Source organism: Pseudomonas fragi (assembly GCF_025426255.1).
In the GTDB taxonomy this organism is placed as follows: Bacteria; Pseudomonadota; Gammaproteobacteria; order Pseudomonadales; family Pseudomonadaceae; genus Aquipseudomonas; species Aquipseudomonas kulmbachensis.
The window spans coordinates 1,373,290-1,430,123 of sequence record NZ_CP104861.1 but is presented as its reverse complement, the minus strand read 5'-3'; the positions used below and the strand labels follow the sequence as shown (position 1 = coordinate 1,430,123).

General features: G+C 54.8%; 52 protein-coding genes and 2 pseudogenes (1 of these 54 running past the window's edge). 28 read left to right on the top strand and 26 right to left on the bottom strand.

Annotated elements, in window-relative coordinates; all coding sequences use genetic code 11:
* Positions 1–99 precede the first annotated feature (99 nt).
* Positions 100–321: a YgdI/YgdR family lipoprotein gene (locus N7D90_RS06725; RefSeq protein ID WP_261741432.1), complete on the top strand. Its 222-nt coding sequence runs from the start codon at positions 100–102 to the stop codon at positions 319–321.
* Between the two features lie 49 nt (positions 322–370).
* On the opposite strand, the gene N7D90_RS06720 is transcribed toward N7D90_RS06725, so the two are convergent.
* The gene (locus N7D90_RS06720; protein ID WP_261741431.1) at positions 371–1,261 is read right to left on the bottom strand and encodes a pseudouridine synthase; all 891 of its coding nucleotides are present in this window, start codon (positions 1,259–1,261) and stop codon (positions 371–373) included.
* 54 nt (positions 1,262–1,315) lie between these two features.
* Positions 1,316–1,552 (bottom strand): glutaredoxin family protein, encoded by a 237-nt coding sequence (locus N7D90_RS06715; RefSeq protein ID WP_261741430.1) that lies wholly within the window; start codon positions 1,550–1,552, stop codon positions 1,316–1,318.
* 209 nt (positions 1,553–1,761) lie between these two features.
* Between N7D90_RS06715 and N7D90_RS06710 the strand changes: the two genes are divergently transcribed.
* The 8 genes from N7D90_RS06710 to N7D90_RS06675 all read left to right on the top strand — a co-directional run bounded on the left by N7D90_RS06710 (position 1,762) and on the right by N7D90_RS06675 (position 13,837).
* Complete coding sequence (locus N7D90_RS06710) at positions 1,762–3,495, top strand: cation:proton antiporter (protein WP_261741429.1); 1,734 nt, start codon at positions 1,762–1,764, stop codon at positions 3,493–3,495.
* A gap of 143 nt (positions 3,496–3,638) precedes the next feature.
* The gene (locus N7D90_RS06705; protein ID WP_261741428.1) at positions 3,639–3,953 is read left to right on the top strand and encodes a YqjD family protein; all 315 of its coding nucleotides are present in this window, start codon (positions 3,639–3,641) and stop codon (positions 3,951–3,953) included.
* A 1-nt stretch (position 3,954) separates the two neighbouring features.
* Positions 3,955–4,329: a phage holin family protein gene (locus N7D90_RS06700; protein WP_261741427.1), complete on the top strand. Its 375-nt coding sequence runs from the start codon at positions 3,955–3,957 to the stop codon at positions 4,327–4,329.
* On the top strand, positions 4,326–4,664 hold the full coding sequence (locus N7D90_RS06695; RefSeq protein WP_261741426.1) for a hypothetical protein: 339 nt from the start codon (positions 4,326–4,328) through the stop codon (positions 4,662–4,664). The genes N7D90_RS06700 and N7D90_RS06695 overlap by 4 nt, the downstream gene beginning before the upstream one ends.
* A 171-nt stretch (positions 4,665–4,835) precedes the next feature.
* Positions 4,836–6,167, top strand: a complete 1,332-nt coding sequence (locus N7D90_RS06690; RefSeq protein ID WP_261741425.1) for a deoxyguanosinetriphosphate triphosphohydrolase — start codon at positions 4,836–4,838, stop codon at positions 6,165–6,167.
* Between the two features lie 355 nt (positions 6,168–6,522).
* Positions 6,523–7,149, top strand: coding sequence for a response regulator transcription factor (locus N7D90_RS06685; RefSeq protein ID WP_261741424.1), 627 nt, complete (start codon positions 6,523–6,525; stop codon positions 7,147–7,149).
* Positions 7,150–7,157: 8 nt separating this feature from the next.
* The gene (locus tag N7D90_RS06680; RefSeq protein WP_261741423.1) at positions 7,158–10,781 is read left to right on the top strand and encodes a transporter substrate-binding domain-containing protein; all 3,624 of its coding nucleotides are present in this window, start codon (positions 7,158–7,160) and stop codon (positions 10,779–10,781) included.
* Between the two features lie 98 nt (positions 10,782–10,879).
* Positions 10,880–13,837 (top strand): HD domain-containing phosphohydrolase, encoded by a 2,958-nt coding sequence (locus N7D90_RS06675; RefSeq protein WP_261741422.1) that lies wholly within the window; start codon positions 10,880–10,882, stop codon positions 13,835–13,837.
* Here the strand turns inward: N7D90_RS06675 and N7D90_RS06670 are convergent.
* On the bottom strand, positions 13,834–14,316 hold the full coding sequence (locus tag N7D90_RS06670; RefSeq protein ID WP_261741421.1) for a GAF domain-containing protein: 483 nt from the start codon (positions 14,314–14,316) through the stop codon (positions 13,834–13,836). The genes N7D90_RS06675 and N7D90_RS06670 overlap by 4 nt on opposite strands.
* Positions 14,309–15,202, bottom strand: a complete 894-nt coding sequence (locus N7D90_RS06665; protein ID WP_261741420.1) for an ATP-binding protein — start codon at positions 15,200–15,202, stop codon at positions 14,309–14,311. Before N7D90_RS06665 ends, N7D90_RS06670 begins: the two co-directional genes overlap by 8 nt.
* Positions 15,203–15,378: 176 nt before the next feature.
* Here N7D90_RS06665 and N7D90_RS06660 point away from each other — a divergent pair, with 176 nt between their 5' ends.
* Positions 15,379–17,694, top strand: a complete 2,316-nt coding sequence (locus N7D90_RS06660) for a response regulator (protein WP_261741419.1) — start codon at positions 15,379–15,381, stop codon at positions 17,692–17,694.
* A 179-nt stretch (positions 17,695–17,873) separates the two neighbouring features.
* Here N7D90_RS06660 and N7D90_RS06655 read toward each other — a convergent pair whose 3' ends face one another.
* Together N7D90_RS06655 and msrB are read right to left on the bottom strand one after the other, a co-directional pair.
* Positions 17,874–18,359: a glutathione peroxidase gene (locus N7D90_RS06655; protein WP_261741418.1), complete on the bottom strand. Its 486-nt coding sequence runs from the start codon at positions 18,357–18,359 to the stop codon at positions 17,874–17,876.
* A 17-nt stretch (positions 18,360–18,376) separates the two neighbouring features.
* Complete coding sequence (gene msrB, locus N7D90_RS06650) at positions 18,377–18,772, bottom strand: peptide-methionine (R)-S-oxide reductase MsrB (protein ID WP_261741417.1); 396 nt, start codon at positions 18,770–18,772, stop codon at positions 18,377–18,379.
* A 222-nt stretch (positions 18,773–18,994) separates the two neighbouring features.
* Here msrB and N7D90_RS06645 point away from each other — a divergent pair, with 222 nt between their 5' ends.
* A complete protein-coding gene (locus N7D90_RS06645; RefSeq protein ID WP_261741416.1) occupies positions 18,995–20,206 on the top strand; it encodes a pyridoxal phosphate-dependent aminotransferase in 1,212 nt (403 codons plus the stop codon).
* A gap of 314 nt (positions 20,207–20,520) precedes the next feature.
* Positions 20,521–21,408 (top strand): protease HtpX, encoded by an 888-nt coding sequence (gene htpX / locus N7D90_RS06640; RefSeq protein WP_003446575.1) that lies wholly within the window; start codon positions 20,521–20,523, stop codon positions 21,406–21,408.
* Positions 21,409–21,469: 61 nt separating this feature from the next.
* Here htpX and N7D90_RS06635 read toward each other — a convergent pair whose 3' ends face one another.
* A complete protein-coding gene (locus N7D90_RS06635; RefSeq protein ID WP_261741415.1) occupies positions 21,470–22,129 on the bottom strand; it encodes a thiopurine S-methyltransferase in 660 nt (219 codons plus the stop codon).
* A 101-nt stretch (positions 22,130–22,230) separates the two neighbouring features.
* Here N7D90_RS06635 and N7D90_RS06630 point away from each other — a divergent pair, with 101 nt between their 5' ends.
* Positions 22,231–22,998, top strand: coding sequence for a DODA-type extradiol aromatic ring-opening family dioxygenase (locus N7D90_RS06630; RefSeq protein ID WP_261741414.1), 768 nt, complete (start codon positions 22,231–22,233; stop codon positions 22,996–22,998).
* Between the two features lie 305 nt (positions 22,999–23,303).
* Here the strand turns inward: N7D90_RS06630 and N7D90_RS06625 are convergent, their stop codons facing one another.
* Together N7D90_RS06625 and N7D90_RS06620 are read right to left on the bottom strand one after the other, a co-directional pair.
* The gene (locus N7D90_RS06625) at positions 23,304–24,977 is read right to left on the bottom strand and encodes a DEAD/DEAH box helicase (protein WP_261741413.1); all 1,674 of its coding nucleotides are present in this window, start codon (positions 24,975–24,977) and stop codon (positions 23,304–23,306) included.
* Between the two features lie 371 nt (positions 24,978–25,348).
* Complete coding sequence (locus N7D90_RS06620) at positions 25,349–26,104, bottom strand: spermidine synthase (RefSeq protein WP_261741412.1); 756 nt, start codon at positions 26,102–26,104, stop codon at positions 25,349–25,351.
* A gap of 158 nt (positions 26,105–26,262) precedes the next feature.
* Here N7D90_RS06620 and N7D90_RS06615 point away from each other — a divergent pair, with 158 nt between their 5' ends.
* The gene (locus N7D90_RS06615; RefSeq protein WP_261741411.1) at positions 26,263–27,609 is read left to right on the top strand and encodes a class II 3-deoxy-7-phosphoheptulonate synthase; all 1,347 of its coding nucleotides are present in this window, start codon (positions 26,263–26,265) and stop codon (positions 27,607–27,609) included.
* A gap of 72 nt (positions 27,610–27,681) precedes the next feature.
* Here the strand turns inward: N7D90_RS06615 and N7D90_RS06610 are convergent, their stop codons facing one another.
* Positions 27,682–27,861 carry a DUF1127 domain-containing protein gene (locus N7D90_RS06610; RefSeq protein WP_261742391.1) on the bottom strand — a complete coding sequence of 60 codons (180 nt, stop codon included), beginning with the start codon at positions 27,859–27,861 and terminating at the stop codon, positions 27,682–27,684.
* 96 nt (positions 27,862–27,957) lie between these two features.
* Here N7D90_RS06610 and N7D90_RS06605 point away from each other — a divergent pair, with 96 nt between their 5' ends.
* A complete protein-coding gene (locus tag N7D90_RS06605) occupies positions 27,958–28,815 on the top strand; it encodes a LysR family transcriptional regulator (protein WP_261741410.1) in 858 nt (285 codons plus the stop codon).
* On the opposite strand, the gene N7D90_RS06600 is transcribed toward N7D90_RS06605, so the two are convergent.
* The 3 genes from N7D90_RS06600 to earP form a co-directional block, all read right to left on the bottom strand.
* Positions 28,805–29,557, bottom strand: coding sequence for a sulfite exporter TauE/SafE family protein (locus N7D90_RS06600; RefSeq protein ID WP_261741409.1), 753 nt, complete (start codon positions 29,555–29,557; stop codon positions 28,805–28,807). The genes N7D90_RS06605 and N7D90_RS06600 overlap by 11 nt on opposite strands.
* A gap of 135 nt (positions 29,558–29,692) precedes the next feature.
* Complete coding sequence (locus tag N7D90_RS06595; RefSeq protein WP_016780001.1) at positions 29,693–30,265, bottom strand: elongation factor P; 573 nt, start codon at positions 30,263–30,265, stop codon at positions 29,693–29,695.
* A 49-nt stretch (positions 30,266–30,314) separates the two neighbouring features.
* The gene (gene earP / locus N7D90_RS06590) at positions 30,315–31,448 is read right to left on the bottom strand and encodes an elongation factor P maturation arginine rhamnosyltransferase EarP (protein WP_261741408.1); all 1,134 of its coding nucleotides are present in this window, start codon (positions 31,446–31,448) and stop codon (positions 30,315–30,317) included.
* 125 nt (positions 31,449–31,573) lie between these two features.
* Here earP and N7D90_RS06585 point away from each other — a divergent pair, with 125 nt between their 5' ends.
* Entirely contained in the window at positions 31,574–32,056 is a 483-nt protein-coding gene (locus N7D90_RS06585) for a GreA/GreB family elongation factor (protein ID WP_261741407.1), read from the top strand.
* A gap of 75 nt (positions 32,057–32,131) precedes the next feature.
* Here N7D90_RS06585 and N7D90_RS06580 read toward each other — a convergent pair whose 3' ends face one another.
* Complete coding sequence (locus N7D90_RS06580) at positions 32,132–32,383, bottom strand: hypothetical protein (RefSeq protein WP_133077876.1); 252 nt, start codon at positions 32,381–32,383, stop codon at positions 32,132–32,134.
* 177 nt (positions 32,384–32,560) lie between these two features.
* On the opposite strand from N7D90_RS06580, the gene N7D90_RS06575 reads away from it, so the two are divergent.
* The 3 genes from N7D90_RS06575 to N7D90_RS06565 all read left to right on the top strand — a co-directional run bounded on the left by N7D90_RS06575 (position 32,561) and on the right by N7D90_RS06565 (position 34,602).
* Positions 32,561–32,878, top strand: a complete 318-nt coding sequence (locus tag N7D90_RS06575) for a YqjD family protein (protein ID WP_261741406.1) — start codon at positions 32,561–32,563, stop codon at positions 32,876–32,878.
* Positions 32,879–33,026: 148 nt separating this feature from the next.
* Positions 33,027–34,229 carry an MFS transporter gene (locus N7D90_RS06570; protein ID WP_261741405.1) on the top strand — a complete coding sequence of 401 codons (1,203 nt, stop codon included), beginning with the start codon at positions 33,027–33,029 and terminating at the stop codon, positions 34,227–34,229.
* A gap of 76 nt (positions 34,230–34,305) precedes the next feature.
* Positions 34,306–34,602: a DUF6388 family protein gene (locus N7D90_RS06565; protein WP_016779995.1), complete on the top strand. Its 297-nt coding sequence runs from the start codon at positions 34,306–34,308 to the stop codon at positions 34,600–34,602.
* Positions 34,603–34,664: 62 nt separating this feature from the next.
* Here N7D90_RS06565 and N7D90_RS06560 read toward each other — a convergent pair whose 3' ends face one another.
* The gene (locus N7D90_RS06560; protein WP_261741404.1) at positions 34,665–35,183 is read right to left on the bottom strand and encodes a DUF4142 domain-containing protein; all 519 of its coding nucleotides are present in this window, start codon (positions 35,181–35,183) and stop codon (positions 34,665–34,667) included.
* Between the two features lie 234 nt (positions 35,184–35,417).
* On the opposite strand from N7D90_RS06560, the gene N7D90_RS06555 reads away from it, so the two are divergent.
* Positions 35,418–35,753, top strand: a complete 336-nt coding sequence (locus tag N7D90_RS06555) for a hypothetical protein (protein ID WP_261741403.1) — start codon at positions 35,418–35,420, stop codon at positions 35,751–35,753.
* Between the two features lie 88 nt (positions 35,754–35,841).
* Here the strand turns inward: N7D90_RS06555 and N7D90_RS06550 are convergent, their stop codons facing one another.
* The 3 genes from N7D90_RS06550 to N7D90_RS06540 all read right to left on the bottom strand — a co-directional run bounded on the left by N7D90_RS06550 (position 35,842) and on the right by N7D90_RS06540 (position 37,605).
* Positions 35,842–36,363, bottom strand: a complete 522-nt coding sequence (locus N7D90_RS06550; RefSeq protein WP_261741402.1) for a hypothetical protein — start codon at positions 36,361–36,363, stop codon at positions 35,842–35,844.
* Between the two features lie 190 nt (positions 36,364–36,553).
* Entirely contained in the window at positions 36,554–37,309 is a 756-nt protein-coding gene (locus tag N7D90_RS06545) for a class II aldolase/adducin family protein (RefSeq protein WP_261741401.1), read from the bottom strand.
* Positions 37,306–37,605, bottom strand: coding sequence for a GTP-binding protein (locus N7D90_RS06540; protein WP_261741400.1), 300 nt, complete (start codon positions 37,603–37,605; stop codon positions 37,306–37,308). Before N7D90_RS06540 ends, N7D90_RS06545 begins: the two co-directional genes overlap by 4 nt.
* A gap of 418 nt (positions 37,606–38,023) precedes the next feature.
* On the opposite strand from N7D90_RS06540, the gene N7D90_RS06535 reads away from it, so the two are divergent.
* Positions 38,024–39,079: a fatty acid desaturase gene (locus N7D90_RS06535; RefSeq protein WP_261741399.1), complete on the top strand. Its 1,056-nt coding sequence runs from the start codon at positions 38,024–38,026 to the stop codon at positions 39,077–39,079.
* Between the two features lie 153 nt (positions 39,080–39,232).
* Positions 39,233–40,378 carry a serine hydrolase domain-containing protein gene (locus tag N7D90_RS06530; RefSeq protein WP_261741398.1) on the top strand — a complete coding sequence of 382 codons (1,146 nt, stop codon included), beginning with the start codon at positions 39,233–39,235 and terminating at the stop codon, positions 40,376–40,378.
* Between the two features lie 69 nt (positions 40,379–40,447).
* Here N7D90_RS06530 and N7D90_RS06525 read toward each other — a convergent pair whose 3' ends face one another.
* Positions 40,448–40,798, bottom strand: a complete 351-nt coding sequence (locus tag N7D90_RS06525) for a DUF6124 family protein (RefSeq protein WP_261741397.1) — start codon at positions 40,796–40,798, stop codon at positions 40,448–40,450.
* 439 nt (positions 40,799–41,237) lie between these two features.
* Between N7D90_RS06525 and N7D90_RS24660 the strand changes: the two are divergent.
* A pseudogene (locus N7D90_RS24660) lies at positions 41,238–41,318 on the top strand (type II toxin-antitoxin system RelB/DinJ family antitoxin); the annotation flags it as partial.
* A gap of 220 nt (positions 41,319–41,538) precedes the next feature.
* Positions 41,539–42,762 (top strand): MFS transporter, encoded by a 1,224-nt coding sequence (locus N7D90_RS06515; RefSeq protein ID WP_261741395.1) that lies wholly within the window; start codon positions 41,539–41,541, stop codon positions 42,760–42,762.
* Positions 42,763–42,816: 54 nt separating this feature from the next.
* On the opposite strand, the gene N7D90_RS06510 is transcribed toward N7D90_RS06515, so the two are convergent.
* The gene (locus tag N7D90_RS06510; RefSeq protein ID WP_261741394.1) at positions 42,817–43,983 is read right to left on the bottom strand and encodes an MFS transporter; all 1,167 of its coding nucleotides are present in this window, start codon (positions 43,981–43,983) and stop codon (positions 42,817–42,819) included.
* Positions 43,984–44,077: 94 nt separating this feature from the next.
* On the opposite strand from N7D90_RS06510, the gene N7D90_RS06505 reads away from it, so the two are divergent.
* From N7D90_RS06505 to N7D90_RS06495, 3 genes are all read left to right on the top strand, one after another.
* Complete coding sequence (locus N7D90_RS06505; protein ID WP_261741393.1) at positions 44,078–44,971, top strand: LysR family transcriptional regulator; 894 nt, start codon at positions 44,078–44,080, stop codon at positions 44,969–44,971.
* A 295-nt stretch (positions 44,972–45,266) separates the two neighbouring features.
* Complete coding sequence (locus tag N7D90_RS06500; protein ID WP_261741392.1) at positions 45,267–45,599, top strand: tetratricopeptide repeat protein; 333 nt, start codon at positions 45,267–45,269, stop codon at positions 45,597–45,599.
* A 335-nt stretch (positions 45,600–45,934) separates the two neighbouring features.
* Positions 45,935–46,519 carry a hypothetical protein gene (locus N7D90_RS06495; protein ID WP_261741391.1) on the top strand — a complete coding sequence of 195 codons (585 nt, stop codon included), beginning with the start codon at positions 45,935–45,937 and terminating at the stop codon, positions 46,517–46,519.
* An 83-nt stretch (positions 46,520–46,602) separates the two neighbouring features.
* On the opposite strand, the gene N7D90_RS06490 is transcribed toward N7D90_RS06495, so the two are convergent.
* A complete protein-coding gene (locus tag N7D90_RS06490; protein WP_134048830.1) occupies positions 46,603–47,082 on the bottom strand; it encodes a GNAT family N-acetyltransferase in 480 nt (159 codons plus the stop codon).
* Positions 47,083–47,999: 917 nt separating this feature from the next.
* Here N7D90_RS06490 and N7D90_RS06485 point away from each other — a divergent pair.
* Complete coding sequence (locus N7D90_RS06485; protein WP_261741390.1) at positions 48,000–49,061, top strand: 2OG-Fe(II) oxygenase family protein; 1,062 nt, start codon at positions 48,000–48,002, stop codon at positions 49,059–49,061.
* Between the two features lie 1,544 nt (positions 49,062–50,605).
* Here N7D90_RS06485 and N7D90_RS06480 read toward each other — a convergent pair.
* From N7D90_RS06480 to N7D90_RS06460, 5 genes and pseudogenes are all read right to left on the bottom strand, one after another.
* Entirely contained in the window at positions 50,606–52,486 is a 1,881-nt protein-coding gene (locus tag N7D90_RS06480) for a hypothetical protein (protein ID WP_261741389.1), read from the bottom strand.
* Positions 52,487–53,335: 849 nt separating this feature from the next.
* Positions 53,336–54,358 carry a ParA family protein gene (locus N7D90_RS06475; RefSeq protein ID WP_261741388.1) on the bottom strand — a complete coding sequence of 341 codons (1,023 nt, stop codon included), beginning with the start codon at positions 54,356–54,358 and terminating at the stop codon, positions 53,336–53,338.
* Positions 54,359–54,621: 263 nt separating this feature from the next.
* The gene (locus tag N7D90_RS06470; protein ID WP_261741387.1) at positions 54,622–55,416 is read right to left on the bottom strand and encodes a DNA adenine methylase; all 795 of its coding nucleotides are present in this window, start codon (positions 55,414–55,416) and stop codon (positions 54,622–54,624) included.
* 157 nt (positions 55,417–55,573) lie between these two features.
* Positions 55,574–56,611 (bottom strand): phage portal protein, encoded by a 1,038-nt coding sequence (locus N7D90_RS06465; RefSeq protein WP_261741386.1) that lies wholly within the window; start codon positions 56,609–56,611, stop codon positions 55,574–55,576.
* Positions 56,611–56,834: pseudogene (locus N7D90_RS06460) on the bottom strand (terminase) (its annotated part continues 241 nt past the right edge of the window); the annotation flags it as partial. The pseudogene N7D90_RS06460 and the gene N7D90_RS06465, both read right to left, overlap by 1 nt.

Sequence of the window (56,834 nt, the reverse complement as noted above, 5' to 3'; positions counted from 1 at the left end):
CAGGTGTCCGCGCGACACTAGCAATGGAACTTGCAGACGATGTATACGTCTCAGGGACAGTTAATCCATAACAGCACATTCACTTGTTGGAGATACACCATGACTAACCGGACTCTCGCCGCCCTTATGCTCGCTGCTGGCCTGGCTGCCCTTGCCGGCTGCTCTTCGCCTTCAGTGATCACGCTTAACGACGGCCGTGAAATCCAGACAGTCGACGCGCCAAAATACGATGACGCTTCGGGCTTCTACCAGTTCAAACAATTGGACGGCAAAGAAACCCGTATCAATAAAGACCAGATTCGTACCGTCAAAGAGCTGTAAACCTGCTGTGGGAGCGAGCTTGCTCGCTCCCACACATCCAGAGATCCGCTCACCAGTCCAGCTGAATCCGGCTTTCAAAAAAACGTTCTTCACCCATCCGCGGGTCGACAAAGCGCAAGCTCTGGGCCAGCAGCTTTAGCGGGTTGGCGTAGTCATCGACAGCATCCTTGAGTACCTCGGGGTAAAACGGGTCATTGCAGATTCCCGCCCCCAGTGCCGCCATATGCACCCGCAACTGGTGTTTTTTCCCGGTGACCGGGTACAGCGCATAACGCCACAAATCACCATTTTTCTCACAGAGATCGACCAAGGTTTCGGTATTGCTGACGCCCTGCCCTTCTTGCATCCGGAAAAACGGCTCACCTTCGACCAAGCGGCTTTTATGCACCAGCGGCAGTGCCAGATCAGGCAAGGCCCGAGCGATGGCTTCGTAGCGTTTTTCAATTTTTCGAGTGGGAAATAACGACTGATACGCCGAACGACTCTGCGGGTTAGCCGAGAACAGCACCAGGCCCGCTGTATGCCGGTCGATCCGGTGCAACGGCACCAGATGCGGGTTATCCAGCGTTCGGATCAAGCGTCGTAACAGCGTTTGCTCAACATACTCGCCCGCCGGGGTCACCGGCAGAAAGTGCGGCTTGTCGGCCACAACCAGATGCTCATCGGCATACAGGATGGTTTCTTGCACCGGGATCGGTGTTTCGTTGGGCACTTCGCGAAAATAGTGAATGCGCAGGCCTTCTTTATAGGCCAACTGTGGGCTGATCGGCGCGCCATTAGCGTCCAGGACCCGGCCACGGGCAATACGGTCGAGCCACTGGTCGCGGCTGATGGCGCGAAAATGCTCACACAGACAGTCGAGCACCGTCAGCCAGCTGCCTGGCGGCAGATACAAAGTGCTGGCTTGATGCTCGGCGGCGTTGAAAGGCTGGGGCGACATAGAGGAACTCGGACGATAAATGCAGCCGGCGATTATCGCGCAAAGACCCGGGGTTTATCCGAGAAAGTTCACCACTTGCTCAGCATCAAAAGGCCAGTCCAACTCCTGGCCCGTGTCTACCCGACGCAATACGGGTATACGCAGACCGTAACTTTCAAACAGCGCGTCGCTGTCAGCGATATCGACCAGTTCGACCATCAACCCATGCTCAACCAAAGGCATTAGAATCGCTTCGGCCAGCTCACACAGGTGGCAGCCCAAGGTGCCGAACAATTGACATTCGGGAGGCATAAATAACGACCTAAGTAATAAAGTGTTCATCTTAGGAGCCTTGCCGGGCGACGTCGACCCGTAGCAGATACCACCAGTCACTTCACTGATGTTGCAATACAATCGCTCTATTACGCTCCTTGCGACTACGCTTGACCCACATCAGCGACAGCCCTTCTCAATTGCCGGATGCTCGCGACCTTTTTACCCGACCTGACAGGGAAGTCTTCGTGTTTGCCAATCTACTCATCATTCTGGCCTCGTCGCTGGTGGTTATTGCCCTCTTTCGGCGCCTGAAGTTGCCGCCGGTGCTGGGTTATTTGTGTGTCGGCCTGTTAGTTGGCCCTACCGCACTGGACTGGATCAACGACAGCCCGGACTTGCCCGACCTGGCAGAACTTGGGGTGGTGTTTTTGCTGTTTTCCCTCGGGCTGGAGTTCTCTCTGCCCAAGATGCTCAAGCTGCGCCGGGTAGTGTTTGGGCTCGGCAGCCTGCAAGTGCTGTGCTGTGCAATTGCTCTGGGCGGTCTGTTGTATGGGTTTGGAATGAGCTTTAGCGGCGCGTTTTTGCTCGGTGCGGGGCTCGCGCTTTCGTCCACGGCAATCGTCAGCAAAGAACTCACCAGCCTGGGTGAAATTTTCAGTCGCCACGGCCAGAACGCAATTGGCGTGTTGCTGTTTCAAGACGTTGTCGCGGTGCTGTTGCTCACCCTGGTGCCCGTATTCGCAGGCAGTAGCGATCAGGCCTGGTATTGGGCCTTGCCAGTTACCTTGGGTAAAACGGTAATTTTATTTTTCGGGTTGCTGTTTGCCAGCCGCTTTCTGCTGCCGCGCCTGTTCCACGAAGTGGCCGCATCACGCTCCGCCGAGCTGTTCGTATTGTTGGCGCTGGTGATCGTACTGCTTACCGCATGGCTCACCCATCTGCTCGGGCTGTCACCCGCACTGGGCGCGTTTCTTGCCGGGATGCTACTGGGTGAAAGCCACTACCGGCACCAGATCGAAGCGGATATCAGGCCATTCCGGGACATCTTGCTGGGCCTGTTTTTTGTCAGCATCGGCATGCTGATTGACCTGCAACTTTTCGTCCACCACGGCCTCCTGATTTTGGGCCTGACTGTGGCCCTGATGCTGATCAAGGGCGCAGTAGTGGCAATACTGGTCAAACTGCGCGGCAGCGACGGTGAAACGGCCTGGCGCAGTGGTCTGGCGCTGGCCCAGGGCGGCGAATTCTGTTTTGCACTGATGGCGCAGATGCAACTCAACTCCCTGATCCCGCCCGATTTTGCCGCCTACCTGCTGGCTGCCACCTTCTGCTCAATGCTGCTGACGCCTTTGTTGCTAAGGGCCGCGCCAAAAATCGCAGCCCGTTTGCACCGCCAATCCTACGAAGAAGCCGAACTGGAGGAAATTACCGCACAAAGTGCCGAGCTGCACGACCACGTGGTGATGTGCGGTTATGGCCGAGTAGGCCAGTCCATCGGGCGTTTTCTAAGCCGCGAGCACAAGGACTTTGTCGCACTGGACTACGACCCTGATCGAATTCAGGAAGCAGCCAAAGCGCACAGCAGTGTGCATTACGGCGACGCCCGGCGGGGTGATTTACTGCGAGCCGTAGGCCTTGATCGCGCGCGACTGCTGGTGATTGCCGTAGACAATACCGAGGTGGCCATGAGCGTGCTCAAGGAGGCTCGACTGATAACCCTCGAGGTCCCGATCCTGGTCAGAACCCGCGACGATAGCCAACTCGCCGACCTCAAAGCCGCCGGGGCCACGGAAGTGGTGCCGGAACTCCTGGAGTCGAGCCTTATGCTCGCCTCCCACGCACTGGTCATGCTTGGCCTGCCAGAAAAAACCGTGCAACGCAGGGTGGATGAAGTGCGTCATAACCGCTATCACTTGCTGGAAGGCTGCTTTGAAAGCACTGACTCGCGTGATGCAGCAACCTCCCGCGAAAACGAATGATTTAAGGTAAGGTTTTACCCCTGTATCAAAATAAACCTCTCTGGCATGTGCATCCCGATAGCCCATGTAATGTCAGAGAAGCGAGTGAACCTTCACCGAAGGCCTACACTCGAACGATCATCAAGCCACTAACGGAGTTAATCATGGCCCGCAAAACAGCAAAGAATGCTCAAGAAATATTGATGGCCGATTTCCAGGCTCTGGTGCTCGACACTGAAAGGCTGCTGGAGCACTCCGCCTCCCTGGCCGGTGATCAGGCTGAAGAGCTGCGCGCACAGATCAAGGAAAGCCTGCTTAAAGCTCGTGAAACCATTGAAGAAACCAAAGGGTCTCTACAAGAACGTGGCCAGGCTGCCGTGGTGGCTGCTGAAGATTACGTTCAGACCAACCCTTGGCAGTCCGTGGGTATTGCAGCTGGCGTAGGTTTTTTGATTGGTCTGCTGGCAACTCGGCGCTGATATGACAGACGAATCCGGCTCCCCCCGTTCCTCACCGCGGCGCCTGGGTGCCGCGTTTCTAGGTCTGTTGCACAGCCATGTCGAACTGCTGGGCATCGAACTGCAAGAGCAAAAGGCGCGCACTGTCAGCCTGTTGTTATTTGCCGGGCTGGCACTGGTGTTCGGGTTACTGCTGCTGATCGGGCTGTCGGCGCTGGTGATGATTCTGCTCTGGGACAGTTACCGCATCAGCGGGATCCTCGGGCTTTGTCTGTTTTATACGCTGGCCGCGGTTTTCTGCGGGCTGCGTCTTAAAGCGGCGGTGTTCGACGAGTCCTCTCCTTTCAACGCCACGCTCGAAGAGCTGGCCAAAGACCGCGAGCGTTTGCTGCCATGAGCCTGCCTGAATTGCCGAAAAACGCCTCACGCCAGGAACTGCGCAAAACCTTGATTCGCCTGCGTATGGAAATGCACCGCCAAGAGATTCGTCATGAATCGCAACAGCTGCTGCAACCGTTGCAAAAAATGCGCGGGATGACCAGTAACTGGCAAGAAACCCTGGGGATCAAGCACGCTCCCTTGTGGGGGGTCGGGATTGTCACCCTGCTCGGTTTTCTGACCGGTAGAGGCGCCAAAAGCAAAAGCACTGACGGCACCTCTCGCTGGATTGGGCTGACTACCGGCCTGTTGCCACTGATCAAAATGGTCATACAGGCCACGCGCAAGCCTTGAGGCTGATGCTCTGTAGCCGCTGCCGCAGACTGCGGCAGGGGCCGTAGGACCTTCGTTGCAATGACAAGGACGGGGGTTGCTGCGTAGCCCAACGCAGCCTTCGCCAGCGACTACAGAATACTGCCCAGAAGCGATAAGCTGCGTGATCAGTCATTAACGGAGCACTGCGCCTTGGATTGGCAAACCCTGCTTAATCGCGAACGCCTCGGCAAACCGCACCACAGCCCGGAAGAACTCGGACGCAGCCCTTTTCACAAAGACCACGACCGGATTATCTTTTCGGGCGCATTTCGCCGCCTGGGACGCAAGACCCAGGTTCATCCGGTCAACAGTAACGATCACATCCATACCCGGCTCACCCACTCACTCGAAGTCAGCTGCGTCGGTCGCTCGCTGGGCATGCGCGTGGGCGAAACAATCCGCAGCGCCCTGCCTGAGTGGTGCGACCCCGCCGATCTGGGCATGGTGGTGCAATCGGCCTGCCTGGCACATGACATTGGCAACCCGCCCTTTGGTCACTCCGGGGAAGACGCCATTCGCAACTGGTTTGAACAAGCAGCCAAACGTGGCTGGCTGGATGACATGAGTGACGCTGAGCGCAATGATTTCTTGAGTTTTGAAGGCAACGCCCAGGGGTTTCGGGTGCTGACACAGCTTGAGTACCACCAGTTCGACGGCGGCACCCGCCTGACCCATGCAACCCTGGGCACCTTTCTCAAGTACCCCTGGACAGCACGCCACGCCGACTCGCTGGGCTATAAAAAGCACAAGTTCGGCTGCTATCAAAGTGAGCTGCACCTGCTCGAAGGTATTGCCCACAAGCTGGGGCTGCCACAAATAGAAGACCAGCGTTGGGCGCGCCATCCCTTGGTGTACTTGATGGAGGCAGCCGATGACATCTGTTACGGGTTGATCGATCTTGAAGATGGTCTGGAGATGGATCTGCTGCAATACGCGGAAGTCGAAGCCCTGCTCTTGGACCTGGTGGGCGATGACTTGCCACAAACCTATCGCCAGCTCGGCCCAAGGGACTCAGAGCGCCGCAAGCTGGCGATCCTGCGTGGCAAGGCCATTGAGCATCTGACCAACGCTGCGGCACAGGCCTTTGTCGAACAGCAGGATGCGCTGCTGGCAGGTACATTGCCGGGGGATCTGGTCGAGCATATGCACGGCCCGGCAAAGCGCTGCGTGCTGGATGCCAAAGACATGGCGCGCAAGAAAATCTTCCAGGACAAACGCAAGACCCTGCACGAAATCGGCGCCTATACCACCCTCGAAATCCTGCTCAATGCCTTCTGCGGCGCAGCGCTGGAACAGCATGGCGGACGCGCGCCTTCCTTCAAGAACCGCCGCATCCTCGATTTGTTGGGTAATAACGCCCCCGATCCACACTGGCCATTGCATCGTTCGTTTATGCGCATCATCGACTTTATCGCTGGCATGACCGATGGTTACGCCACTGAAATGGCCAGAGAAATGACCGGCCGCTCCAGCCCCACCTGACAACGGTTGCCCGCCCTTGTGAAAAGGGTGGGCACAACCAAATGCCATGCCCCACCAATTATCTGCAAACACTTATTGAAACGCACAAACAACACAAAAAAAACACCATATAGACAACAAGTAACACAGCGTAGGAAATAACCTAAAACAACACAATCATATAGCCTTACACATTAAACATCCGCCTAGCCCCGCAATTAAACTATTTATACACTTCAAACATTCCGTGAGCTCACGCCTTATTTGGCGTAGGAAAACTCCCATACTACGTTTGTAGGCGACTCGAATCGTGCCCCCATCCTTATAACTGAGCTAAGGTGCGCGCTTTCTATGAAGCATTTTATGGGGAATTAATATGAGCACAGTTTTTATTGTCGACGACCATCCGGTTATTCGGCTGGCCATTCGTATGTTGTTAGAGCATGAAGGTTATGAAATAGTCGGGGAAACCGACAATGGTGTAGATGCAATGCAAATGGTCCGCGAGTGCGTCCCCGACCTGATAATTCTTGATATCAGCATTCCAAAACTTGATGGCCTGGAAGTATTGGCGCGTTTCAGCTCCATGAACTCCACTCTGAAAACCCTGGTCCTGACCGCTCAATCACCGACGCTTTTCGCCATGCGCTGCATGCAGTCCGGTGCTGCTGGATTTGTGTGCAAACAAGAAGAACTGAGTGAACTTGTCAGTGCAATAAAAGCTGTATTCTCAGGCTACAATTACTTTCCCAGCCAGGCATTGACTCCTGAAAAAAACGAAGACGATAACCTCTCGGAAATCGACCTATTCAAACTAGTCAACGATCGAGAGCTCATGGTCCTGAAGCTGTTTGCACAAGGAAAAACAAACAAGGAAATAGCCACCGGAATGTTTCTCAGCAACAAAACCGTGAGCACTTACAAAAAGCGACTTATGCAAAAACTTAAAGCCAATTCACTGGTTGATCTTATTGAACTGGCCAAACGTAACGCCCTGGTGTGAGAAATAGGATGCCCACGCGGTTAAACAAATATCTATCACTGCTCGCAGGATTAATCCTGTGCATGCCCGTGTTTGCCGAGCCAACCCGCACTGAAACATTTTCATTGCTCAGCCGCTCGGGCACCTATCACATGGAAGTACCTCTGGATAAAACCCAACGTCACTGGCTGCGGGAAAAACGCGAACTCCAGGTTGGCACCTCCACTGCGGACTATCCTCCCTTCGACATGACCGACAGCGGTCATGACTATGAAGGCTTCACAGCCGATTACCTGGGCATTCTTGCTAGAGCCCTCAGCGTATCGGTCAAGGTTCAGCGCTTCCCTACCAGAGACGCGGCCATCAAGGCCCTTGAAGAGGGCAGGATTGACCTCCTGGGTACTTCAAATGGCTTTGAGGCCGCCAACCAGAACCTGTTGCTCTCCACACCGTATGCCATCGACCAACCTGTACTGGTGACCCGCGAGGGTGAAACACGCTCGCTCTCCCAAGGCCTGGCTGGCTTGCGCTTAAGCATGGTTTACCATTACCTGCCACTGGATGAGGTCAAGGCGCTTTACCCCAATGCGATCATTCAGTCCTACCCCTCTTATCAAAACGCTATTAATGCCGTGGCATTCGATCAGGCCGATGTGTTTCTGGGGGACACGGTGTCGACCCATTACATGATCAACAAGGGGTATCTGAAGAACATCAAAATGGCCAACTTCGGCAAACACGAAGCCCATGGTTTCAGCTTTGCCGTACGCCGTGACAACACGCAACTGCTCGACATCATCAACCAGGCACTCAAGGCCGTGCCCGACAGCGAGCAAGAAAGCATTGCCAAACGCTGGAGCGCAGGCAGTGACATTTTAATGTCCGATCAAAAATTGCAGCTTTCAGAACGCGAAGAGCGCTGGCTGGCCCTGCACCCGGTGGTAAAAGTGGTGGTCAACGAAACCCTGGCACCGCTGACATTCTTTGATGCCAACGGCAATTTCAGGGGCATTACCGCCGATCTGCTGGAGATGATTCGCCTGCGTACCGGACTGCGCTTCGAGATACAGCACGCGAACAGCATCAGCAGCATGATCCAGATGATCAATCAGCACGAAACCGACATCATCTCGGCCATCAGCCCGTCTGTTACCCGGGAAGACACCCTCAATTTCAGTCGCCCTTACCTCGTGAACTCGTTTGTCCTGCTCACGGCAAAAGAATATGAACACCCCAAAAATCTTGAGCAACTGGCGGGTAAAAAACTGGCCCTGCCCCAAGGCAACCCCCTGATCCCTTACCTGCGCCGTGAATACCCGCAGATAACACTGATCGAAACCGAGAACATCTATCGCGCCACAGAACTGCTGGCCGAGGGAAAAGTGCAAGGTGCGGTCAACACGCTGGTGATCGCCAATTACTTACTGGCCTCACAAGTGTTCCAGGACCGGTTGCAGATCAGCGCCACCATTGGCACTCAGCCTGCAACGTTTTCCCTCGCCACCGCACGCGGTGCCACCGAGTTGAGCTCGATCCTCAACAAGGCGCTACTGAGCATTGCACCTGACGAACTGGGTATCATCAACAGTCGCTGGCGCGGCTACGTCCCGGCAACTGACAGCTACTGGCGCAACTACCACCGCCTGATTTACCAGATCATTATTGGCACCAGCCTTTTACTGTTGCTGTCATTGATCTGGAATGCCTATATGCGGCGCCAGATTCGCCAGCGGAAAATCGCCGAACGGGCACTCAGTGATCAGTACGAATTTATGCGAGCGCTGGTCAATGGCACGCCTCATCCAATTTATGTGCGTGATCGCCAAGGCATTCTGAAAACCTGTAACGACAGCTACTTAAGCGCCTTTTCGGCCAAGCGCGAAGAGATCATAGGCAAAACGGTGATGCAAACCTGCAGCCTTCTGAACAATGAGTGCGAAGCCCACGATTATCAGGCCGATTACCTGCGTGTCATGCGTGAAGGCACACCGCTCATCCTTGATCGCCCGCTGAAGATTGGCGATAAAAACCTCACTATCTATCACTGGATCCTCCCCTACCGGGATTCGCTGGGCGAAGTACAGGGCATCATCGGCGGCTGGATTGATATCAGTGAGCGCCGCCAGCTTCTGGATGAACTGCGCACCGCCAAAGAGCTGGCAGATGATGCCAACCGAGCCAAAAGCACCTTCCTGGCAACCATGAGCCATGAAATCCGCACGCCGATGAATGCCGTTATCGGTTTGCTTGAGCTCACCTTGAAACGTGCCGATCAGGGACATCTCGACCGACCCTCCATTGAAGTTGCCTACAACTCGGCCAAAGACCTGCTGGAGTTGATTGGCGACATCCTTGATATCGCCCGCATCGAATCCGGGCGGCTGAACCTGTCACCGGAACGGGTCAACCTGCGCTATCTGGCCAATTCCGTGATCCGGGTGTTTGATGGTCTGGCCCGACAAAAAAACCTCACGCTCTGCCTGATATTCAACCCTGAAACCCATGCGCCCGATGTACTGATAGACCCGCTTCGATTCAAGCAAATTCTGACCAATCTGATCAGCAATGCGATCAAGTTCACCCTGCACGGCCAGGTGACGCTCGAACTCGATCTGCTGCCTGTCACTACCCCTGACCAGGTTGAACTTCAGTTAAGCGTTACAGACACCGGCATTGGCATCAGTGACCGCGATCAGGCACGACTGTTCGAACCCTTTGCCCAAGTTGAGAACAGCGGCCAACTGGCACTCAATGGCGCAGGTCTAGGCTTGGTAATCTGTCGCAGCCTGTGCGAAATGATGGGCGGCACCCTCGAACTGAACAGCCAGCCAAACGTCGGTACAACGGTGCAGATAAACCTCAAAATACCTGCTTTGGCGCCCGCCATGACCCTCTCCACGCAAGAGCCGACAATCACCCCGGCCGCTCGCCAACTGAATGTACTGGTGGTGGATGACCACCCCGCCAATCGTTTGTTGATGTGCCAACAATTGGGATTCCTGGGGCATCGATTTATTACCGAACACGATGGTGCAGCAGGCCTGAAAACCTGGAAAGCAGGTGCGTTCGACCTGGTCATTGCAGACTGCAACATGCCGATCATGAACGGTTATGACCTGACTCGCGCCATCCGCCAGCACGAGCAGGCTTCGCAGCAAAAGCCATGCACGGTGCTGGGGTTTACCGCAAATGCCCAACCTGAAGAGCGCCAGCGCTGCAAGCAGGCCGGGATGGACGACTGCCTGTTCAAGCCCATTAGTCTGACCCTCTTGAGTCAACGCTTGAGCACGCTTGAACCGCTCAATATCTGCCCTGAGGTGTTCAGCGTCGAATGCATCTACTCGCTTTCAGGACGCGACGAAACACGCACAACACGTTTGCTGCAAGAGCTGTTACTCAGCAACCGCGAGGATCTCGTGGCGCTGCTTGAACTACCTGACGACGGGGAGTTGCAAGCGTTTGTCGATATTGCTCACCGGATCAAAGGCGCTGCCAGGATCGTCGGAGCCCATGCCCTAATCAAGCACTGTGAAGCCCTGGAGCACGCCAACCTCTCGAACCTCGGGCAGATTCGTGATGAGGTGAAAGCCGCCATGCAAACGCTGGAGCAGGCACTAACCCTGCAACTTGAGAAACTGGCCAACAGCACCTGAGCCCCTCCTGGCGCCGCTGGGCCAATCAAAGAGCGCATTGGCCCGGAGTAACTATGCTTACAGGCACCAGCACGCAGATATCTGCGGAGAAACATCTCATGCGCAACCCTGCGCACGCCCACAAGCATCAGTTCCCGCTGCATGTCCACATTAGTGCGATGTTTACATTTCTGTTGCTCATGCTGGGCACCGTGCTGGGCGTGTTCAACTACCAGCAAACAACCCGCATTATTCTCGGCAGCAGCCAGGATCTGTTTCGCCATATCGAGCAGGTGGTGCAACTCGACTTACTGAACGCCTATCAACCGATACGTAATGTACTGAACCTGTTGGCCCTCAATCCAAATGTCACAACGGATCACGTCGAGTTTAGAACCAGGCTGCTTCAACCCTTTGGACAAATACTCGCAGACAACCCCACGCTGGCAGCGCTCTACATTGGAGATGACAACGGAAATTTTTTCCTCGTCAGAGCCTTGCGTGATCAGGCCACCAGACGCCAGGTTCAAGCCCCACCACAAGCCAGCTACCAGGCCTGGACCATAAACCGCTCTGCACAACAAGCCACGGTCGAGTCAAAAATCCAGTTTTTGGATGCCTCCATGGCACTGTTGGAACAGCGAAGCATCCCCAATGAAACCTATGACCCTCGCGCCCGGAGCTGGTTTATTCCGGCGCTAGCCGATAACAACCAAACCACCACTCGACCTTATTTGTTTTTCACCACTCACGAAGTCGGCACGACGTTAGCCAAACGCAGCGCTGCAAACACGGTGCTCGGGGCAGACGTAACCCTTTCAGAGTTATCAGGCATCCTCGCCAAGCATCAGGCTACGCCCGGTACGCAACTGGTTTTGTTCGGTGACGATGGCCGTGCAGTCGCTTATCCGGATATCAGCAAGTTGTTAACCGCCAAGGATCCCACGCAACTGCCCAAAGTCTCGGAGCTGAGTCCGGCCCTAAGCTATCTGATGAGTCATGGAGCCGACGCGCAGCAACGTCTAAACGACGGCCAACGCCAATGGATTGTTTCGACGCTCAAGGTGAACGACGGCAGCTCCAATGGCTTGAAACTGGCCATGATGATCCCGGAAGACGAACTGCTGGCCGATGCCTACAAGCTGCGATGGCAAGGTGCTCTAGTGACCCTGGCCATCCTGCTGCTGTGCCTGCCACTGGGCTGGCTGGCGTCCCGAATGCTGGTCAGGCCCTTGCAGGCACTGGTGCGCGAAGCCGATGCCATTCGGCGGTTCGATTTCAGCTATCCGCTCAAGCAGCAGTCGCCCGTGCTCGAAATCGATCTGCTGGAGGCGTCTATGGGGCGTATGAAGGAAACGCTCGCCAGCTTCTTTGAAATCACCTCCAGCCTATCGGCGCACACCCGGTTTGAACCTTTATTGCATTCAGTCCTGTTTGAAACCCTAAAGATCGCTCAGGCACAGGCCAGCCTGATCTACCTTACAAAAAACGACAGTACGCAACTGGAACTTAACGGATTGATCATCAATGGCCAGCCCCATGACCTGACAATCCTGCCACAGACTGCACTGAACCCTGACGACAGCCAGAGCCCGGAGTGGCTGCGGGCTCTGTGCCAAGGCAATGACAGTATTACCCGTGCGTTCAACTTTGAGCAGGCGGGCTATTTGCAACCGGTGATGCAAGCACTGGACAGTCACAGTATCCACGTGATCGGTATTCGCCTGCATAACCGCCACAGCGAAACCGTAGGCATTCTGGTACTGATGCTGAACGACAGTGGCTCCAGTGTCGAACAGGATAACGTGCAGGCTGACCGGGTGGCCTTTATCCAGGCTGTGGCGGGCACAGCCGCAGTCGCGATTGAAAGTCAGCGCCTGCAAGCCAACCAAAAGCAATTGCTGGATGCATTGATTCAACTGCTGGCGGGCGCTATCGACGCCAAAAGCCCATATACCGCCAGCCATTGCCAACGGGTTCCGACCCTCACTCTGATGCTGGCCCGAGCAGCCGCGGCGAACCAGCAGCCACCATTCGAGCAATACAACCCCACGGATGAACAATGGGAAGCCCTGCGCATCGCCGCCTGGCTACATGACTGCGGCAAAGTCACGACGCCCGAGTACGTAGTCGACAAAGCCACCAAGCTTGAAACTCTGTACGACCGTATTCACGAGATCCGTACCCGCTTTGAAGTGCTCAAACGCGATACGTGGATCAACTACTGGCAAGCGCACGCCTTGGGCGGTAACGAGCAACAGCTGGCAGAACTGCGCGATACCAGCTTGGCGGCGCTGGATGACGACTTCAGCTTCGTCGCCCGCTGCAATCTAGGTGGCGAGGCCATGCTGGAGGCTGATCTTGAGCGTTTGGACGTTATTTCCCTGCGTACCTGGAGCCGAACTCTGGATGATCGCCTGGGAGTCTCCTGGGAAGAAAACAAACGCCAGTCCACCCGCGAGGAGCAAGACCTGCCGGTTACGGAAAAGTTGCTGGCCGACAAACCCGAGCACCTGTTTCATCGCCCCGAAGCCGACGTGATTGCGCCAGAAAACCCCTGGGGCTTCAAACTCGACGTACCGCAATACAAGTTCAACCGGGGCGAGTTGCACAACTTGAGCATTAAACGCGGCACTTTGACCGGCGAAGAACGCTACATCATCAACAATCACATCGTTCAAACCATCCTTATGCTCAGCAGCCTGCCGTTGCCTGGTTACTTGAGCAACATTACTGAAATCGCGGGAGGCCATCACGAAAAAATGGACGGCAGCGGTTATCCAAAACGCTTGAAGCGTGAGGAGATGAGCCTGGAGTCACGGATGATGGCGATTGCCGATATTTTCGAAGCACTGACTGCTTCGGACCGCCCCTATAAACGCAGCAAGACGTTAAGTGAAGCGCTGAGCATCATGGCCACCATGTGCCGCGATGCTCATATTGACCCGCAGCTGTTCGCACTATTCATGCACGAACAGGTGTATATGCAGTACGCCCAGCAGTTTCTCGACCCCCAGCAAATCGATTCGATTGATATCGACGCGCTAATGCTAAAGGCCGGGCTGACGGGGTTTTAGCACTCGCTCAGGCGCAAAAAGATCGCAGCCAGCGCTTCAACCCCTTGCTGGTCTTGCTCGCTAAACCGGCCGATGCTTGGACTGTCCAGATCGAGAACGCCGATCAGACGGCCATCCTTGATCAGCGGAACAACCAACTCACTGTTTGAGGCGCTGTCGCAAGCAATATGCCCGGCAAACGCGTGCACATCCTCTACCCGCTGTGTTTGCCTGCTCGCTGCCGCAGCCCCGCAAACGCCACGCCCAAAGGGAATGCGCACGCAGGCAATCTGCCCCTGGAACGGGCCCAGCACCAGCTCTTCATTGCGATTGAGGTAAAACCCGGCCCAGTTCAGATCATCCAGCTGGTGATACAAAAACGCCGAAAACTGCGCTGCGTTGGCAATAAAGTCACGTTCATCTGCCAACAACGACTCCAACTGCGCCTGTAACAGGGTGTAGCCGTCCAGGCCTGCACCTGTGGCGTTCAAATCAATCATGCGCTTGCTCCAACAATTTCAAACCAACCCAATACCGCGCGAACTGATAAGCGCAACGACCGTTACGGTTGCCGCGCCCGGTAGCCCAGCGCACAGCCAGGATATCCAGCGCCTCGTCGCGCTGCCACTGCAAACCGGCCTTGCTGGCCAGCACGTCAATCCAGTGCTCGACCACACTCAGAAAGTGTTCCTGAGTAAATGGATAGAAAGACAGCCAAAGACCGAAACGGTCGGACAAGGCGATCTTGTCTTCCACTGCCTCGTTAGGGTGCAGCTCACCGTCGACGTTCTTCCAGTTTTCGTTGTCGCTTTCCTTTTCCGGCACCAGGTGGCGACGGTTTGACGTTGCGTAGAGCAAAACGTTATCCGGCGCTTGCTCCAACGAACCATCAAGCACACTTTTCAGTACCCGGTAATCACTCTCGCCAGCTTCGAAGGACAAATCATCGCAAAACAGCACAAAGCGCTGCGGTAAACCCTGCAGCTGCTCGACCACACGCGGCAGGTCGGCCAGGTGATCGCGCTCGATTTCAATCAGGCGCAAGCCAGCCCCGGCATATTCAGCGAGCAGAGCCCGGATGATCGAAGACTTGCCTGTACCCCGTGAGCCCCACAGCAGAGCATGGTTGGCCGGTAAACCATCAAGGAACTGTTTAGTGTTGCGGCTCAACTGATCACGCTGTTTATCGACGCCAATCAGGTCCGTAAGGCGCATCTCGAGACTGACCTGCAGCGGCATCAGATAACCTGAGCGACCCTCGCGCTGCCACCGGGCGGCCAGGCAGTCGTTCCACTCAATCGATTCGCGCTGCGCGGGCAGCAGGGGTTCCAGACGTGCAAGCACTGCCTCGGCCCGCTCCAGAAAGGCATCCAGTTTAGAATTCACAACATTTCCTCAGACTGATACACAATGATGGCATATAGCCATGAGTAGACATTTACCCCTCATCCACGTCATGACTCAATTGGTTAGCCATATTTACCGCAGTTTTGCCTGCCGGTTAACCCACTAATCGACTACTCTTGCACGCCGCAAGGAAATGGAAACAGGTGCAGCACCCCATGGATCTAAAACTCACCCAGCGCCTGTCTTTCAAACAAGCAAAGCTGACTGTGCTGGTCGGTTTGGTTCTAGGGGCCATGCTGAGCCTGCTGCAGATCGGCATTGATTATGCCAGTGAAAACGCAGCCATCGATCGCGAAATCCAGTCACTGCTAGAGATCAGTCATAACCCGGCTTCGCGCATTGCCTACAACCTGGATTCAGAGCTCGCCCAGGAGCTGTTGCTGGGTCTGTTGCGCTCACCGGCGATTATCAGCGCACAGATCACCGACAGTGACAACGTGATCCTCGCCTCGGTACAGGATCAACCTGAAAGAGGGCGCTATCGAGCGCTCAGCGATTTCCTGTTTGGTTCCAACCGCTCATTTGCGCAGCGACTGTACTTCAATACCCTGCCCGAACACAGCATGGGCGAATTGCGCCTTGAGGTGGATACCTACCCCTTTGGCAAGCGGTTCTTGCAGCGGGCGGAAGTCACGCTACTCAGCGGTTTTATTCGCGGTGTCATTCTGACTTTCATCCTCCTGGGCCTGTTTTACGTGATGCTGACCAAACCCCTGGTCCGCGTCATTCGTGAGATCAGCAACAGCAAGCCGGGGGACCCCGAGCAATCGAAGGTGCACTGCCCTCCCGGCCACGAGGACGATGAAATCGGGGTGCTGGTCAATACCGCCAATCAGCAGTTCGAGGCCATGACCCGCGAGATGGAATATCGACGTCGCGCCGAGAACCGCCTGACCGAGTACCTGGCTCAACTGGAAAACATCGTCTCGGTGCGTACCCAGGAGCTGGAAGCGATTAACGATCAACTGCGTCATTCCAACGAAGAGCTGGAAGCGGCACGCAGCAATGCACTGGAAATGGCCCAGGCCCGGTCGGCATTCCTGGCCAATATGAGCCACGAAATACGCACGCCGCTCAATGGCTTGCTGGGGATGCTGGCACTGTGTCTGGACAGCCCGCTGAATGCCGAGCAACACCAGCAGCTGTCGATTGCCCACGACTCGGGCAAGGTCCTGGTCGAACTGCTGAATGACATTCTCGACCTGTCAAAATTCGACGCAGGCCAACTGGAGCTGGAGCATATAGCCTTCGATCTGGGCACCCTGATCGAAGATACCGCCAACCTGTTATCGCAGAACGCAGCGCCCAGCGTAGAGCTGACGTGCTTGATCGACCCGGACTTCCCGGCCTTGGTCCTGGGCGACCCGACCCGGGTACGCCAGATTGTCAGCAATCTGTTATCCAATGCACTGAAGTTCACCCGGTTCGGGCGGGTCGATGTGCGCCTGAGCGCGAAAAATGATCAGGTATGTATCGAAGTGCGTGACACCGGAATCGGGATCGCACAGGAAGCCCAAGCCAGAATATTCAGGCCCTTCACCCAGGCCGGAGCCGGTATCACTCGCCAGTTTGGCGGCACCGGGCTGGGGCTGGCACTGACCAACAGCCTGTGTGAGGTCATGCAGGGGCGACTGACCATCAGTTCGGAAGTCGGCTTTGGCAGCCAGTTTTGTGCCGAGCTGCCCTTACCCTGTCATACCCCTGCCATCACGTTAAACCCGCTATGCGGGCGGGTGGTGGTTGTGAGTGCCGCGAGCAGCGGCCTGAGCGAACTGCTCGGCAGCTATCTGCCGCTTTGGGGGGTGGACTTTAAACGCTATTCCATGGACGACTCACTGGCCGGTACCGACCCGCACCTGTTGATCACCGACTGTCCGGAATGCTTGTTTGGCCTGCGACCCGCCATCACGGCACCGATCCTGCTGGTCACCGCCTACGGCAACTTCATGCCCAGCGACCAGGTCAATGCACTGGCGCCCCTGCAACAAAAAGCCAGGCCTCTTTCGCGCTATGCCCTGTACAAAACCTTGCAGCACTTGTTGCTAAGAGATGATCAGGAGAGCCCGGGCGCTCGAACCAGCAGCACACCTGTTGCGCACCGCGCACGGATACTGCTGGTCGAAGACAACCCGGTCAACCAACTGGTGGCCAAGGGCATGTTGAGCAAACTGGGATGTGAGGTGGTGGTTGCAGCCCACGGCGGCGAAGCTCTGAGCCAGTTGGAGCAGAACGGGTTTGATCTGGTACTGATGGACTGCAATATGCCGGTAATGGATGGCTACGAAGCCACTCGGCAAATTCGCCACCGCGGACGCTGGCCAAAATTGCCCATCGTCGCGCTGACGGCCAACGCCATGCCCGAAGAACGCGAGCGCTGCCGCTCGGCGGGGATGAACGACTACCTGGCCAAACCGTTTCGGCGCGAAGAACTCGCCGCCCTGATCGACACCTGGGTGCCGCCAAAGGCGTAAAAAACAACGCTAGACCTGTAGCAGCTGCCGAAGGAACGAGGCTGCGTTCGGCTGCGCAGCAGTCGTAAAACCATTCAGCCTTGGTGTTTCAGATACATAGAGTTCTCGGGTTTACGTCGACTGCGTCGCCGAACGCAGCCTCGTTCCTTCGCCAGCTGCTACGTAATCAGGTGTAACCGCTACCCAAGCAGCGCTTCAATATCCGTCTTGAGCGCCTCAGGCTTGGTGGTCGGGGCATAACGCTTGACGCTTTTGCCGTCGCCGCTGATCAGGAATTTGGTGAAATTCCACTTGACCCTCTGTGAACCCAACAGCCCCGGCGCGCGTTTCTTCAGCTGGACAAACAGCGGGTGCGCTTGGCTGCCATTGACGTCGATTTTTTTGAACAGTGGAAACGTCACGCCAAAGTTCAACTCGCAGAACTCGGAAATGGCCGCCTCGTCACCCGGTTCCTGCTGGCCGAACTGGTTACACGGAAAGCCCAGAATCACCAGCCCCTGATCCCTGTACTGCTGCCACAAGGCTTCAAGCCCCTTGTACTGCGGGGTAAAGCCACATTTGCTGGCCGTATTGACCACCAGCAACGCCTTGCCCGCGTAGTCCGCCAGGGTTTTCGGCTCGCCGCCAAGAGTGGTGCACGCAATATCGAGCAGGTTGTCGTTCATGACCGTGCCTCAAAAATTCAGTCGCGGGGAACCAGGTCCAGGCATACCGAGTTGATGCAGTAGCGCAGCCCGGTCGGTGGTGGGCCATCGGGAAACACATGGCCCAAATGCGCATCGCACTTGGCGCAGACCACTTCGGTACGCACCATGCCGTGGCTGACGTCACGGATTTCGACCATCGCACTGTCGCCAATCGGTTGATAAAAACTCGGCCAGCCGCAGCCGGAATCAAACTTTGCACTGGAGTCAAACAACGGCTCATTGCAGCAAATACAGTGATAAACGCCGTCAGTTTTAGTCGCGTTGTATTTACCCGAAAACGGCCGCTCGGTGCCTTTAAGACGGCACACGTTGTATTGCTCCGGATCGAGCATCGCCTTCCATTCGTCCAGGGTTTTGTTCAACTTTTCCATGGTTCTGCCTCTGCAACTGAAAAACCCCGACCAGTGGCTTTTCCAGGGGTCGGGTGGCACGTATGATTGCGCCTCGTTAAACGCCAGTCTGGCACCCGCCCTAGCTGCATTCAAACGGATTCTTGAAGCTAAGCGGTGTTTGCCACTGTGTGAAAACACAGAATTCCCCAGAGCCGTGGTTATCACATTGCCTGGATCGTTCATTTTCGGGATCACATCGCCATGCAGGTCAGCAAATCAAACAAGCTCGCCAACGTCTGTTATGACATTCGCGGCCCAGTGCTCAAGCACGCCAAGCGTCTGGAGGAGGAAGGCCAGCGCATCCTCAAGCTGAATATCGGCAACCCGGCACCCTTTGGTTTTGAAGCGCCGGACGAAATCCTTCAGGACGTGATCCGCAACCTGCCAACTTCCCAGGGCTACAGCGATTCCAAGGGTCTGTTCAGCGCACGCAAGGCGGTGATGCAGTACTACCAGCAAAAACAGGTAGAAGGTGTCGGCATTGAAGACATCTACCTGGGCAACGGCGTGTCCGAGCTGATCGTGATGTCGCTGCAAGCGTTGCTTAACAATGGCGACGAAGTGCTGGTGCCGGCCCCCGACTACCCGCTATGGACTGCCGCTGTAACGCTGGCCGGCGGTCATCCGGTGCACTACCTGTGCGACGAGCAGGCCAACTGGTGGCCTGACCTGGCCGATATAAAAGCCAGGATCACGCCCAACACCAAAGCCATGGTCATCATCAACCCGAACAACCCAACGGGCGCGGTGTATTCCAAGGAAGTATTGCTGGGCATGCTGGAGATTGCACGCCAGCACAATCTGGTCGTGTTCTCGGACGAGATCTACGACAAAATTCTTTACGACGACGCCGTACACATTTGTACCGCATCGCTGGCGCCGGACCTGCTGTGCCTGACCTTCAATGGCTTGTCCAAGTCTTACCGGATCGCAGGCTTCCGCTCGGGTTGGATCGCCATCTCCGGGCCAAAGCAAAACGCCCAAAGCTACATCGAAGGCATCGACATGCTGGCCAACATGCGCCTGTGTGCCAACGTACCCAGCCAGCACGCCATTCAGACTGCACTGGGCGGTTACCAGAGCATCAATGATCTGGTCCTGCCGAACGGCCGCTTGCTGGAGCAGCGCAACCGCACATGGGAGCTGCTCAACGACATCCCCGGCGTCAGCTGCGTGAAGCCAATGGGTGCGCTGTATGCGTTTCCGCGTATCGACCCGAAAGTGTGCCCGATCCTCAACGATGAAAAATTCGTGCTCGATCTCCTGCTCTCGGAAAAACTGCTGGTGGTTCAAGGCACGGCGTTCAACTGGCCGTGGCCCGACCACTTCCGCGTCGTTACCCTGCCCCGTGTCGACGAGCTGGAAATGGCCATCGGCCGGATCGGTAACTTCCTGAAGACTTACCGTCAGTAGTTTCTTTATATGCTGTGCGACCAATGAAAAGTCGCACAGCATGTGTCTACTGAAACATTTTTCACTTTTGCTCGCACACCTCCCTCCTCTACCGCCACACTCACCTCTAAACCGGGCAATCCCTTGTATTTACGGGGTTTAGATGAACCTTTCGGTTCGAAATAAAGTCGATCTGTATTAGGAAATAACCAGTAGGCGTCTAGAATCAGGCTGTAGGACACAGTTTGAAATAGTCACTCGGTTGAATAGCCTGAGGCAGCACCTTATATACCCGCATACGGCAACACCCCTAAGACGAGGAGATTCTTACAACCATGATGCGCATTCTGCTGTTTTTGGCCACTAACCTGGCGGTCGTGCTGATAGCCAGCATCACCCTGAGCCTGTTTGGCTTTGACGGGTTCATGGCGGCCAACGGGGTTGATCTGAACCTCAGTCAGCTGTTGGTGTTCTGTGCGGTCTTTGGTTTCGCAGGGTCTTTGTTCTCGCTATTCATCTCCAAATGGATGGCGAAGATGAGCACCAGCACCCAGGTGATCACTCAGCCTCGTACTCGTCATGAACAATGGTTGATGCAAACCGTTGAACAATTGTCCCGCGAAGCCGGGATCAAAATGCCTGAAGTGGGGATTTTCCCCGCATACGAAGCAAATGCCTTTGCCACTGGCTGGAATAAAAACGATGCATTGGTCGCCGTCAGCCAGGGTTTGCTGGAACGCTTTTCGCCCGATGAAGTGAAAGCGGTACTGGCTCACGAAATCGGCCACGTAGCCAACGGGGACATGGTCACCCTGGCACTGGTGCAGGGCGTGGTGAACACCTTCGTGATGTTCTTCGCCCGTATCATCGGCAACTTTGTCGACAAGGTGGTGTTCAAAAACGACGAAGGTCGCGGTATTGCCTACTACGTCGCAACCATCTTTGCCGAACTGGTTCTGGGCTTCCTGGCCAGCGCCATTGTGATGTGGTTCTCGCGCAAACGTGAGTTCCGGGCTGACGAAGCCGGTGCCCAGCTTGCAGGCACAGCGGCCATGATCAGCGCCCTGCAGCGCTTGCGCTCCGAGCAGGGCCTGCCGGTGCACATGCCGGACACCATGGCGGCTTTCGGCATCAACGGCGGCCTCAAGCAAGGCCTGGCGCGGATGTTCATGAGCCACCCGCCTCTGGAAGAACGTATCGATGCACTGCGTCGCCGCGGTTAACTCCACGGCAAACACAAAAAAGGGCGACTACGGTCGCCCTTTTTTGTGTCCGCATTGTGGGTCAGGCGGTTTTTTTCAGGCTATACACCCGCTCCACCAGACGCGTAACGCCGCCCTTGAGGAACTTCCACTCCTGATCCAGCACATCCGGCTGCTCGATGATGTCCAGTGCCCAGGCAGACGCCAGCAGGCTCTGCACCTCGGCGTCCGGCACCGAAAACGGCGGGCCTTTCATCTGTGACTGGTCGTAATCGAGAGTAATCAACAGTCCCTGGCAACCAGGTGCAAGGATTTGCGTCAGATGCCGAGCGTAGGCTGCACGCATCTCGGGCGGGAATGCGATCATCGCCGCCCGGTCGTACAGCCCCACACAGGAAGCGACATCGGTCGCGGTCAGGGCAAAGACATCACCGCACAAGATCGTCACCGGGCCCGCCTCGTACACCTTGAAGGCACCCTGCTGACGAATCTGTGGCTCGACCTGCTGTTCGCTGAAAAACTGCTCCACGGCCGTCTGTGTCAGCTCTATGCCCAACACTTCAAAGCCATTGGCCGCCAACCAACTCATATCCAGGCTTTTACCGCATAACGGCACCAGCACACGACCGCCCGGCGCCAGCTCAAGCTTGCCCCACAGACGCTGAAGGTAAGGATTGACCTGCTGCAGGTGAAAGCCGATCTGATTGCGGTCCCAGCGGTCGTGCCAAAATTCGGGCTGCATGATTCACCTTTAAATTCGATAGATAAGCACTAAAACTTATATTGGATTTAGATCAATGATCAGGATGAAGATGACACATCTTAACCTTGAGGACGTCTTTCATGCTTCCCAGCCTGTTTATCTCCCACGGTTCGCCAATGCTGGCACTGGAACCGGGCGCTAGTGGCCCGGCGCTCAAGCGCCTGGCAACCGAGCTGCCTCGTCCAAAAGCCATTGTGCTGGTTTCCGCGCACTGGGAAAGCACCGATCTGCGGGTCGCCAGCAACCCGGCCCCCGAGACCTGGCATGACTTTGGGGGCTTCCCGCCTGCGCTGTTTGCCGTGCAATACCCCGCCCCCGGCGAACCGGCGCTGGCGGCCCGGATTGTGCAACTGCTGGCAGACCACGGTTTACCGGCCCGACTGGACGCCAAACGGCCTTTCGACCACGGCGCCTGGGTGCCGTTGTCGCTAATGTACCCGGCAGCCGATATCCCTGTGGTACAGATTTCACTGCCAAGCCAGCTGGGCCCGATGGCCCAGACAGAGGTCGGGCGGGCACTGGCCGCATTGCGCAGCGAAGACATCCTGATCATCGGCTCGGGCAGCATCACCCACAACCTGCGCGAACTCGACTGGCATGCAGGCCCCGAGAGCATAGAACCTTGGGCCAAGGCCTTTCGTGACTGGATGATCGAAAAGCTCGCCGCTGATGATCAGACGGCGCTGCACGACTATCGAAAACAGGCGCCTTTTGCAGCCAAAAACCATCCCAGCGATGAACACCTGCTACCACTGTACTTCGCCCGCGGCGCAGGCGGCCCGTTCAGCATCGCGCACCAAGGCTGGACGTTGGGCGCGCTGGGGATGGATATCTATAAATTTGGTTAGTTTGGTGCAACGCAAAACCTACCGGACGAATCGATATTGCTATGCAAAACACTTGCGTAGCAGTTGCCGAAGGAACGAGGCTACGTCCGGCGGCGAAGCCGTCGAAAAATCTGACACCCCTACAGATCAGACAAATCCCGGACTCAGGATTTACGGTCGCTACGCAACCGAACGTAGCCTCGTTCCTTCGGCAACTGCTACGGGAGCCCCTCCTCAAAGGGCTGGTTTTTTCGTGGAATTGCAGACAAAAAAAATCCCCGAACCAGTCGGGGATTTTTTTAGCGATCAATCACAGCAAGCTGTAATTAATCTTCGCGGTAGCGACGCAGCTTCAGCTGCTTGCCAGCAACGCGGGTGTCTTTCAGTTTGGCCAGCAAACTTTCCAGACCTACTTCCGGCAGTTCTACCAGGCTGAAGCTGTCACGCACCTGGATGCGACCGATAGCTTCACGAGCCAGGCCACCCTCGTTGAGGATAGCGCCCAGCAGGTTCTTGGCAGCGATACCATCACGCGCACCCAGCGCGGTACGGCAACGAGCACGGCCTTCGGCCAATGGAACCGGAGCACGACGCTCACGATCGCCACGGTCCGGACGGTCGCCAGTACGCTCGGACGAACGCTCACGCGGTGCGCTGTTAGGCACCAGTGGACGGTCGCGTTCGATCGCAGCCAGAGTCAGAGCCTGACCATTGGTTGCTTTGCGCAGCAGAGCAGCGGCCAGAGCACGCGGGCTGCAACCGATATCGGCAATCAGGCGATCCAGCAGATCACCGTGAGTCGATTCAGCGTCACCTACCAGAGGTGTCAGGCTGTTGGTCAACTTCTTGATGCGAGCATCGAGAACAGCTTGGGCATCCGGCAGGCGGACTTCAGCAACTTTCTGACCGGTTACACGCTCGATCACTTGCAGCATGCGGCGCTCGCGAGGAGTTACCAGCAGCAGTGCGCGACCTTCGCGACCTGCACGGCCAGTACGGCCGATACGGTGAACGTAGGACTCTGGATCGTAAGGCATGTCAACGTTGAACACGTGAGTGATACGTGGAACATCAAGACCACGAGCAGCAACGTCGGTCGCCACAACGATGTCCAGACGGCCATCCTTGAGGGATTCGATTACGCGCTCACGCTGGTTCTGGGCAATGTCACCGTTCAGCGCAGCAGCTTTATAGCCTTTGGCTTCAAGGGCGCTGGCCAGATCCAGGGTCGCTTGCTTGGTGCGTACGAACATGATCAGGGCGTCGAAATCTTCAACTTCCAGCAGGCTCAATACAGCCGAGGTCTTCTGGTCAGCGTGAACCAACAGGTGAGCCTGTTCGATCGCGGTAACGGTCTGAGTCTTGGTCTGGATCTTCACGTGTTGCGGATCGCGCAGATGGCGTTCAGCAATGGCACGGATCGACTGCGGCAAGGTTGCCGAGAACAATACGGTCTGACGGGTTGGAGGCAGAGCCTTGAAGATAACTTCAAGATCGTCCATGAAACCCAGTTTCAACATTTCGTCAGCTTCGTCCAGAACCAGGTGGTTCACGGTCGACAGTACTTTTTCGTCACGACGCAGGTGGTCGCACAGACGGCCCGGAGTGGCGACAACGATCTGTGCGCCATTACGGATTGCTTTCAGTTGTGGACCCATAGGGGCGCCGCCGTAAACGGCCACAACGGTAACACCAGGCATTTGCTTGGCGTAGGTTTCGAAAGCGGTTGCTACTTGCAGCGCCAACTCACGGGTTGGCGCCAGGATCAGGGCTTGCGGCTCGCGCTTAGCAGGATCGATGCGGTGCAGGATCGGCAGTGCGAACGCGGCGGTTTTACCCGTACCGGTTTGCGCCTGACCAATCATGTCGTGACCGGCCATAATGATCGGGATCGATTGATGCTGAATAGCCGAAGGTTCTTCGTAGCCAGTCGCGATGACAGCTGCAAGAATGTTCGGATTAAGATTAAAAGCGGCGAAGCCGCCGGTTTCCTGGGTCATGGGTCTGCCTCTAAGTGCATCCGCAAAGACCCATGCTCCAAAGCTGCGCATGCCGTGTAAGACTCAAGAGTCGCCCTGGCTGCTTTGTCGGCGGGGATTTGCGAAAACGTTAAATGAATGGAGCGTTCAGGGGTTGTCCGCGAAACGGACGAGCAGCCGAAGCGTGCTTCGGGAAATGCGACACCTAAACGTGGCCCGGCTAAAGGCCGGCGCGCACTATACCGGATTTATCAAAAAAAAGAAGCGTTTTTTTGGGGCACAATCGTCTGTACCCCTCTATAGACCGGGCTTTAACGATATTTTCGTGCGCAAAAAAACGTTTAATGCCTGATGGCTCTGGGGCAGACGCTAAAACGTTTCATCCTTGGGCATCAGGTCGCAGGGCGAATCGCCTTGATCAGCGACTCCAGCGAATAGCCCAAACGCGGCGCCAGAGCCTGTGCCCGAGCGGTCAGCGCGTCGATATCCAGCGTCTGCTCAAGATCGGCCGGCACCATCAGAATGACATTACCCTCTTTAACTGGCAGCTCCCAATAATGGCGGTGATACAGGCCGCGCAGCAAGGCAGCGCCCAGCGGCTTGCCGTCATCGGTGGCCCATTGATTGATGATGAGCCAGCCGTTGGGGGAGAGCTTTTTCTGACAGCTTTCGAGGAATGTCCACGCCAGGTGACCAGTGGCGGGCCCCAAGTCGTTATAAAGGTCAACAAAGATCAGGTCCGCAGATTCGGCGCTGTCCAACAGTTCGAGCGCGTCGCCAATGCGGATATACAGCCGCGGATCATCGTCCAGGCCCAGATACTCAATGGCCAGGCGTGGCACATCCGGGCGCAGCTCAATGGCTTCGACGTCTTCAAGAGGCAAGAACTTGAGGCAAGCCTGTGTCAGGGTTCCGGCACCAAGGCCCAGGAACAACGCGCTCTCGGGAGCCTCATGGCACAGCGCACCGATCAACATGGCGCGGGTGTAGTCGTATTCCAGCCAGCTGGGATCAGCGGTGAATACGCAACTTTGCTCGATCGCATCGCCAAATTCGAGGAAACGGTAGTCAGCCACCTCCAGCACTCGAATCATGCCGAAGTCATCATGGACTTCAGCGAGCAGACGCTCTACGCGCTCCTCAGACATTTCCTCTCCTTGCCGCGCTCCGGTACTCCCCGCAACGCTGTAAAAAACAACCACTCGGTGTCGAGCGCAAAGGCGCGATTGTCGGCCATTGCAGCGCGACAGGTCACGCACTAATTGCTGCTAACATGGGCCACCCCCTACAAATACTAGAGTCTGCGATGAGCCCAATCTGGACCCCTGACAGCTGGCGCGCCCTGCCGATCCAGCAACAACCCCACTACCCTGACGCGGCCCACCTGCTGCGCGTCGAGCAAAGCCTGGCCAGTTACCCGCCACTGGTATTTGCCGGAGAAGCCCGCGAACTGCGCCGACAGTTTGCCGAAGTCACTCAAGGTCGGGCGTTTTTACTTCAGGGCGGCGATTGCGCCGAAAGCTTTGCGGAGTTTTCAGCGGCAAAAATTCGCGACACCTTCAAGGTCCTGCTGCAAATGGCCATTGTCATGACCTTCGCGGCAGGCTGCCCGGTGGTCAAGGTCGGCCGCATGGCCGGGCAATTCGCCAAGCCGCGCTCAGCCAATGACGAAACGATCAACGGCGTGACACTGCCGGCCTATCGCGGCGATATCGTCAACGGCATCGGCTTCGATGAAAAAAGCCGGGTACCCGACCCGGAGCGTTTGCTGCAGTCCTATCACCAGTCCACTGCCACGCTGAACCTACTGCGCGCCTTTGCCCAGGGCGGCTTTGCCGACCTGCATCAGGTACACAAGTGGAACCTGGACTTTATTGCCAACTCAGCCCTGGCTGAGAAATACAGCCAGCTGGCCAATCGCATCGACGAGACCCTGGCCTTTATGCGCGCCTGCGGCATGGACAGCTCGCCACAATTGCGCGAAACCAGCTTCTTCACTGCCCACGAAGCACTGCTGCTGAACTACGAAGAAGCCTTCGTGCGCCGCGACAGCTTGACCAACGATTACTACGATTGCTCGGCACACATGCTGTGGATCGGCGACCGCACGCGCCAACTCGACGGCGCCCACGTCGAGTTCCTGCGCGGGGTCAACAACCCGATCGGGGTCAAGGTTGGCCCGAGCATGAATAACGAGGACTTGATCCGTCTGATCGACATCCTCAACCCGGACAACGATCCGGGCCGCCTCAACCTGATCGTGCGCATGGGCGCCGACAAGGTGGGCGATCACTTGCCGCAATTGATCCGCGCCGTAGAGGGCGAAGGCAAGCAAGTGCTGTGGAGCTGCGACCCGATGCACGCTAATACCATCAAGGCCAGCAGCGGCTACAAGACCCGCGATTTCGCGCAGATCCTTGGCGAGGTGAAGCAGTTCTTCCAGGTCCACGAGGCTGAAGGCAGCTACGCAGGCGGGATTCACATCGAGATGACCGGGCAGAACGTCACCGAGTGCATCGGCGGCGCCAACCCGATTACCGAAGACGGCCTGTCGGACCGCTACCACACCCACTGCGACCCGCGCATGAACGCCGATCAGTCGCTGGAACTGGCGTTTTTGATTGCCGAGACGTTGAAACAGGTCAAACGCTGACCCCCTGCCAAATCCACAAACCCTGTAGGAGCTGGCAAGCCAGCTCCTACAGGCTATCAAGGCGAGCTTGCCTTACTTGTTAAACGGATCGTCCCAAGAAGCCCGATGGCTTTCTGCTTCGATCTCCGCCCTGCTCAACCCAAGATCTTTCAGTGCTGCATCGCTGATCCGCCTCAGGTACGCCCTTTCCCGCGACAGTTGATACCAGCGGGAAATACGGGCAATCCACCTCACTCCTGTTTGACCTTTCATCACTTGAGACCTCCTGGGGTATGGCTCAAGTCTCGACCCAGGCTTAAGATCAATCCAACGAATGTTTCTTATGCGATACATCTGCGAGATTGATCAATGGCCGAGTTCCCCAGTATCGACACCGACTTGCTGCGCACCTTTGCCGCGATCGCCGATCACGGTGGCTTTACCCGGGCCGCCGAAGTGGTCAATCGCACGCAGTCGGCGGTCAGCATGCAGATGAAACGGCTGGAAGAAGACGTGCTGCAATGTGCACTGTTCCAGCGCGAGGGGCGCAATGTCAGCCTGACCCCCGAGGGCCATGTGCTGCTCGGTTATGCGCGACGCATCCTCAAGCTGCACAGCGAAGTGTTCAACACTCTGCGCCAGCCGCATATGGTGGGCACGGTCAAAATCGGTTCGCCAGATGACTATGTGATGCGCTTTTTGCCCGGAGTGTTGTCGCGTTTTGCACAGGATTACCCACTGATCAACGTCGAAGTGCATTGCGAGCCGTCAGCCCTGCTGCTGCAACGCAACGATCTGGACCTGACCATCGTGACCCGCAAGCCCGGTAGCGAAATCGGCCAGATCCTGCGTCAGGAACGTTTTGTCTGGATGGTGGCCCAAGGCTTTGCGCCCCACGAACAAGCGATTTTGCCGCTGGCGATGTTCAATACCGACTGTTTTTGCCGGACCTGGGCCTGCAATGCGCTGGATGTTCAGCAGCGCGAATACCGGGTCGCGTATACCAGCGCCAGCCTCGCGGCGATTAACGCCGTGGTCAGTACCGGGCTGGCCGTGACCGCCCAGCTGGAAAGCCTGCTGACTCCCGACCTGCGGATTATTGGCGAGGCAGAGAACCTGCCGCAGCTACCCTCCGCCAGCATTGAACTGCTACGCAAACCCAACAGCGCGTCGTCGCCCATCATCGAGTGCTTTGCCGAGTACATCGTCGAAGGCTTCAAGCTTTGATCGCGAGCAACCCCGCACACACCAGCAAAAAGGCACAGTACCAGCCGCGCAACATGCGCTCGGGCATCGCATGAGCGAGCTTGACCCCCCAACTGATGCTCAACAGACCACCGATGGCCATTGGCACACCCATGACCCAGTTGACCTCGTCATGCACCGCGTACGTCAATAACGTGACGGCGGTGCTCGGCGCGGCCAAGGCCAGCGACAGGCCCTGAGCCACAATTTGCGAGGTGCCGAACACGCTCGTCAGCACTGGCGCAGCCACCACCGCCCCGCCGACACCAAACAGCCCGCCCGTGGTCCCCGCCAGAACGCCCAGCGCACCATACCAAGGCCAGCCGTAGCGTGAACCGGCCACCGGCTGTGCGGACGAGCTGTACAGCTTGATCAGGTTGTACAGGGTAATTGCCAGTAGAAAGCCGATAAAGCCCCAGCGAATACTGCGTGGATCCACACCCACCGCGAGCATTGCCCCGAGCCAGGCGAAACAGAAACTCATCAGCACCAGCGGCACGGCCTGACGCAGATCGATCTTGTTGCGTTGGTGATAGCGATACAGGGCGAGAAACACATTGGGCACCGACATGACCAGCGCAGTACCTTGCGCCAACTGCTGGTCCAGCCCGAACCACAACCCCAATACCGGGATCGCGATCAAGCCGCCGCCTATCCCGAACAACCCGCCCATCGCCCCCAGGGCAAGACCCAGGGCGGTATACATTGCAAAATCGATCAGCATTGCAGCCCCTCTTTGTGAGCGCCCATGCTAACCAGTCACTGACCCGGGGCAAAGCTCTAAACCGGGGCTTTTTCACGGGTAAAAAAAAGCCCGACCATAAGGCCGGGCTTTTTCAGCGTGCGGTTAACGCAAGGTTTAAACCTTGGCGCGGCCCTTGTAGGAACCACCGTCACGGGTATCGATTTCGATCCAGTCGCCGATTTCAACGAAATCTGCAACGCTCAGCTCGGTACCGTTTTTCAGTTTGGCAGGCTTCATCACCTTGCCCGAAGTGTCGCCGCGAGCGGAACCTTCGGTGTAGTCAACCTGACGCACGATAGTGGTCGGCAGCTCTACGGATACCAGACGGTCTTCGAAGAAGATCGCTTCGCAAACGTCGGTCATGCCTTCTTCAACGAATGGCAGAACAGCTTCGATGTCTTCAGCGTTCAGCTCGTACATGGTGTAGTCAGTGGTGTCCATGAACGTGTAGGTGTCGCCGCTGATGAAGGACAGGGTCGCTTCTTTGCGATCCAGGATCACGTCTTCCAGCTTGTCGTCAGCGCTGTATACGATTTCAGTCTTGTAGCCAGTCAGCAGGTTTTTCAGCTTGGTCTTCATGATTGCGCTGTTACGACCGGACTTGGTGAATTCAGCTTTCTGAACCAACCAAGGGTCGTTTTCGAGCTTGATGACTGTACCGGGTTTAAGCTCTTTACCAGTTTTCATTACGAATATCCGAATTTGGATTGAGATTTACAAAAATCTAGGCCGCGTATCATATCCAATTTCTATAAAACAGTACTAGCGCTTGCGCAAGATCGGCCTGCAATGACTGTTCCAGACACCAGCGCTCGGCATGCGCAGTGATCTCTGGCCAGTGTTCAAGCAGCAAATTCCAGCTTTGTGCCATATCGCCGCCGCTATTCCAGGCGTGCCACATGCCGGTAAATGCCTGGGCTGCGGCGGGTGAAAGGTCTTTGACATACAAAGCGAGGAACGCGTTGAGCTTGACCCAGTGCGCATCCTCTTCCTGCTCATAAATGTGCCAAAGCAGCGGGCGACCCGCCCATTGCGCCCGCACAAAAGAGTCTTCGCCGCGTACCGCGTTGAAATCACAGCTCCATAACAGGTGGTCGTAATCCTCCTGACGGACGAACGGCAAGGTCTGAACGGTCAAGGATCCACGCTGTTCGACAGACCCCAGGGCCAGTTGGTCGACGCCGAGCCAGCGCAGCAAATCACCCATGATCCGCCCCTGCGGCACCAGCAGATGGGTCGGCACGCTGCCAGCTGCCATCGCATCCAGCCAACTGGCCAACCCGGTGTTTTCATAGGCAAACAAGGACACCAGGCGCGCATTACTGGCCGGAAAAACACCCAGCCCCTGCAAAAATGCCTGCCTGACCTGCGGGTCCTGCTCAAAGGCGCGACGACGTTGCAACACATCGGCTTCGCGCAGCAGGCCGCCGGTCCCTGCGTCAAACCCTGGAAAGAAGAACATCCGCTTCAGTCCATCGGGCCGCATGGAAGGCAAGCCGTGACAACCGCTGACCCAGTCTTCGGCGCTCAAGTACTCGAGGTTGATCCACAATGCAGGCGTTGCACGGGCCTTCATCGCCTGCAAATAGCCTTCAGGCAGTTTGCAGGCGAAGGCCTCGACCACCACGTCAGCGACATCGGTCGGCTGCCACTGCTCTGGCCACTGGCACACCTCGACCCCCTGCTGCCATTGGCGCGCAGCATTGACATCCGCCTCGGGGCACAACGGCACGAACGCCCGCAGATCATCGACCCACAGCCGCACGCCCTGCTGATGTTCGGCCACCAATTGCCGGGCCAGGCGCCAGGTCACACCAATGTCGCCGTAGTTATCGACCACACTGCAAAAAACATCCCAGGAGGCTTTCATTCCGGGCTCCAACATTCAAAGGGCTGATTGTCCGCATAATTCAACGCGTACAGAAGGTTTAAGGCGGATTTATCTGTGCGGTACTCGTGCGACAATCGCCGCTCGTCTCAATTAAGCCACGACCCATGAACAAGACCGCTGTGCACCTGCTGATGCTGGAAAAACTCGAAATCGACCTCGATGTGCTCCAGCGCGCAGCGCAAACCGCCTACGAAGCTGCAACCCACGCGGAAAACATCGCCGAGAACAAGTACGACACTCTTGGGCTTGAAGCCTCGTATCTGGCAACAGGTCAGGCACGCCGGGTTGAAGAAATTCGTCAGGCGCTGAAAAACTGCCGGGCCATGCCGCTTGCTCCATACAACCCGGCGCAGGGTATTCAAATCGGGGCGCTGGTCCATCTGGAGGCCGAAAACGGCAGTGAGCAGTGGCTATTCCTGGCTCCGGATGCCGCCGGGCTCAAGCTCGACCACGACGGGCACACGGTCACCGTCATCACCCCACGTTCACCGCTGGGTGCAGCCTTGCTGGGCAAACAGCTGGATGACGAGGTGCAGATCAACGTTGGCGGGGCGGTGCAAATATCCAGCGTCTGCGAAATTCACTGACTGTAACCGCTGCCGCAGGCTGCGATAGGCAGCGCAGCCTGCGGTTTCGGTTTCGGTTTCGGTTTCGGTTTCAGCTTACTTGGCAGCCATCATGCGATTCACTTCGCTTCGCACCATGTTGGCGTATTCAGGCGGCGACATGGCGTCCAGCTCCGAGCGCACCCATTCAGCCCATTTGCCCTTGCGCTTGGCGCGCTCACCGAACAAACGCGCCGCATCCCCTTTGGCCTTGCCCAGGTTGCTCTGCCAAAGGTCATACAAACGGGACTTTTCATCTTCAAGCGCAGCACGCTCAGCGAGAGGCTTGTTGGCGAGGTTGAAGCTCATGAGAATTTCCTGCGGCGTAAATTAGGTGACATCTTACACCCTACAAAGAAGTGTCTCAGCCCGGTTTTTGACTACGCTGTCAGCTCAGAACACCATCCGACTCAAAACAGATGCAACTTTTTAGCATTGGGTTGACTCCATTAGTCATCACACTTTTAACCTGCAAGGAGTACCGCAATGGCTCGAAAAAATGCCGTACAAGCTGAAGATCAAATCAAGGATCAAGCGTTCAGCGAGCTGCAAGAATTGATTGCCGAATCTGAAAAACTGCTCAAGGACAGCGTGTCCCTGGTCGGCGAAGAGGGCGAGACACTGCGTGCACAAGTGAGCCTGAAGCTTAAGCAGGCGCTGGACTCAGTCACCAATGTGCGTGAACGCACCAAGCCGGTGGTCGATGCCACTGAAAACTATATTGGTGGCCATCCGTGGCAAACCGTGGCCATCTCGGCCGGTTTCGGCCTGGTAGTGGGCCTGCTGCTGGGCCGTCGCAACTAAGCCACTCGCGACCTTTATAAAGCAAAGCCCCTGGCGGTCATGGTCAGGGGCTTTGTCGTTTAAAAATTAAAACTCTCGACATATTCAGTGACATTAAGCGCAAGCATTCTGATACTTCGCGGCATTCCCCATGCCAACGAGACAGTCAATGTCCGCTTCTATAACTGCTACCAAACCCTTGAGTACAGCCCTGATTCTGCTGATGGCCACCGCCACCGGCCTGGCTGTCGCCAGCAACTATTACGCCCAACCCCTGCTGCACACCATCGCCCAGGAACTGGGCCTGAGTATGAGCAGCGCCGGTACGGTGGTCATCACTGCACAGCTGAGCTACGGCGCTGGCCTGTTGCTGCTGGTGCCGCTGGGCGATCTGTTCGAGCAACGCCGACTGATCGTCACCATGACCGTGCTCAGCGCCCTGGGCCTGCTCTTAAGCGCCTTTGCGCCGTCACTGACCTGGCTGTTGATCGGTACGGCGATAACCGGGCTTTTTTCAGTGTCGGCACAAGTGCTGGTGCCAATGGCCGCCAGCCTGACCGACCCGTTAAGTCGCGGCCGGGTGGTCGGCACTCTGATGAGCGGTCTGCTCCTGGGCATCCTGCTGGCCCGAACGGTGGCGGGCGCGCTGTCTTCGGCAGGCGACTGGCGAACCATTTATCTGGTGGCGGCGGCCTTGATGCTGGTCAGTGCCATCTCCCTGTTTTGCGCCCTGCCCAACCATCACCAGAGCGCGGGCCTGAGCTACCCGAAACTGCTGGGGTCGGTATTCAAACTGTTTGTCGAAGAACCGGTATTGCGCCTGCGGGCACTGCTGGGGCTGCTGACCTTCTCGCTATTTGCCCTGTTCTGGACACCGCTGGCCTTTCTGCTGGCTGTGCCGCCCTACAGCTACTCGGATGCCGTTATCGGGCTGTTCGGCCTGGCGGGCGCCGTTGGCGCAGTAGCCGCAAACTGGGCCGGGCGCATGGCCGATCGCGGCAAAGGCCAACTGGCCACTACCGTCGGTCTGCTGGCCCTGCTGGCGTGCTGGCTGCCCATGGCGTTTGCCGGCCATTCGTTGATCGCCTTGCTGATCGGCGTACTGGCGCTGGATTTTGCCGTGCAACTGGTCCACGTCAGCAACCAGAATGCGGTGTTCAAAGTGCGCCCAGCAGCCCGTAACCGCCTGAATGCCGGATATATCACCTGCTATTTCATTGGTGGCGCAATGGGTTCGCTGGTAGGCGCGCAGACCTATCCGGTGTATGGCTGGGACGGCATCGTGGTCGTCGGCGCAGTGGTCGCGACGCTGGCACTGGCGGTCTGGGGCTACAGCCTGCAACGCGAAAGCAAGCTGCAAGCCGTCGAATAAGCGCTCATATGGCGCTTTTCATCGTAATGCGAAATCGCTAGCATGCGAAAAACGCCCTGACGATCCGAGACGCCATATGATCCCTAAAGAATCCCGTAATGAACTGGCCCTGGATACTTTTATCAAGGCGCACCCTGAACTGATCGAAGAAATGAAAGAGCTGAGCGCAGAGGACCGCCAGCAGCAGATTTTGTGGGCTTTTGAAGATGAAGCCGAAAGTCGCGGCCTGGAGGCCTGGGAGCTGGCACTGGAACTGATCGCCCGTTCACCTGAGGAACTCAAGAGCATGCGCCTTGAAGTGCACCAGGAAGTTGCCGAAGCACTGGACATGAGCTGGGAAGAGTATTGCGGTTTCAACGAAATCGCCGTCTGAACCAACCTGCCCCACAAACAACGCCCGGTCGATCACTCGCCGGGCGTTTTTTTGTTCAAAGTTCAGGATTTGTGATGGGCATCCACCAGCTTTTTGGCCATCACCAGATGCATTTCAAGTTTGGGCAAATATTTTTCGGCCAGTGCCTGCAACTCGGGCGAGTCAGAGCTGCTGGCTTGCTGCTTGAACAGCTCAATGACCTCTTCATGGGTTTTCACCTGACTGGCCGCATAGGCCGCATCGAATGAATCCCCTTCTTGCACCTGCAGCATCAGCTTTTTGGCCTTGTCGAGGATCTGCTCGTCGCTGGCAACCTGCAGATCCTGCTTGCTGGCAATGTCCTTCAAATCCCGGTTGGCATTGGTGTAGTCCTTGATTACCTCCACGGCATAACTTTCTACGTCTGTTGAAGAGGTTTTACTGATCGCCATACGGCTGGTTTCTATCTGGGCAATCCCTGCTGCATGGGCCTCATCAACAAAGCCTGCCGGACTGGCTGCGACTGCTGTGGCCGCCACGATCAGGGAACAGACCAAGGCACAACCTGCCACGAAGCGTTTAGGGCCAATCAGGGTTTTCATAACATCCTCCAGAAAAAGGCAGGTTTATTCCCTGCACAGAATCTGAAGGCACGTAATGGCAAAGGTTTAGATGAAGTTATCTTTTCTGACGGGTGGTTGCTTCAGACAAGCTGCCGGGGGCCAGGAAAAATTGGACACTTACCAAGAGTCCCGTAACACATGGCCATGCAGTCATTTCAGCGAACCGTGAGCCATACTGTCCAGGAACACTTCCAGACACACAGGAGAAGCCTTATGGACATCTTCAGGGACATGCTCAACAACTGGGAATCCAGGTCTCAGGAATCCAGTGAGCGGGTTGAATACACCCTTGCGTTGCACAAGCATGATCTGGTCAAAATCAAGGCTTTCGCCCAGGCCTACGGGCTGGATGAGGCCACCATTACCCAAGGCCTGATCCATAGCGCGCTCCAACAAGCTGAACAGGCCATGCCATACGTGAAGGGTTCTGAGGTCATCAGGGTTGAAGAAGGCGAAGACATTTATGCAGACGCTGGCAGAACACCTGCATTCGTGGAAGCAGAGCAAGTTTTCTCCAGAACTCTGGCGGTGAAAAGCCAGTCATCCTGAATCAAGCCTCGCAAGAGACTTGCGAACGGTGCGTACAGGTTTTTATCACCGTTGAAACTGGCTCACCCGAATGAAGGCAGGCTGGCGATCAACGCACCGTCAACGGCAACCGATCCAGAGCACAGCCGTTGCCCTTGGAGGCTGGCGGCTCGACCATCCGCAGAGGCGCTCCGGTGTCCTCGTCAAAAATCTTCACCTGGCAAGAGTCATAGGTCTCGGGGTTTTCAATAATGCCGCCCTTGATCACATAGCGAGCCCCCGGGGCGAACTCACTGACGAATTCGATTCTGCAGGTACGGCCGGCGTTTGCCGCGCCATCCACCACTAAATGCAACGGCTTTGCCGCTTCGACAGAGATAGAGCCTGCTGGCCGGGAGGTTTTGTCGCGCACGGCGAACAATTGCCGGCCCGGCTTCACTGCCACTGTCCGGCCGTACTTGCAGCCCACAATCGGAGCCTCGGTCAGGGTCAGGTAGTTGCGATAATTGCTCAACGCGTCCATTTCACTGCGGATCTGCGCCTGGGGTGCGCCGGCTGGGGGCGTGTAGTGCTGGACCTGTGCGCAGCCTGCGGTCAGCAACAACAGCATGCCAAGTGGGAGCAGCTTCATAATCGTCTAAATCCATTTGAGTTCGAGTGGAAGCACTCAATGGGACGGCCGATGCATTCAGTCGTCCTTGATGATTGCCAGGGCCAGATAGTAACGCAGAGCACGCTACTGCGCTTCTTCAGCCAGACCGAGCCGCCTGAATCGCGAGCAAGCCCGCTCCCACAAGGTACTTGGAGCCCTCGGGCCAGCATCAATCCTGATAACCCGGCGCAATACGATCAAGCATTCGCAGTAACGCAGCCCAAGCCAGTTGCATGGCGTCCGGGTCGTCCAACACGCCCTCCTCCAGCGGCCTGCCGGGGTCGTTGAACTGGCGCTCGGTGTATTCGCAAATATCGGCGGCGGGTAAAACCAACTCACCGGCAGCCATCGCGGCCAACTGGATTTCGCAGGCTTTATCCAGGTAATACATGCGCAAAAAGGCCTGACTCACAGTTTCACCAACGGTCAGCAAACCGTGATTACGCAGGATCAGCACAGGCTTGTCGCCGATGTCCTGCACCAGCCGCTGCTGCTCGCTCAGGTCCAACGCCACACCTTCATAGTCGTGATACGCGACACGGCCATAGAACTCCATCGAAATCTGGTTGACCGGTAGCAGGCCACACTGCAATGCCGCCACGGCACACCCGGACCTGGTATGGGTATGCAGCACGCAATGGGCGTCTTCACGGGCGCCGTGTATGGCGCTGTGGATCACAAAACCTGCCGGGTTGACCGGGTACGGCGACGGTTCCACGGCATGGCCTTGCAGGTCTATCTTGACCAGGTTGGATGCCGTAATTTCCTCGAACATCAGCCCGTACGGGTTGATCAGAAAGTGATGTTCAGGCCCCGGCAATCGCACCGAGATGTGGGTAAAGATCAGATCGGTCATGCGAAAGTGCGCGATCAGTCGATAACACGCCGCCAGTTGCTCACGTAAATGCTGTTCTACCGGGTTCATGTCCGCTCATCCTCTGTGATTTTGCATGCCTGCAACCCACGCTCCAAAGCATCCCAGCCATCGAAGCCACGACGAGCAATAAACACCAACCGGCTTACGTTGACCATTGCTTCATCGGTGGCGGGCAAAAACTGACTGCGGCTGCCAACATGCTGCAACCAGTGCGCCGAGCTGCTCTGGGCCAATACCACCAGGCCCTTGACCCGGAAAACATCACTGGGCAACACCTGCAACCAGCCGCGCAAGCGCTCGATATTGAGGGTAGCGGTCTGCTGCCATGTCCAGCTGCTGAACATTTCACTGTGATCGTCGCTGGACACTGGAGTTAGCGGTTTGGCCCCTCGCGGTTCAGGCTCCGAATCCAGCCAGAGCGCATCAGGCTGCGCGAAACTACAACGTGAGGTACCGGGATATAAGAGAGTGACTAACCAGTCATTATTAATGTTTGGCTTGCTTACACCGAAAACAATTATTCATCAAAATAAAAAACACCCAATACAAGTATCCATCCTAAGTTGCTACCCCCCTACCGATGCTTTGCTAAAAATAAAACCTTATTAAGCTCAACATATAAGCTGCTTTGTCAGACAATACGACATTTTATATATCCACTCGTCAGATCAAACTCCCGAAAACATTTAAAACTTGCCCTAAATTTTATCTGTGCTTTGCTAGTGAAGCCAACCTGCCCCATCGTCTTCAAAGGATGAAGTGATGAATAACACACATACAATATCGACCAGTCCTCAATCAAAAACAGAGCAAGAGTCAATCAACGACATCACGCAAAAAATCACACAACACAGTAACGAACTGCGCAAACGGTACAGCCTGCTAGGTTATCAGAACGTCATAGGTGCCAGTGTGATGACACTGTCCGTGACGGGGATGGTGATCATGGGCGCGCTGTATATAAAAGGCATAATACCCGGCTGGCTGTGCATTCTGGTCAATGCCTTACTGACCTCGCTCATACACGAACTTGAACATGACTTGATCCACCGCCTGTATTTCAGAAAGCAACCCTTAGCACACAACCTGATGATGCTGCTTTGCTGGATAACTCGCCCAGGAATGCCCAGCCCTTGGTTAAGGCGTGAGCTGCACTTTCACCACCACAAAGAGTCGGGCACAGATACCGATGTTGAAGCATGGATTACTACCAGCGGCAGCACATGGGGTGCAAAGAGGTTTTTAAAACTTATTGACGGCTTTGTATTTGGTATTGTGAATGCCTTGTTCGCACCTACCTGGCGAGAAAAGATCAGATTGACAGTCAAGGTACTTCGCTTGAATGCGCCTATGGGGCTCCTGTACTGGGGCTGCTGGTATATATTCCTGGGGTATCACCTGTACATATGGGCAAGCTCCCTTATGGGCATTGCCTATCAGCCATCCCCAACCACTTCAATGCTGATGAACGTGATCAATAGCGCGGTGGTTATCATCGTAGCGCCAAATATCATACGTCAGTTCTGCCTGTTCTTTATTAGCTCCAATATTCATTATTATGGCGACGTGACACCACGCAATCCCTTGCAGCAAACCCAAGTCATGAACCATTGGTGGTTGTGGCCATTCCAGTTGTTTTGCTTCAATTTTGGCAGCACACACTGCATTCATCATTTCGTGGTAAGAGACCCGTTCTACCTTCGTCAAATGACAGCGCCCTTTGCCCATAAGGTACTCGCTGAGCACGGTGTGCGCTTTAATGACTTTGGCACCTATAAACGCGCTAACCGCTACAACTTTACTCAGCCGGAGTCTTGAATAAAAAACCTTCTCACTGTCTGTTTACTCAGTCATCGAGTATCACCACCGAAAACACCAAACACGGACCGTTATCACTCGTCAACTTTCAGACGACTGCCTTAACTGACGAGTTAAACAATAGCGCAACTTCAATCGCAGGGAGTCTTACGCATGGAAGCCAAGGGAATATGTACACCGGAGTTTGAAGGCGTCAAACAGGCTTTTGAATCCATCTTTAATGATCCGCAGGAACGAGGGGGAGGACTTTGCGTCAAGATCGGTGATGAGACCGTTATAGATGTATGGGCAGGCTCGTCGGATCTAGAAGGTAAAAAAGCCTGGAACAAAGATACATTGGTCAATACATTTTGCACGGTCAAACCGTTCGCTGCGGTGGCTGCATTGATGCTGGTTGAGAAAGGGAAATTAGAACTGGACATCCCGGTGGCTCATTATTGGCCTGAGTTCGCACAAGGCGGTAAAGGTGAAGTGACCCTGCGGCATGTGATGAGCCATACCTCCGGGATTCCCGCTTTGAGATTCCCGGACCACAATCCCAAGATGTATGACTGGGAACATATGGTTCAAGTACTGGCTGCTGAACCGTTATGGTGGCAGCCCGGGACCGAACTTGGCTATGGAACTACAACCTATGGCTGGATCCTCGGGGAGTTGATTCAGCGAACTGACGGGCGCACCCCTTGCACCTTTATCCGAGAGGAAATAACCCAGCCCCATGGACTGGAAGTTCATCTTGGCGTGGAAGAGAACAATTTTTACCGCATCGCCCACTTTAACGCCGCCAAAGGCCGAACAGGCGATCCTTACTCCAGGAACTTACGAGCAGTGGTTGCTGCTGATTCAGAAGATATCTCGACGCTTGCATTTACCAATCCAGGCATGACGCCCAAGCGATCATCTGATCCCAGGTGGTGGGCCTTTCAGCAGCCCGGCGCAAGCTCACACAGCACGGCAGGTGGACTGGCCGGTTTTTACAGCGCATTGCTGGCCGGGCGCTTGATCGGCAAAGAGATGCTGAATGAGTTCACCAAGGAGCACAGCAACGGCATAGACCGTATCTGGAAGCGGCCAATGCGTTATGGCTTGGGTTGCATGATGGAACAGAAGGCCGATCCGGATGCTACGCACTGCATGGGGCCCAACACCTTTGGTCATATAGGCCTTGGCGGTCCAATTGCCTTCGCCGACGCTGAACGAGACATCAGCTTCAGCTTTGTGACAACCACATCGGGTGGTCACACGATGATTGATCCACGTGCCCAGAACCTGGCAGCTCTGGCTTACGCCGCGTTCTAGGCGTTCACGGATTGAAGCCTCCACAGCCTGATAGAAATAACGCGCCTGCTTGCCCCAGGCGCGTGCTGCTTAGTGCATCGCCACACCATCCAGCGACTTGTCGACATACGCCTTGGCCAGCTCCACCATATGCGCTACCGACAACACCAGATCGCGCTGCATACCGCTCAAGCCATTCCCCGCCTCACTCGCCGAAGCACCCGCGCAGCGCAACAAGTCTGACGCTTGGGCCAAAGCCGCTTCTAAATTGACACTGTTCGGGATGGCAAACATCGCCGCGCCCATGGGGCGAGCAGGCATATGGCTTTGCAGGTAGAAATCGAGCGCACGATCAGCGGCGGCACGGTCCAGCGACTGTGTATCGCACTGAGCAGCATCTTGCAGGGTAAAAGAAGGTGGATCGGGGGTGATCTTTTTCATGGGTCAACTCCAGATGCGTCCAAAGGAGCTGCCACTTGTCGCGACTAAACGAAGGGGTGGCAGCCGTACGCAGGTTAGTCGACCGGTGCATCTGGAAACCGGCGCGCCCAAAGGCGCCCTGCGCACGGCCACCATAGAAGGTGGGCCAAAAAAAGCGCCTCTCTAGGGTGGCGCTGATGCGCCAGATGGCAAACCGGGCGACTAAACCCGACCGCTGATTTTGCAGCGACGGGCCGAGACTATTCCCCGATTTGGGCAGGCGCAAGCGAGCGGGATTCTCTCGGAAGCTTCACTGGATTGAAAGCGAAACGTCGTACGAAAGTCCTGATTTGCGCTAGCTAATCTCACATAACTGATCGCCTCACGGCGGGGTTTAATCCTTCGAGGCAATGTGAAAAACGACAACGCAATGACAAATATCATTACAAGAGTCAAGCTCATGGCCTCTATCAACATCCGCGTGGACGACGAACTCAAAGCCCGCGCCTATCAGGAACTTGAACGCCTGCGCAAGTTGCCCGACTGTTATCAGCTATGGATTCAACCGGTCGACCCTACACAACTACAACATTCTGAGTAAGCAGAAGGAGTGTTGCCGCATTGTGCGGTGCTCGGCGATTGCGCTGGCAACCGCAGCTGGTGAACGGTTCGCAGCTTGTACATCCATACTTCGTTCAACCCCGAAGTGTACGCCCACTTAGACTCCATACTGCGGCAACAGTATTCGAAGGAGCGGGCTAATGAGGCCGTCTTTTTTTGGTAACAAGGTAGTCGTTGCGACATTTGTGATGGCCGTATTCGGCTGGGGCATTGGTTTCTACGGCCCACCAATTTTCATGTACGCAGTCATGCAGAGTACCGGTTGGTCGCTGGCCATGTGCTCCGCTGCGGTTACAGTCCACTTTCTGTCTGGTACGTTGGTGGTGGTGAACCTACCTGGCTTTTATAGACATGCAGGCGTTCCTTTAGTCACGCTTGCTGGCGTGATCATTCTCTCGATCGGAGTGTACGGTTGGTCCATTGCCACTCAACCTTATCAGCTATTTATTGCCGCAACGCTTAGCGGCTTCGGTTGGGTAACGATGGGGGCCGCCGCAGTCAATGCAGTAATCTCTCCTTGGTTCGTGAAGAGGCGGCCAGATGCATTAGCCAAGGCTTACAATGGCGCGAGCCTCGGCGGTGTGATCTTCTCATCTGCCTGGGTCTACTTGATTAGCACATTTGGCTTCACTAATGCGGCGATAGGCACGGGGATCCTGTCCGTAGCGGTAATGGCTGGACTCTCATTCATGGTGTTCAACATCCGACCCGAACAACTCGGCCAATACCCCGATGGGGCGTCTCACGAGCTATGCGAACTTCAGCAGTCGTCTAGCCCCTCAGCGATAATGCTGAGAGTAAACAGGCAGTTCCTTACCCTGGCGGCGGCAATGTCCCTAGGCTTGTTCGCGCAAATTGGCCTGGTTAGCCAACTTTTTTTGATGTTGACCAACCATGTTGCAGCACAAACCGCAGGCCTGGCCATAGGCGTGGCGACTACAAGCGCTATAGCCGGTAGATATCTGGCCACTTGGCTGATGGGGAGAAGTATCAACCGCCGCACGGTTGCCTGTATCAATTACGGCTGCCAACTTGCCGGATGTGTGAGCTTGATCGGTTTGAGTGCATTTCCTGCGTTGCTATGGGTAGGCATGATCCTTTTCGGCATTGGTATTGGCAATGCAACATCGCTGCCGCCGCTAATCGCTCAGGCAGAGTTCCCGCGCTACCAAGTTCATCGTGTAGTTACGCTGATTGTGGCGATCGCACAGGGCTGCTATGCGTTTGCACCGGTGTTTTTTGGTGGGGTGAAATCTTTGATGGGCGGGGCGTACGGGGAATTGTCTCTGCTGGTTGTCGCAGGGTGCATTCAGGGACTGGCGTTGGTGGTGCTGCTTATGGGCAGAAAAACTGACAGATGCTGACATCCTGCATCAACACTGCCATTTTTCTGTAACGAACCACTCCCCTCATCTTCGTCACACCACTGCTGCTTCAATCGTTCTGGAACGCCAGGCATAAGCCAACACCATCAGCAGCCCCAGAGCAGCCATCGCAGCTCCGGCCAAGGAGATCGCCGGATAACCCAGCCCGGCATTGATCACCGCTCCGCCCAGCGCCGCACCAATCGCGTTGCCGAAGTTGAAGGCGCCGATATTTACCGCCGAGGCCAGATTGGGCGCGTCCTTGGCCGCTTCCATAACGCGCATCTGCAGCGGCGGCACAAGGGCGAAGCTGGCGATACCCCATATCAGGATGGCAACCGCGGCTGGCAGCGGCCAGCGCATCAGTACAGTGAACGCCAGCAAGACCAGAATCAGCATGCTCAACGAAACGATCAGGGTGCGATCTATCGAGCGGTCGGCGGCCTTGCCGCCCCACATGTTGCCCAGCGTCAAACCCACACCGAACAGCACCAGCATGGCGGTGATGTAAGCGGTGGATGCGTGAGTCTCACTGCTGAGGATCGGTGCGATGTAGGTGAAGACGGTAAACATGGCTCCCGAGCCGACAACGGTCAGGGCCAAGGCCCCCAGCACCGGGCCACGGCCCAGTACCTTGATTTCGGCCAGTACACCGACGCTTTTCGGCGCCGGCAGGTTGGGCAGAGCGAACCATAATGCGACCATGGCCACCACGCCGAGGCCGGTAATGCCCCAGAATGCCATGCGCCAGCCCAGCAGTTCGCCAAACCAGGCGGCCAGTGGAACACCACCGATGGTCGCCAGGGTCAAGCCCATGAACATGGCCGCAACCGCCCCCGCACGTTTCTGCGGTGCGACCACACTGGCGGCGACGATGGAGCCGACGCCAAAGAACGCACCGTGGTTCAGTGAGGTCACCACCCTGGCGACCATGAGACTGTAGTAATCGGTAGCCAGGGCTGACATCAGATTGCCCAAGGTGAAAATCGCCATGAGTCCAATCAGCAGATAGCGTCGTGGAATTCTGCCGGTGGTCAGGGTCATCAGCGGCGCGCCGAGGAGTACGCCCAGCGCGTAAGCACTGACCAACAGACCTACGGCGGGAATAGATACGCCGAGATCCGCAGCGATGCCCGGCAACATGCCCATGGGTGCGAACTCGGTAACGCCAATGGCAAAGGCGCCAATGGCGAGTGCTACAAGTGGTGGATTGATACGCATGGAAAACTCCTTATCTATGCCGCCAATGCTACGATCCACCCTTTCAAGGCGGTAGATAGCATTTTTGGCAATCACCTTTGCGTAGTGAGCACAAATGGACTTCAACGGCAGGTCGGGTGAAATGAGCGTGTTCGTTACGGTGGCGCAGGAAGGCAGCCTGTCGGCCGCCGCGCGTGCATTGGGGCTGACACCCTCTGCGGTCAGTCGGATCATTGCGCGTACCGAGCAGCGTCTGGGTACCCGCCTGCTGTTGCGCACCACCCGAGCGATCACCTTCACCGCCGAGGGTGAAGCTTTCCTGCGCGGCGCCCGGCGCATCCTGGCCGACATGGCCGAGGTCGAAGAAGCCATCGCCGACCAAGGCGTACCAAGGGGCCGATTGCGGGTCAGCGCCGCCCTGGGCCATGGGCGGCTGGCCATCGTTCCCTTGGTGGCAGCATTCAGCGCCCGTTATCCGAATATCGTCGTCGACCTCACACTGGGTGACGAAGTCGTCGACATTCTCGGCGGCCAGGCTGACGTGGCGGTACGCTTTGGCCATTTGCCGGACAGCCCGCTGACCGCGCGCAGGATCGGTGCCACCGGCCAGGTCGTGGTGGCATCCCCCGAGTACCTGCAGCGCCACGGCATCCCCCTCGAACCGGAGGACCTGCTACGGCACAACTGCCTGCGCTTCAACTTCCGGCGTGCCGAACCCAACTGGCCGTTCATCCGCGATGGAAAAGAGTTTTCCCTAAAGGTCAGCGGCAACATCGAATGCAGCAGTGGTGAAGCGCTGGCACAACTCGCGCGAGTAGGTGCCGGCATTGCACGTATCGGTGAGTTCAGCGTGAGCGAGGATCTGCAGCGCGGCGACCTGATTCCGCTGTTGGAAGCCTGGAACCCCGGGGACCAAGAACCGATTCATGCGGTGTTCGTCGGCGGGGCGGCAATGCCGGCGCGGGTGCGATTGTTCGTGGACTTCTTGCTGGAACATCACCGGATGTAAGCTGATATTTTCGGGTACTTGTGATGTTGAAGTGATCAAAACATTTTTGGGTGCACTATTAATAGATGGTTTGCCTTACTGGAACAATCGTGAGCTCTGGCATTGATGGGTCGTCCGCACGTCTTAAATGGCCGTCGTGAAAGACCGCTTTTGGCCGATTCCTGCCTGTCGTCACGGGCAAAAATCGGGCAGAAGCTGCCCTATCTATCGTGGTCATTTTCACGCTTTTTTATCTACCAGTGCGCTTGCAAAATCTGGGATTCACGCGCTTAAACCTTATGGATAGGGAAATCAAATGGATACCTTGACCCATGAGCAGATCAAAGAGTTTTGCCAAGTGGGTGATGGGCTCCTGGAAAGTGGTGACTACAAGGCCGCCATCGGCCAATACAACCTAGCGTGGGAGCTGATTCCAGAACCCAAAAATAACTGGGAGGCGGCGACATGGGAACTTACCGCTATCGGCGATGCCTGTTTTCTTGGGGGATTCTTCATCTCGGCAAAAGAATCTCTTGAGTATGCGATGACTTGCCCCGATGCAATCGGCAATCCATTTCTGCATTTGCGTCTGGGCCAAGCACTGTACGAAAGAGGGGAAACTGATCGAGCCGCCGATGTACTCATGTGAGCGTACATGGGGGCTGGAGATGATATTTTTGGCAGCGATGACCCTAGGTATTTCGTATTCCTAAAAATTGTGCCGCGCTTTAATAAGCTAGCTAACCGATGATAGTTCGACGACGGCAATAAGCGGACCTCGTTTTCTGCCTGGTAAGTTAGCCTTCCGCGCTTGGCAGGGTAGCCACACTCAGCGCAGCAATGAAGTCAGCGAACCCTCCTGTCACTAGGCCAAAAGCTGACTGATCGAACCTTGCCTAAGCTTACGTCCTTTTGAGGCTTCGATATCTCTAAGAGAACCGGGGCGATTCCGATGATTTTTTCAAGGTAATACAGAGGGCTAATATGGGCATCTTAGATCGGTTGTTTGGTGGACGCTTTACCATGCCCCCACCCGAGGAAACCAACCTCAGCGCTTCAGCAATCATGAAAGAACTGCGGCCGGAACGAAGCGATCCGTCCCAGAAAAAAGCTCTTGAGGCTTTTTCCAAAACGCTGGTAGCTGTAGTTCCAGAAAAAGAAGGCGCTAGGCTTGTTAGGCGCGTGATGCGCAGGTACGCAATGGGAGACGACGCATCCAGTGCCCTCTCGGAGGGATTTCTGAATGACTCAAAGGGACAAAAACTTGAAAACCTCGTTCTCCTTAGCATGGATTGGAAGGGCTTTGACGTGTTTGAGTACCAAGCCCCCTATTTGGTTAGAGCCAGTGGTTTGAAAGAGCCATACGTTTATGTGCAGGATGGTGTCTCATCGATGCCCGAAGTTCTCAATGACTTTGATCAATGGCTGGCTCGGTTTGGTAAACGTTATCTTCACCTGGATTTCGGAGATGATAATTACGAAGGTGTCATTGTTGACACTAATCGGCTGGAAGAGATTGCTGAGTTGGCGGGACGAGCTGGTATAAAAGTCAGTTTTGAGAACTTCTAGTCGTGAGGCTGTCCGAAACAGTCCCACGCCTTAAGTCTGTGCCGCTTACGGCTGCTATCGACCCGAAGCGGACGAATCTATGATCAGTTTGCGGTCCAAAGCATCGTCTGAACCGTAATGTCAGGATGGCTTTCTAACGGCTCCCATTCATTCATGAAAGCAAAACCTTGCTTGAGATAGAAGCTTGAGGCTCTTGCGTTCTCCGGAGACACGTCGAGGAATACGCGATTGAAGCCTTTCTCGGTAGCCCGGGATTTGACCACGTCGACTAGCTGAATTGCCACGCCAGACCCACGCGCAGCAGGTTCCACCCACATCCCGATCAGGTTAAAGCGATGTGCGCTATTGACCGCAGCACCGATCATTCCGATAAGTTGATCTCTCTCGAAAGCCAACCAGAATTCTGTTCCGGCTGAAGAGGCTCTTACTTTCCACTGTTCGTCAGTGTAAGCGGCGGCAGTTTGATAACTGACACCGAATGCCGTCGGCGTGTCCAAAAGCGCAGCGAGTCGGACTTGCTTTAATAGCATCCAGTCTTCCGTATTTGTCGGTCGAATCTCCATGACTTTCCTTAACAAATTAGCGTCACCTCAACTTCTCACATGCAATCTGAGGGGGCAACCACGTACGTGCTGCGAAACGTCCGGTTCTGGCCGATAGCTGCCTGTGGCTACCTGGAGCAATCGGTAAGTCTTTACCGAACAGGCAGAACCGGTATTCGTCATCGACGACCAATTCGAGCACAAGCAAGTGCCACGTTGATGTGAACTCACTCTATTGCCTAAAAAACCTACCTTTGCAGGGATCCACAGGGTTTTCGTCTCCCAAAACTCTCTACCCAGCCCACAGCCCAGCCAGCTGTCAGCTTGGTGCAGAAGTGCGGAAAAAATGTAGAGGAGCGGTCTGCGTAAAAACGTTCCCATGGCGTTCCCATGACTTTGTGCGACAACCTGTGAATCTACCGCCTGAGAAGGCATGTATATTTTTTGGGGAACGCCATCGAAAAAAGGCAATAACGGTAAGCGCTTGGGAAAAACGTCTGTAACACCCGAAATCAAAGGGCTACAGCCGATACGGTGCAGGTAATATCTGAGTAACCTATAAGTAATCTAATTACTCTTTTATTAACTAATCACCTATAAGCATCAACCCCTTACGAATTAATGAGTTACGATTAAATTACAGTCCACATCACTTAAAATAACTTGTCTGCGCAATACGCCAAAGCCAACAAATACCGTACTTCCAGCAGCCTCTCGATCCATTGAGAAATATAAGGCTGGAAATTTAATTACGAAAACCGCTTGCATAAACCGCCAACTCACGATAAAAACTTACTCCCGCACGGGAACATTAAGATGTACATGATCCAGCAGTGGCTTTTCACTGTTCTGGTGAAGTTCCGTTGAGCGCAGTATCGAAGTCCAACGCCTCATTGATTGAGAGTACATCCCTTTAAATGGATTAAGAGGGAACGATAATGACTGCCTTACAAACTTTCATCTTGCCCGAATGTATCACTGGCAGCTCTGCCGATAAAGCGCTAGGTCACGCGCTGATTAAAGCATGGCAAACCGATGGTATCTTCCAGATAACAAGCACCCCCGATCAAGAGCTCGCACTGCAAAGTGCTCTTCAGGCTAGCAAGCGCTTTTTCAAAATGCCTCACGCGGTAAAAGCAAGCTGTTTGAGTGATCTGAGTTATAGCGGGTATGTTTTTTCAGGAGAAGAAGTTACTGCTGGCGAACGGGACAACCCTGAGATATTCACAGTCTGCAAAGATTTACCGCACACTAGCGAGCAGGTACAACAGGGCTGGCCTTGTCACGGTCCCGCACCATGGCCCGACGCCGACTATAAGTCCAGCATGCAGAACTACATGGACGAGCTAGGCCTTGTGGGAGAAAAGCTGTTAGAGCTTGTTGCCCTAGGGCTTGAGTTGCCGGACAAGAACACACTAACATCACTGACTAAAAACGGATGGCACCACATGCGTGTGCTTCGTTTCCCTGCCGAATCCTCCAGCACATCCCGAGGGATTGGTGCCCATACAGATTATGGTTTGTTGGTCATCGCCAGCCAGGATGATGTGGGCGGTTTGTATATTCGCCCGCCGGTTCCAGGAGAAAAACGCAACAGAAACTGGTTGCAATCAGAGAGTTCTGCTGGCCAGTTCGAGCACCAGGAGCCTTGGACATTTGTCAAACCAGTCCCCCGCGTATTTACAGTCTTCCCCGGGGATATTCTGCAATTTCTGACTGATGGCCTTCTACTTTCTACGCCCCATAAAGTCAAGCTGAACACCCGCGAGCGCTTTGCCTTCGCCTACTTCCACGAGCCTCACTTCGAAGCTGTTGCCCGCCCGGTACTTGGGAGCGAAAGAGACACATCAATTCATTATGGTGAACACTTCACCAACATGTTCATGCGCTGCTACCCGGAACGGACTACTACAAAACGTATTCACCGCGAGAATCGCTTGGCCCATATCGAACGGCTAAAAGATGAAGTCTTTCGACCGCAACAACAATACCCAAACTAATCAGTCGAGGTATTACTTGGGCCCCGAAGATGTAATGTAAGCCCATTAAAATATTGGGCCTCTCAGTGGTTAAGGTGCCCGCAAAAGCCCTCTCACGAGATCCAGGTGAGAGGGCTTCTACAACTTCAATGTTTGCTGCATATATAAGCTTGGTGAAAATTGAATAGCCCAGCTTTGTGGCCACACGATTACCGATTCTGGCCGATAGCTGCTTGTGGCTACTTGGAGCAATCGGTAGGTCTCTACTGAACAGGTACAAAGAGCATTCGCCATCGGCGACCTACTCGAACACAAACATGTGCCCAGGTTGATGTGAACTCACTCCCTTGCCTCAAAACCCGGACCCTTGCAGGGATCTGCAGGCTTTTCGTCTCGTAAAACTCTCTACCCAGCCCACAGCCCAGCCAGCTGCCAGCAAGGCGCAGAACTGCAGAAAAAAAGACCTATATAGCCCGCAGGCGAGGTGGAGGGACGACGGCGCGCGCCTGGGCATGAAGCACGTCACTACCCCAAAGCCCGTCAACATTGCTATCCGATGGCCTTCACCTGAGAGCCTTGTAGCCTTTATGGGTGACGCCAAAGTGCGACCACCTTCCATCAGCACTTTGACGAGAAACGCTGTGCGCTCGTACTGGCAGTCTCAGAAGGTGCGTTTACAGGCCTATTTGTGACAGACCGAAAAAAACCGCCTCGATGGGCGGCTTGGTAACACGGTAACGCACAGGTCAAACAATGATTGTGTGAGGGTATGCGTGCATGGCGCTGTTGTGTGCCACCAGGCTGATACCCTCCGCAAGCGCTTGAGCCACCATGATGCGGTCAAACGGATCTCGGCTTAGAGGAGCCCCCTGGCTAGAGAAACAAGCCCGCATCCCCATATCACCCTTTTCCAGACGCCAGAAACCACAAACCCCCGACTTTCTCTAGGAAAATCAGGGGCTTGTGTTTACTTAATGTGGCGGTGAAGGAGAGATTCGAAACCGCCCGTTTGCAGTTTTCTCAGAGTACCCCCCGGTTTATAAGGGCTGTAGAGCATCTGTCCGTGCGCGAGCGGCCCCATGGCAGCCCCATGGGTTTGTGCGTCAACCTGTGAATCTGCTGCCTGATAGGGCATGTGTATTTTTTGGGGAACGCCATCGGAAAAAGGTAATAACGGTAAGCGCTTGGGGAAAACGTCTGTAACGCCCGGATTCAAAGGGCTACAGCTGATACGGTGTAGGTAATATCTGAGTAACTTATACGTAATCTAATTACTCTTTTATTAAGTAATTATCTATAAGACTCTACTCCATATAAATCAATGACTTACAATTAAATTACCTTGCACATCACTCAAAATAACTTCTCTGTGTAATACGCCAAAGCCAACAAACACGGGGCTTTCAGCAACCTCTAGACCTGTTGCGCTATTGAATTACCTTTTTCCGTCAGCGCTCCTGAGAATCCGAGCTGATGGAGTCGTTCCTCAACGGCGGCTCTCGGCCAACTGCAACCCTTCGCCACCTTCAGTAATCGACACATTGCAGACACCCGTATCAGTGCCGTCAGCCAGAAATAAATGTTGGCAATTTCTCCAGAAACTCTTTAACTCCAACGACCTGCGTGCGTGCGCCGACGATTGGATAAATCAGATTTCCGCGAGCTTTCAATTTTTCATCATCGGTAACGAAATAGTCCGCAATGCAAGCATGAGCAATATGCTCATTGTCACGATAACTACTAGCAATTTTTCTAAAGTTTGAGAACTTTACCGATTCAGTTTCGTAATTGCAAAAGTCCAAAACCTCAAGTAGCTCATTAATAACACTCCTGATCTCGTTAGACTCAAGCCCGTGCACCTTGCCTGATGTTATAAACTCGAAAGCATGTTCACGTAAATAAAATTTACTTCGTAACGATTGATAGCCAAGAGTGGCTTGACTCTCAGGATTATTAAAAAATGCAGCACCGTCTTTGGCCAAAGCATTACTCAGGCTTTTCCCCTTTCTAAGCTCGGGGTATTCATGAAAATGCTCGATTACCTTGATGAATTTATGCCTCTCAAATGCCATAGCAGCACCTTGTTGTTTTCCGGCCCTCGCCAAGGTACGACTGATATCCTCATTAACAAAGCGGGGCACGCTATCTATTACCCCAATCATTTTTCCTTGGGTCAGTTTCAAAAGATCGTCTATATAATCCTTAAGAAAAAACGGATTCATATTTACTACATCAGCGACCAAATATGAGCTATAAACAAATGAAACCAGACCTTCTTTCTGTGTCTCCAGGCACAGATTTTTGTTCTCCTTTTTCTTCAACAGATTTGTGACAGCGTTCGTATCTAAGTAGGCAACTAAGCCTTTAACTTCCGCCACCTGAAACTCCACATCTTCCTTATCGAAAACATGGCTCATTCCGAAAAAACTTTCCATCGCATCAGCGGAGCCGTACTGAAGCAACTCAATTCTAAAATCACGAATTATTAAGTTAGCCTTCTTTACTAACTCCAGACACTCCTTACGCTTGTTAGCGCCAAGCTTGCCGATGATGCGCACATCATGATTGACAAGACTTCCCAGCAGCATCAATGGTGCTGGGCATTTGACTTGAAATAGCCCTGAAATCTCTTGCAAAATTTCTTTATGAGAACAGTTTATATCTTTTGCAGCAGCATTAAATTTATTCCAGGCCCTGACTAATATCTCCCAGTCGCTACTAACCTTAGATAGATGAGGGCGAGATGTTTTCTGTAATAAATCATCCAGCTCGATGAGGATTTTAAATTCTTTTGTGCTCTGAAAGGTGCTGAGATTTTCAACATTATCAAAATCTTCCATCAAGCGATTATATAGAATATTACTCCCCGATGCCTGAAGCACCGAAATAAGGTTATGTCGATCATCAAGATTCCGTCGTGTCGCTTCTATTCTCTGAGCTTCTTCCGCCGTAGGAAGCATTCGACCTATAAAAAAATGGTTTTCTTTGTAGGGGCCGAAAGCCCAATGAAACTCATTAGCTGACTTCCACCTCAAACTCGCCGGAGCCCTAAGCTCAACAATATCAAATGGCGCACGATTATCTGGCATAAATAGCACTTTATTAGCCGAGATTGCATTTGGAGTAAGATCAAAAAGACCCCCATCATCATCCATCCATATCGCATGATGTTGGGCAGAAAAATAATCCATATCTTCCCAGAGCAACCAGCCAAAGATAACCTTTCCACCTTTCAATAAGGTCTGGTCAATACAGTTGTACCAGCAGTAGGAAATCTGGCTATTGGGCGGAGAATCCACAACCACAGCAATGACTTCATGATGCCTCTTGTATCCCTCGTGGGTAATACCCGCGGCTGGCTTTACTGGGGCTGCGCGCAAAAAATCGCAAAACTCCAAGAAATTCTCGCAATTTTGATTCGGGATCGTTGGTAATACGCTGTTCATGAAGTCATCCTTACATCATTGGAATGCAGGTAGTAGGGTCTGCTCGCAGACTACACCCTGCTCTTTTCAATGATACGCGAACTCCTTCTGATAGCTGCAAGCCTAAACCGCTGTTGCAGCAGCCACGTGAAATCTGAGTCCTGAATTTCTTCTCCGAACGCAAATTTCAATCTCACGCACATATATTCTGCAGTAAAAAACGGAGCCAGATTTTCAATATATTCGACCCAAAGCAGCCGGTGGGAGGCCAGAAGTCGGACTTTAGTATTTAGGACCGCTAGGAATAGTAAGCGTAAGCAGTGGAGTGTCTTCACTTGGCTGGATTCAACCGGTCGTTCTTTACTGAACAGGCACAACCGCATTCGTCATCGAATGGCTAGCTCGAACACAAACAAACTCCCAAGTTTAGTGTGAGTTCGCCCCTCTCCTCAAAACTCCTACCTTTGCAGGGATCCGCAGGGTTTTCACACCCCAACATCCTCAAGCCAGCCCACAGCCCAGCCCGCTGTCAGCCTGGTGCAGAAGTGCGGAAAAAAAGACCTATATAGCCCGCAGGCGAGGTGGGGGGACGACGGCGCGCGCCAAGGTTGAAACACGTAAAAGCCCTACGCGGATCCTACTAAGTATTGGAAAGGGAAAGACTGCGCACAGGACACCTCGATGTGAGAGGTTCAAGGCCCACACAAGACAGGTAGCAATTTAATGGATAATCTCGTGGTTGCCGTGCCTCAGGCCCATCTGGTAGGTATCTGATACAACATTAGAGTAGTGAACAAGATAAAATCAAAGCGTGCTAAAGAAATACGCCCTATGATGCCGAAAAAACATAGGACGTAGGTATTAGGTCAATTAAAGTTTAGCCACTAAAATATCAATAGCATCGCGAGCATTAACCAAATAATCACTTTTAACTTGAACACGATGCCCGTTAATACTTTGCTTGCCAACTTTAACTTTGGAAAAAGGCAAGCCTTTGGCAAATGCTACAACACCCGTAGTCTGAAAATCGCGAACTTCTACAAAACATTCCTTGACAGTACTAACTGAAAATATATCAGGATGAGTCTGCAGGAGCATTTCCACATCCTTCTCAATAGCGTGTAATACTGCCGCATAAGCAGATGCAGCCCCCATGTATTGGGTTAGTCGATTTTTAACAATAAGATGGATCTTTGGTAGTTCACGTCCAGCCGCTTTCAGTTTGGTAGCAAACGCATATGCAGCATAAATTTCAGAAGGCAGCTTCAATCCATAGACCAGCGAAAAAGCGTTCTGAATCGCACGCCGTGAGGAATCATCAGCCATCACAGGAAGAACAATTCGGTCACACGATGCCAGGGCTATCTGTGTGTACAGCGAAAAACTAGGGTTTAAATCTAAAAAGACAGTGTCGTACTGATCATCTACTTGATCCAAAAAATCTTTCAACCAATCTACAACCGCCACCCATGGATTTGTCCCTGGAATCTGGTTATTTGCAAGAGTATTTACAGCATTCGCTTGTAATTCCAGCAACGGATCACCACAAATCAAATCAATATTTCCAGATATTGAAGAGTTATAGTCTGCTGGTCGAGTTATAAAATCCTGAGCGCTAAAATTTGGTGGTGTATATGGAGAAGGTAAGCGAAGCTGGAAGTAACCACCAATGCTACATCTTGGGACAAGTCCCTGCCGAGCGAGAAGTTTTTCACTACCATTATTATTTAACCCCCCAAGCAAGAGCTCAGAAAGGTTCGCCTGTGGACAAACATCAATAGCTAAAATGCGCTTTTGTGGATGTTCTTCCGCGTACCTAATAATCGATTGGAAAGCTAAGCTTGTTTTACCTGTGCCACCTTTGTTGTTCCAGAAAGCATATTTGATGTCCATTACAATCTCCACTGATTAAATGGACAACAAGATGTCCAATACGGACACAGTATCAGCACAGAATGACTTTTGCACGTCCAAATAAGACATTTTTTGTCGCACTCCTAGAAAACTGCTATGCCACGATGCATATCAGATGCATAACCGGCCCGTAAGCCTAATCACAGCTCTACGTCCAGGAGAGTAAACGCTTGGAAAAAGAGAACGATTGAGCTCCTCGTGAGCTGATGCGGGTACAAACACATACCCGCCACCCCCTCAGATCAAAACAACATCCCCAACGCCTCCGGCGCCCAATTCATAATCACCAACTCCCCACTGACCTCAGCCTTTCCCTGCCGCTGATTCGCAGTGCTATAACGAATATCCACCGTCTCAAAGTGAAAGCCCTCAAACACCCGCCTGATATCCGGGTGATCGTTGATACTGACCATCACCTTGCCTTTACAGCGGCGCATGAACTCGGCCATCCGTTCGTAGTTTTCAAACCGGAAGTCCACCCCATACCCTGCGGTCTGCCAATAAGGCGGGTCCATATAGTGAAATGTGTGGGGCCGGTCATACCGTTCAGCACACTCAAGCCAGGGCAGGTTCTCCACATAAGTGCCAGACAGCCGCTGCCAAGCTGCTGACAGGTTTTCCTCAATCCGCAGCAGGTTGATGGCCGGCCCTGTGGTCGCCGTGCCAAATGACTGCCCAGTAACCTTGCCGGCAAAGGCATGGTGCTGCAGATAGAAAAACCGGGCCGCCCGCTGAATATCCGTCAGGGTTTCGGGCCGGGTCATTTTCTGCCATTCAAATATCTGTCGCGAGCTGAGCGCCCATTTGAATTGGCGCACGAACTCTTCTAGGTGGTTCTGCACAACGCGGTACAGCGTCACCAGATCACCGTTTATGTCATTGAGGACTTCAACCGGTGCAGCCTGGGGCCGCATAAAGTAAAGCGCGGCGCCGCCGGCAAAGACCTCGACATAACATTCGTGCGGGGGAAACAGTGGAATCAGGCGATCTGCCAGGCGGCGTTTGCCACCCATCCACGGGATTATTGGGGTGCTCATAAGTGATCCTTGTATAGACAATTGGATTCGCTTAGGCTTCGTCCCCCCTGCGCAGTGGGGCGAGGCCTTGGTTGGAGCACTCGGCTAGATCGAGTGTTTCGGCGTCGAACCCGGTGTTTCCGCACCGGATCGTCGCCTCGTTTACTGCGCGGGGGCTTTATTCGCCCCCGGCGATCTCATACGGTTTGAACCTCACGACCTCTTCCCCCAGCCACTCATTCAACTGCGTCATACGCGATTGAATCGGCTCCAGTTCGTTTGCCACAAATATCTGCGCCGCCTCCCGAATCGAGCCAAACCCACCCGCGTTCTGCGGCACGATCCCCATCAACTGCGGCGGTATGCGCAGGCTGGCCAACACGTCATCGCGGGTCTGATTTTTGATTGCGCTGAATTCGTCTTTGGCCGCGACCTCACTGACCGGGATCAACTGAATACCGTCCTTTTTGCCGTTGGGCGAGTAAACAAACAGGTTGCGAAAGTTACCCGGCCCCTTCGAATCCTTCAGGGCTTTGCGCAGGGCATCGACATCGGATTCGTTCTGCGCCGGGTCGGTCATGTAGAGGATGAATCCGGCATGGCTGCCGTTTTCGTAGTACTTGCGGCGAAATAGAGTCGCCGACTCGTTGAGAAGCGCCGACTGCAGGGCGCTGATCCATTCCGGCAAGCCGTACACCTCCTGGTGCAGATCGGCTTCGCGCAGATGGAAGATGCTGCCTGTGTCAAACTCATGCTCTTCCTTCCAGCCCTGAACCAGAAAATACCGACCGTCCTGCCCTGCCCTTCCCTGCCCTGCCCGCATGTACTTGGCCAGCGCCGGTTTCAGTTGAAAGGTCGACCCCAACATCGAGCGCCGTGCCTCGATATAGCCGTTGCCCAGGCTGAGAAAATCCAGCGCGAACTGTTCAAACGCGGCCCGCGACAACAACCGATGCGGGATAAAGGTCTTGCTCAACAAGTTGCGCTTAAAGGTCAGGCCAGAATGCAGATGCACACTGGAACCCACCGAGCGTGACAGCCCATCCAGCGACAACGGCGGCTCATACCAACGCCCGTTAAACCAGCACTCCAGATAATCAAATACCGCTCGGCCACCTAACACCGGGCTCGGGTCGCCAAAACTGAATGCCTGAATGGACTGGTTAACTCTGCCGTCTGCCACTTGAGGCGCAGTGTTTGTCTGTTGATCGCTCATCAAAAAATCTCCATCCGCCCGGTATTGGCAGAGGTCTGCCCCTCAAGCGGTTCGTTATGCAATGCGTGGAAGAGCGCCCAGGCCAGGTCGGCGTGGCCGGTGGTGTCGTTGCGCCCTGCGGTGTAGGTGTATTGGCGACCGCCTGCAGTGACGGTTTTACGGATGGCCATCAGCGACTGCGCCATGTCGGTCCACCCTGCGTCGAACTCCAGCCGACCGTTGT

What these genes read in the sequence shown, in the direction of transcription:
- N7D90_RS06725 (WP_261741432.1), top strand. Translation starts at nt 100, where the DNA reads ATGACTAACCGGACTCTCGCCGCCCTTATGCTCGCTGCTGGCCTGGCT.
- N7D90_RS06720 (WP_261741431.1), bottom strand. Translation starts at nt 1,261, where the DNA reads ATGTCGCCCCAGCCTTTCAACGCCGCCGAGCATCAAGCCAGCACTTTG.
- N7D90_RS06715 (WP_261741430.1), bottom strand. Translation starts at nt 1,552, where the DNA reads ATGCCTCCCGAATGTCAATTGTTCGGCACCTTGGGCTGCCACCTGTGT.
- N7D90_RS06705 (WP_261741428.1), top strand. Translation starts at nt 3,639, where the DNA reads ATGGCCCGCAAAACAGCAAAGAATGCTCAAGAAATATTGATGGCCGAT.
- N7D90_RS06700 (WP_261741427.1), top strand. Translation starts at nt 3,955, where the DNA reads ATGACAGACGAATCCGGCTCCCCCCGTTCCTCACCGCGGCGCCTGGGT.
- N7D90_RS06695 (WP_261741426.1), top strand. Translation starts at nt 4,326, where the DNA reads ATGAGCCTGCCTGAATTGCCGAAAAACGCCTCACGCCAGGAACTGCGC.
- N7D90_RS06685 (WP_261741424.1), top strand. Translation starts at nt 6,523, where the DNA reads ATGAGCACAGTTTTTATTGTCGACGACCATCCGGTTATTCGGCTGGCC.
- N7D90_RS06680 (WP_261741423.1), top strand. Translation starts at nt 7,158, where the DNA reads ATGCCCACGCGGTTAAACAAATATCTATCACTGCTCGCAGGATTAATC.
- N7D90_RS06675 (WP_261741422.1), top strand. Translation starts at nt 10,880, where the DNA reads ATGCGCAACCCTGCGCACGCCCACAAGCATCAGTTCCCGCTGCATGTC.
- N7D90_RS06670 (WP_261741421.1), bottom strand. Translation starts at nt 14,316, where the DNA reads ATGATTGATTTGAACGCCACAGGTGCAGGCCTGGACGGCTACACCCTG.
- N7D90_RS06660 (WP_261741419.1), top strand. Translation starts at nt 15,379, where the DNA reads ATGGATCTAAAACTCACCCAGCGCCTGTCTTTCAAACAAGCAAAGCTG.
- N7D90_RS06655 (WP_261741418.1), bottom strand. Translation starts at nt 18,359, where the DNA reads ATGAACGACAACCTGCTCGATATTGCGTGCACCACTCTTGGCGGCGAG.
- msrB (WP_261741417.1), bottom strand. Translation starts at nt 18,772, where the DNA reads ATGGAAAAGTTGAACAAAACCCTGGACGAATGGAAGGCGATGCTCGAT.
- N7D90_RS06645 (WP_261741416.1), top strand. Translation starts at nt 18,995, where the DNA reads ATGCAGGTCAGCAAATCAAACAAGCTCGCCAACGTCTGTTATGACATT.
- htpX (WP_003446575.1), top strand. Translation starts at nt 20,521, where the DNA reads ATGATGCGCATTCTGCTGTTTTTGGCCACTAACCTGGCGGTCGTGCTG.
- N7D90_RS06635 (WP_261741415.1), bottom strand. Translation starts at nt 22,129, where the DNA reads ATGCAGCCCGAATTTTGGCACGACCGCTGGGACCGCAATCAGATCGGC.
- N7D90_RS06630 (WP_261741414.1), top strand. Translation starts at nt 22,231, where the DNA reads ATGCTTCCCAGCCTGTTTATCTCCCACGGTTCGCCAATGCTGGCACTG.
- N7D90_RS06625 (WP_261741413.1), bottom strand. Translation starts at nt 24,977, where the DNA reads ATGACCCAGGAAACCGGCGGCTTCGCCGCTTTTAATCTTAATCCGAAC.
- N7D90_RS06620 (WP_261741412.1), bottom strand. Translation starts at nt 26,104, where the DNA reads ATGTCTGAGGAGCGCGTAGAGCGTCTGCTCGCTGAAGTCCATGATGAC.
- N7D90_RS06615 (WP_261741411.1), top strand. Translation starts at nt 26,263, where the DNA reads ATGAGCCCAATCTGGACCCCTGACAGCTGGCGCGCCCTGCCGATCCAG.
- N7D90_RS06610 (WP_261742391.1), bottom strand. Translation starts at nt 27,861, where the DNA reads ATGAAAGGTCAAACAGGAGTGAGGTGGATTGCCCGTATTTCCCGCTGG.
- N7D90_RS06605 (WP_261741410.1), top strand. Translation starts at nt 27,958, where the DNA reads ATGGCCGAGTTCCCCAGTATCGACACCGACTTGCTGCGCACCTTTGCC.
- N7D90_RS06600 (WP_261741409.1), bottom strand. Translation starts at nt 29,557, where the DNA reads ATGCTGATCGATTTTGCAATGTATACCGCCCTGGGTCTTGCCCTGGGG.
- N7D90_RS06595 (WP_016780001.1), bottom strand. Translation starts at nt 30,265, where the DNA reads ATGAAAACTGGTAAAGAGCTTAAACCCGGTACAGTCATCAAGCTCGAA.
- earP (WP_261741408.1), bottom strand. Translation starts at nt 31,448, where the DNA reads ATGAAAGCCTCCTGGGATGTTTTTTGCAGTGTGGTCGATAACTACGGC.
- N7D90_RS06585 (WP_261741407.1), top strand. Translation starts at nt 31,574, where the DNA reads ATGAACAAGACCGCTGTGCACCTGCTGATGCTGGAAAAACTCGAAATC.
- N7D90_RS06580 (WP_133077876.1), bottom strand. Translation starts at nt 32,383, where the DNA reads ATGAGCTTCAACCTCGCCAACAAGCCTCTCGCTGAGCGTGCTGCGCTT.
- N7D90_RS06575 (WP_261741406.1), top strand. Translation starts at nt 32,561, where the DNA reads ATGGCTCGAAAAAATGCCGTACAAGCTGAAGATCAAATCAAGGATCAA.
- N7D90_RS06570 (WP_261741405.1), top strand. Translation starts at nt 33,027, where the DNA reads ATGTCCGCTTCTATAACTGCTACCAAACCCTTGAGTACAGCCCTGATT.
- N7D90_RS06565 (WP_016779995.1), top strand. Translation starts at nt 34,306, where the DNA reads ATGATCCCTAAAGAATCCCGTAATGAACTGGCCCTGGATACTTTTATC.
- N7D90_RS06560 (WP_261741404.1), bottom strand. Translation starts at nt 35,183, where the DNA reads ATGAAAACCCTGATTGGCCCTAAACGCTTCGTGGCAGGTTGTGCCTTG.
- N7D90_RS06555 (WP_261741403.1), top strand. Translation starts at nt 35,418, where the DNA reads ATGGACATCTTCAGGGACATGCTCAACAACTGGGAATCCAGGTCTCAG.
- N7D90_RS06550 (WP_261741402.1), bottom strand. Translation starts at nt 36,363, where the DNA reads ATGAAGCTGCTCCCACTTGGCATGCTGTTGTTGCTGACCGCAGGCTGC.
- N7D90_RS06545 (WP_261741401.1), bottom strand. Translation starts at nt 37,309, where the DNA reads ATGAACCCGGTAGAACAGCATTTACGTGAGCAACTGGCGGCGTGTTAT.
- N7D90_RS06540 (WP_261741400.1), bottom strand. Translation starts at nt 37,605, where the DNA reads ATGTTCAGCAGCTGGACATGGCAGCAGACCGCTACCCTCAATATCGAG.
- N7D90_RS06535 (WP_261741399.1), top strand. Translation starts at nt 38,024, where the DNA reads ATGAATAACACACATACAATATCGACCAGTCCTCAATCAAAAACAGAG.
- N7D90_RS06530 (WP_261741398.1), top strand. Translation starts at nt 39,233, where the DNA reads ATGGAAGCCAAGGGAATATGTACACCGGAGTTTGAAGGCGTCAAACAG.
- N7D90_RS06525 (WP_261741397.1), bottom strand. Translation starts at nt 40,798, where the DNA reads ATGAAAAAGATCACCCCCGATCCACCTTCTTTTACCCTGCAAGATGCT.
- N7D90_RS06515 (WP_261741395.1), top strand. Translation starts at nt 41,539, where the DNA reads ATGAGGCCGTCTTTTTTTGGTAACAAGGTAGTCGTTGCGACATTTGTG.
- N7D90_RS06510 (WP_261741394.1), bottom strand. Translation starts at nt 43,983, where the DNA reads ATGCGTATCAATCCACCACTTGTAGCACTCGCCATTGGCGCCTTTGCC.
- N7D90_RS06505 (WP_261741393.1), top strand. Translation starts at nt 44,078, where the DNA reads ATGGACTTCAACGGCAGGTCGGGTGAAATGAGCGTGTTCGTTACGGTG.
- N7D90_RS06500 (WP_261741392.1), top strand. Translation starts at nt 45,267, where the DNA reads ATGGATACCTTGACCCATGAGCAGATCAAAGAGTTTTGCCAAGTGGGT.
- N7D90_RS06495 (WP_261741391.1), top strand. Translation starts at nt 45,935, where the DNA reads ATGGGCATCTTAGATCGGTTGTTTGGTGGACGCTTTACCATGCCCCCA.
- N7D90_RS06490 (WP_134048830.1), bottom strand. Translation starts at nt 47,082, where the DNA reads ATGGAGATTCGACCGACAAATACGGAAGACTGGATGCTATTAAAGCAA.
- N7D90_RS06485 (WP_261741390.1), top strand. Translation starts at nt 48,000, where the DNA reads ATGACTGCCTTACAAACTTTCATCTTGCCCGAATGTATCACTGGCAGC.
- N7D90_RS06480 (WP_261741389.1), bottom strand. Translation starts at nt 52,486, where the DNA reads ATGAACAGCGTATTACCAACGATCCCGAATCAAAATTGCGAGAATTTC.
- N7D90_RS06475 (WP_261741388.1), bottom strand. Translation starts at nt 54,358, where the DNA reads ATGGACATCAAATATGCTTTCTGGAACAACAAAGGTGGCACAGGTAAA.
- N7D90_RS06470 (WP_261741387.1), bottom strand. Translation starts at nt 55,416, where the DNA reads ATGAGCACCCCAATAATCCCGTGGATGGGTGGCAAACGCCGCCTGGCA.
- N7D90_RS06465 (WP_261741386.1), bottom strand. Translation starts at nt 56,611, where the DNA reads ATGAGCGATCAACAGACAAACACTGCGCCTCAAGTGGCAGACGGCAGA.